The 57,671-nt window shown below is 31.6% G+C and carries 57 protein-coding genes (2 of these 57 only partly in view); 4 read left to right on the top strand and 53 right to left on the bottom strand.

Annotated elements, in window-relative coordinates; all coding sequences use genetic code 11:
* The 3 genes from G9F71_RS16650 to dapF form a co-directional block, all read right to left on the bottom strand.
* A protein-coding gene (locus G9F71_RS16650) for a type II secretion system F family protein (protein WP_164950870.1) crosses the window boundary here: on the bottom strand, positions 1–991 show its 5' portion. 206 nt of this gene lie to the left of the window's left edge; only the first 991 of its 1,197 coding nucleotides appear in the window; its start codon is at positions 989–991; its stop codon lies beyond the left edge, outside the window.
* Between the two features lie 27 nt (positions 992–1,018).
* On the bottom strand, positions 1,019–2,698 hold the full coding sequence (locus tag G9F71_RS16655) for a GspE/PulE family protein (RefSeq protein ID WP_164950869.1): 1,680 nt from the start codon (positions 2,696–2,698) through the stop codon (positions 1,019–1,021).
* 150 nt (positions 2,699–2,848) lie between these two features.
* On the bottom strand, positions 2,849–3,670 hold the full coding sequence (gene dapF, locus G9F71_RS16660; RefSeq protein WP_164950940.1) for a diaminopimelate epimerase: 822 nt from the start codon (positions 3,668–3,670) through the stop codon (positions 2,849–2,851).
* Positions 3,671–3,855: 185 nt separating this feature from the next.
* On the opposite strand from dapF, the gene G9F71_RS16665 reads away from it, so the two are divergent.
* The gene (locus G9F71_RS16665) at positions 3,856–5,595 is read left to right on the top strand and encodes an NFACT family protein (RefSeq protein WP_164950868.1); all 1,740 of its coding nucleotides are present in this window, start codon (positions 3,856–3,858) and stop codon (positions 5,593–5,595) included.
* Between the two features lie 158 nt (positions 5,596–5,753).
* Here the strand turns inward: G9F71_RS16665 and G9F71_RS16670 are convergent, their stop codons facing one another.
* From G9F71_RS16670 to mraZ, 26 genes are all read right to left on the bottom strand, one after another.
* Positions 5,754–6,212: a hypothetical protein gene (locus tag G9F71_RS16670; protein ID WP_164950867.1), complete on the bottom strand. Its 459-nt coding sequence runs from the start codon at positions 6,210–6,212 to the stop codon at positions 5,754–5,756.
* Positions 6,213–6,707: 495 nt separating this feature from the next.
* Positions 6,708–7,847, bottom strand: coding sequence for a class I SAM-dependent RNA methyltransferase (locus G9F71_RS16675; RefSeq protein ID WP_164950866.1), 1,140 nt, complete (start codon positions 7,845–7,847; stop codon positions 6,708–6,710).
* Positions 7,848–8,055: 208 nt separating this feature from the next.
* Positions 8,056–9,339, bottom strand: a complete 1,284-nt coding sequence (gene uraA, locus G9F71_RS16680) for a uracil permease (RefSeq protein ID WP_164950865.1) — start codon at positions 9,337–9,339, stop codon at positions 8,056–8,058.
* A gap of 145 nt (positions 9,340–9,484) precedes the next feature.
* Entirely contained in the window at positions 9,485–10,021 is a 537-nt protein-coding gene (gene pyrR, locus G9F71_RS16685; protein WP_164950864.1) for a bifunctional pyr operon transcriptional regulator/uracil phosphoribosyltransferase PyrR, read from the bottom strand.
* Positions 10,022–10,205: 184 nt separating this feature from the next.
* Positions 10,206–11,123: an RluA family pseudouridine synthase gene (locus tag G9F71_RS16690; RefSeq protein ID WP_164950863.1), complete on the bottom strand. Its 918-nt coding sequence runs from the start codon at positions 11,121–11,123 to the stop codon at positions 10,206–10,208.
* The gene (gene lspA, locus G9F71_RS16695; protein WP_164950862.1) at positions 11,124–11,570 is read right to left on the bottom strand and encodes a signal peptidase II; all 447 of its coding nucleotides are present in this window, start codon (positions 11,568–11,570) and stop codon (positions 11,124–11,126) included.
* A 127-nt stretch (positions 11,571–11,697) separates the two neighbouring features.
* Positions 11,698–12,303, bottom strand: coding sequence for a TraR/DksA C4-type zinc finger protein (locus G9F71_RS16700; protein ID WP_164950861.1), 606 nt, complete (start codon positions 12,301–12,303; stop codon positions 11,698–11,700).
* A gap of 117 nt (positions 12,304–12,420) precedes the next feature.
* Positions 12,421–13,236, bottom strand: a complete 816-nt coding sequence (aroF, locus tag G9F71_RS16705) for a 3-deoxy-7-phosphoheptulonate synthase (RefSeq protein WP_164950860.1) — start codon at positions 13,234–13,236, stop codon at positions 12,421–12,423.
* An 11-nt stretch (positions 13,237–13,247) separates the two neighbouring features.
* Positions 13,248–13,940, bottom strand: coding sequence for a 5'-methylthioadenosine/adenosylhomocysteine nucleosidase (locus G9F71_RS16710; protein ID WP_164950859.1), 693 nt, complete (start codon positions 13,938–13,940; stop codon positions 13,248–13,250).
* Between the two features lie 121 nt (positions 13,941–14,061).
* A complete protein-coding gene (locus G9F71_RS16715) occupies positions 14,062–14,673 on the bottom strand; it encodes a DivIVA domain-containing protein (RefSeq protein ID WP_164950858.1) in 612 nt (203 codons plus the stop codon).
* A 16-nt stretch (positions 14,674–14,689) separates the two neighbouring features.
* On the bottom strand, positions 14,690–15,463 hold the full coding sequence (locus tag G9F71_RS16720; RefSeq protein WP_164950857.1) for an RNA-binding protein: 774 nt from the start codon (positions 15,461–15,463) through the stop codon (positions 14,690–14,692).
* A 17-nt stretch (positions 15,464–15,480) separates the two neighbouring features.
* The gene (locus G9F71_RS16725; RefSeq protein ID WP_164950856.1) at positions 15,481–15,738 is read right to left on the bottom strand and encodes a YggT family protein; all 258 of its coding nucleotides are present in this window, start codon (positions 15,736–15,738) and stop codon (positions 15,481–15,483) included.
* A gap of 27 nt (positions 15,739–15,765) precedes the next feature.
* Positions 15,766–16,215 carry a cell division protein SepF gene (locus tag G9F71_RS16730; protein ID WP_124997885.1) on the bottom strand — a complete coding sequence of 150 codons (450 nt, stop codon included), beginning with the start codon at positions 16,213–16,215 and terminating at the stop codon, positions 15,766–15,768.
* A gap of 2 nt (positions 16,216–16,217) precedes the next feature.
* Positions 16,218–16,889 (bottom strand): YggS family pyridoxal phosphate-dependent enzyme, encoded by a 672-nt coding sequence (locus tag G9F71_RS16735; RefSeq protein WP_164950855.1) that lies wholly within the window; start codon positions 16,887–16,889, stop codon positions 16,218–16,220.
* A gap of 99 nt (positions 16,890–16,988) precedes the next feature.
* Positions 16,989–17,702: a DUF881 domain-containing protein gene (locus G9F71_RS16740; RefSeq protein WP_164950854.1), complete on the bottom strand. Its 714-nt coding sequence runs from the start codon at positions 17,700–17,702 to the stop codon at positions 16,989–16,991.
* A gap of 9 nt (positions 17,703–17,711) precedes the next feature.
* Positions 17,712–18,053 carry a small basic family protein gene (locus G9F71_RS16745; RefSeq protein ID WP_164950853.1) on the bottom strand — a complete coding sequence of 114 codons (342 nt, stop codon included), beginning with the start codon at positions 18,051–18,053 and terminating at the stop codon, positions 17,712–17,714.
* 10 nt (positions 18,054–18,063) lie between these two features.
* Positions 18,064–18,783, bottom strand: coding sequence for a DUF881 domain-containing protein (locus G9F71_RS16750; RefSeq protein ID WP_164950852.1), 720 nt, complete (start codon positions 18,781–18,783; stop codon positions 18,064–18,066).
* Between the two features lie 46 nt (positions 18,784–18,829).
* Positions 18,830–19,636: a cell division protein FtsQ/DivIB gene (locus G9F71_RS16755; protein ID WP_164950851.1), complete on the bottom strand. Its 807-nt coding sequence runs from the start codon at positions 19,634–19,636 to the stop codon at positions 18,830–18,832.
* Positions 19,637–19,887: 251 nt separating this feature from the next.
* Positions 19,888–20,994: a stage V sporulation protein E gene (gene spoVE, locus G9F71_RS16760; protein ID WP_164950850.1), complete on the bottom strand. Its 1,107-nt coding sequence runs from the start codon at positions 20,992–20,994 to the stop codon at positions 19,888–19,890.
* A gap of 147 nt (positions 20,995–21,141) precedes the next feature.
* Positions 21,142–22,095, bottom strand: a complete 954-nt coding sequence (mraY, locus tag G9F71_RS16765) for a phospho-N-acetylmuramoyl-pentapeptide-transferase (protein WP_164944306.1) — start codon at positions 22,093–22,095, stop codon at positions 21,142–21,144.
* Positions 22,092–23,525: a UDP-N-acetylmuramoyl-tripeptide--D-alanyl-D-alanine ligase gene (locus tag G9F71_RS16770; RefSeq protein ID WP_164950849.1), complete on the bottom strand. Its 1,434-nt coding sequence runs from the start codon at positions 23,523–23,525 to the stop codon at positions 22,092–22,094. Before G9F71_RS16770 ends, mraY begins: the two co-directional genes overlap by 4 nt.
* Positions 23,526–24,971: a UDP-N-acetylmuramoyl-L-alanyl-D-glutamate--2,6-diaminopimelate ligase gene (locus tag G9F71_RS16775; RefSeq protein WP_164950848.1), complete on the bottom strand. Its 1,446-nt coding sequence runs from the start codon at positions 24,969–24,971 to the stop codon at positions 23,526–23,528.
* Between the two features lie 286 nt (positions 24,972–25,257).
* Entirely contained in the window at positions 25,258–27,453 is a 2,196-nt protein-coding gene (locus G9F71_RS16780; protein ID WP_164950847.1) for a stage V sporulation protein D, read from the bottom strand.
* Between the two features lie 76 nt (positions 27,454–27,529).
* On the bottom strand, positions 27,530–28,039 hold the full coding sequence (locus tag G9F71_RS16785; protein WP_164950846.1) for a hypothetical protein: 510 nt from the start codon (positions 28,037–28,039) through the stop codon (positions 27,530–27,532).
* Between the two features lie 27 nt (positions 28,040–28,066).
* Positions 28,067–28,999 (bottom strand): 16S rRNA (cytosine(1402)-N(4))-methyltransferase RsmH, encoded by a 933-nt coding sequence (rsmH, locus tag G9F71_RS16790; protein ID WP_164950845.1) that lies wholly within the window; start codon positions 28,997–28,999, stop codon positions 28,067–28,069.
* Positions 29,000–29,030: 31 nt separating this feature from the next.
* Positions 29,031–29,459 carry a division/cell wall cluster transcriptional repressor MraZ gene (mraZ, locus tag G9F71_RS16795; protein WP_124997912.1) on the bottom strand — a complete coding sequence of 143 codons (429 nt, stop codon included), beginning with the start codon at positions 29,457–29,459 and terminating at the stop codon, positions 29,031–29,033.
* A 309-nt stretch (positions 29,460–29,768) separates the two neighbouring features.
* Between mraZ and ychF the strand changes: the two genes are divergently transcribed.
* Entirely contained in the window at positions 29,769–30,866 is a 1,098-nt protein-coding gene (gene ychF, locus G9F71_RS16800) for a redox-regulated ATPase YchF (protein ID WP_164950844.1), read from the top strand.
* Between the two features lie 59 nt (positions 30,867–30,925).
* Here ychF and G9F71_RS16805 read toward each other — a convergent pair whose 3' ends face one another.
* The gene (locus tag G9F71_RS16805; RefSeq protein WP_164950843.1) at positions 30,926–33,220 is read right to left on the bottom strand and encodes an AAA family ATPase; all 2,295 of its coding nucleotides are present in this window, start codon (positions 33,218–33,220) and stop codon (positions 30,926–30,928) included.
* Between the two features lie 246 nt (positions 33,221–33,466).
* Between G9F71_RS16805 and G9F71_RS16810 the strand changes: the two genes are divergently transcribed.
* Positions 33,467–33,886, top strand: a complete 420-nt coding sequence (locus G9F71_RS16810) for a hypothetical protein (RefSeq protein ID WP_164950842.1) — start codon at positions 33,467–33,469, stop codon at positions 33,884–33,886.
* Positions 33,887–34,096: 210 nt separating this feature from the next.
* Here G9F71_RS16810 and G9F71_RS16815 read toward each other — a convergent pair whose 3' ends face one another.
* Positions 34,097–36,634, bottom strand: a complete 2,538-nt coding sequence (locus tag G9F71_RS16815; RefSeq protein WP_411956140.1) for a calcium-translocating P-type ATPase, PMCA-type — start codon at positions 36,632–36,634, stop codon at positions 34,097–34,099.
* Between the two features lie 361 nt (positions 36,635–36,995).
* Between G9F71_RS16815 and G9F71_RS16820 the strand changes: the two genes are divergently transcribed.
* A complete protein-coding gene (locus G9F71_RS16820) occupies positions 36,996–38,639 on the top strand; it encodes a putative manganese-dependent inorganic diphosphatase (RefSeq protein ID WP_164950840.1) in 1,644 nt (547 codons plus the stop codon).
* A 99-nt stretch (positions 38,640–38,738) separates the two neighbouring features.
* Here G9F71_RS16820 and G9F71_RS16825 read toward each other — a convergent pair whose 3' ends face one another.
* From G9F71_RS16825 to fliJ, 22 genes are all read right to left on the bottom strand, one after another.
* Entirely contained in the window at positions 38,739–39,518 is a 780-nt protein-coding gene (locus G9F71_RS16825) for a hypothetical protein (protein ID WP_164950839.1), read from the bottom strand.
* Between the two features lie 144 nt (positions 39,519–39,662).
* Positions 39,663–40,460 (bottom strand): flagellar hook-basal body complex protein, encoded by a 798-nt coding sequence (locus tag G9F71_RS16830; protein ID WP_164950838.1) that lies wholly within the window; start codon positions 40,458–40,460, stop codon positions 39,663–39,665.
* A 28-nt stretch (positions 40,461–40,488) separates the two neighbouring features.
* Positions 40,489–41,271 (bottom strand): flagellar hook-basal body complex protein, encoded by a 783-nt coding sequence (locus tag G9F71_RS16835; protein ID WP_164950837.1) that lies wholly within the window; start codon positions 41,269–41,271, stop codon positions 40,489–40,491.
* A 196-nt stretch (positions 41,272–41,467) separates the two neighbouring features.
* Entirely contained in the window at positions 41,468–41,932 is a 465-nt protein-coding gene (locus tag G9F71_RS16840) for a DUF6115 domain-containing protein (protein ID WP_164950836.1), read from the bottom strand.
* A gap of 17 nt (positions 41,933–41,949) precedes the next feature.
* Positions 41,950–42,681, bottom strand: a complete 732-nt coding sequence (locus G9F71_RS16845; protein WP_164950835.1) for a FliA/WhiG family RNA polymerase sigma factor — start codon at positions 42,679–42,681, stop codon at positions 41,950–41,952.
* A gap of 11 nt (positions 42,682–42,692) precedes the next feature.
* Positions 42,693–43,337 (bottom strand): flagellar brake protein, encoded by a 645-nt coding sequence (locus tag G9F71_RS27600; protein ID WP_164950834.1) that lies wholly within the window; start codon positions 43,335–43,337, stop codon positions 42,693–42,695.
* A gap of 12 nt (positions 43,338–43,349) precedes the next feature.
* Positions 43,350–44,210 (bottom strand): MinD/ParA family protein, encoded by an 861-nt coding sequence (locus G9F71_RS16855; protein WP_164950833.1) that lies wholly within the window; start codon positions 44,208–44,210, stop codon positions 43,350–43,352.
* Positions 44,204–45,442, bottom strand: a complete 1,239-nt coding sequence (gene flhF / locus G9F71_RS16860; RefSeq protein WP_164950832.1) for a flagellar biosynthesis protein FlhF — start codon at positions 45,440–45,442, stop codon at positions 44,204–44,206. The genes G9F71_RS16855 and flhF overlap by 7 nt, the downstream gene beginning before the upstream one ends.
* The gene (flhA, locus tag G9F71_RS16865; RefSeq protein ID WP_164950939.1) at positions 45,439–47,469 is read right to left on the bottom strand and encodes a flagellar biosynthesis protein FlhA; all 2,031 of its coding nucleotides are present in this window, start codon (positions 47,467–47,469) and stop codon (positions 45,439–45,441) included. The genes flhF and flhA overlap by 4 nt, the downstream gene beginning before the upstream one ends.
* 48 nt (positions 47,470–47,517) lie before the next feature.
* On the bottom strand, positions 47,518–49,356 hold the full coding sequence (locus G9F71_RS16870) for a fused FliR family export protein/FlhB family type III secretion system protein (RefSeq protein ID WP_164950831.1): 1,839 nt from the start codon (positions 49,354–49,356) through the stop codon (positions 47,518–47,520).
* A gap of 11 nt (positions 49,357–49,367) precedes the next feature.
* Positions 49,368–49,637: a flagellar biosynthesis protein FliQ gene (gene fliQ / locus G9F71_RS16875; protein ID WP_164944327.1), complete on the bottom strand. Its 270-nt coding sequence runs from the start codon at positions 49,635–49,637 to the stop codon at positions 49,368–49,370.
* 10 nt (positions 49,638–49,647) lie between these two features.
* The gene (locus G9F71_RS16880; RefSeq protein ID WP_164950830.1) at positions 49,648–50,478 is read right to left on the bottom strand and encodes a flagellar type III secretion system pore protein FliP; all 831 of its coding nucleotides are present in this window, start codon (positions 50,476–50,478) and stop codon (positions 49,648–49,650) included.
* A complete protein-coding gene (gene fliO, locus G9F71_RS16885) occupies positions 50,462–50,827 on the bottom strand; it encodes a flagellar biosynthetic protein FliO (RefSeq protein WP_164950829.1) in 366 nt (121 codons plus the stop codon). Before fliO ends, G9F71_RS16880 begins: the two co-directional genes overlap by 17 nt.
* Before the next feature lie 11 nt (positions 50,828–50,838).
* Complete coding sequence (fliL, locus tag G9F71_RS16890) at positions 50,839–51,303, bottom strand: flagellar basal body-associated protein FliL (protein WP_164950828.1); 465 nt, start codon at positions 51,301–51,303, stop codon at positions 50,839–50,841.
* On the bottom strand, positions 51,300–52,034 hold the full coding sequence (locus tag G9F71_RS16895; RefSeq protein WP_164950827.1) for a flagellar motor protein MotB: 735 nt from the start codon (positions 52,032–52,034) through the stop codon (positions 51,300–51,302). The genes fliL and G9F71_RS16895 overlap by 4 nt, the downstream gene beginning before the upstream one ends.
* Complete coding sequence (locus G9F71_RS16900; protein WP_164950826.1) at positions 52,027–52,839, bottom strand: motility protein A; 813 nt, start codon at positions 52,837–52,839, stop codon at positions 52,027–52,029. The genes G9F71_RS16895 and G9F71_RS16900 overlap by 8 nt, the downstream gene beginning before the upstream one ends.
* A gap of 11 nt (positions 52,840–52,850) precedes the next feature.
* On the bottom strand, positions 52,851–53,042 hold the full coding sequence (locus tag G9F71_RS16905) for a flagellar FlbD family protein (protein ID WP_164950825.1): 192 nt from the start codon (positions 53,040–53,042) through the stop codon (positions 52,851–52,853).
* A 146-nt stretch (positions 53,043–53,188) separates the two neighbouring features.
* The gene (locus G9F71_RS16910) at positions 53,189–54,286 is read right to left on the bottom strand and encodes a flagellar hook-basal body complex protein (RefSeq protein WP_164950824.1); all 1,098 of its coding nucleotides are present in this window, start codon (positions 54,284–54,286) and stop codon (positions 53,189–53,191) included.
* 123 nt (positions 54,287–54,409) lie between these two features.
* Positions 54,410–54,811 (bottom strand): TIGR02530 family flagellar biosynthesis protein, encoded by a 402-nt coding sequence (locus G9F71_RS16915; protein ID WP_164950823.1) that lies wholly within the window; start codon positions 54,809–54,811, stop codon positions 54,410–54,412.
* Between the two features lie 12 nt (positions 54,812–54,823).
* Positions 54,824–55,615 carry a flagellar hook capping FlgD N-terminal domain-containing protein gene (locus tag G9F71_RS16920; RefSeq protein WP_164950822.1) on the bottom strand — a complete coding sequence of 264 codons (792 nt, stop codon included), beginning with the start codon at positions 55,613–55,615 and terminating at the stop codon, positions 54,824–54,826.
* Between the two features lie 42 nt (positions 55,616–55,657).
* Positions 55,658–57,340, bottom strand: coding sequence for a flagellar hook-length control protein FliK (locus G9F71_RS16925; protein WP_164950821.1), 1,683 nt, complete (start codon positions 57,338–57,340; stop codon positions 55,658–55,660).
* 5 nt (positions 57,341–57,345) lie between these two features.
* Positions 57,346–57,671, bottom strand: partial view of a flagellar export protein FliJ gene (gene fliJ, locus G9F71_RS16930; protein ID WP_164950820.1) — the 3' portion only. It continues 121 nt past the right edge of the window; 326 of the gene's 447 nt are visible here — the last part of the coding sequence; its start codon lies beyond the right edge, outside the window; its stop codon occupies positions 57,346–57,348.

The following is a 57,671-nucleotide window of genomic DNA, read 5'->3' on the forward strand; positions in this document are numbered from 1 at the left end:
TCACCATAGCCACAAAAAATTGTGGAAATAGGTTCATTTCATTTAAACAGCTTGATAAATCTCCCCCTTTTTTAATGTCACTTGAAACTGTTTTAAGTTTTAGCTTAAAATATCTATTTCCAATAATATCATGGATTATTTCAAAAGCTTTTAAAAGACCCACTCCACTAGTTAACAATATATTAAGCCCTCTAGTAAATCTTGTATAAATGAGACGTTTATATACTGGGCCTAATATTGGGCAAATAAATTTAAATTTGTCAAAAGCCATCTTGCCCTTTTCTGTTTTAAAGTATTCTATAGAAATAAAAATCAGAGTTAAATTTATCATTAAAATCCATAAAAAATTTGCTCCTAAAAAGTTACTCATCCCTAAAACCACTCTGGTGATTAATGGAGTTTTTGCATGGAAAGAATTTAAATTTGTAATAAATACGGGAATTACTTTTATAAACAAAAAAAATGATACAATTGTTAATGTAACAAATACTGTGCAAGGATAAATCATTGAATTCGTAAATTTTTTTAACAGCTTATGCTCTTTTTCATAATACCCTGCCAATTCTTCTAGAATTATATCTAGCTTCCCACTCTCTTCACCTAAATAAATCATATTTATCATAAACTCTGGGTATACATTTATGGTTTTTTTCATACTTATATGCAGTGAATTACCCTTTTGCACATTTTCCCTAATGCTTAGGAGACTCTTTTTTATTGACTTATGTACCATTTGTTCATAAAGCAAATTAAGAATGTCACATATAGGAATGCCTGATTTAATACATATTGAAAATTGTCTGCAAAACATAGATATAGTTTTCAAATTAGGTTTAGTAGAAATTTCAGTTATTTTTTTTATATTCCTACACTTTATTAAAAATAATTTTTTTTCGCGTAATTCAAGTGCTAAATCTTCTATACTATCACTGCAGGTAGTACCCTTTATTGTTATTCCATCGAATGTTTTGGCCATATATTTAAATCTCATATTATATTTCACCTATCACTAATTATCTTATTTAAAATTGTAGCTATAAGTAGCATTTATAAATTCTTCTATGGATGTTACACCATTGCGCACTGAAGCCCTGCAAGTCTCCATAAAAGAATCTGATTTCTTTTCATTGCAATATTTCCAAAGCTCATCACTTATGCCACTTCTTGCTATAATAGATTTATGAACATCATCTAATTTCAGTAATTCATATACCACTGTTCTACCTTTATATCCAGTTCCATTACATTTATTACACCCCACTCCTTTATATATTTTCTCTCCATTATTAAATCCTAAATGCTCAAATTCGTCATTAATAGTCTCATATTCCATTTTACAAGTGGAGCACAATTTTCTTATTAATCTCTGAGCAAGTACTACAACTAATGAATCTGCAACTAGATATGATGGAATACCCATATCTATCAGCCTGGATATTGACGTAGTTGCATCATTTGTATGAAGACTTGTTAATACTAAATGTCCTGTTATTGATGCCCTCACAGCAATTTGTGCCGTTTCTTCATCTCTTATTTCTCCAAGCATTATTATATCTGGATCTTGCCTTAAAATACTTCGGAGCCCAGTTGAAAAAGTAAGACCCGCTTTATTGTTTACGTTTACTTGATTAATTCTAGGCATATTATATTCTATTGGATCTTCTATCGTAACGATATTTTTACTTTTACTATTAATTTCATTTAGCAGTGCATATAGTGTTGTTGATTTTCCGCTTCCTGTTGGTCCTGCAACGACAATCATTCCATGAGAAAGCTTTAATATATCCTTTAAAATCATAACCTTATCGCAGCTAAAACCCAATGAGTCTAAATTTATAAATCTCTCTAACTTGTATAAAACTCTTATAACTAGCTTTTCTCCATACATTGTTGGCAGCGAAGATACCCTAAAATCATAGTCTATTCCATCAATATTTTCAGTTATTTTTCCATCTTGTGGAATTAACTTAGTGGCTATATCCATGTTTGCCATTATTTTCATTCTTGTACATAGTGATTTATACACGTTACTTGGAATTTGATTTATCTCATTTAAAATACCATCTACTCTCATACGAAGTATGGCAAAATCCTTAAAAGGCTCTAGATGAATGTCACTAGCTTCTGCATTTACAGCTTGCTTTAAAAGGGAATTTGTTATTCTTATAACTGGTGCATTTTCAGTAGAAAATTCTGAATGTGCCTCTTCATTTTTTTCACTTTCCTCTAGCATATATTCTTTTCTCATTTCCTCCACTGCCACATCCACAATTTGTTTTCCATAACAGTTTTCAATAGCCTGGTCTATATTGCTAGATAGCGCAAAAAATATTTTTATTTTTTTGTTTGTTATAAATTTAAGTTCATCAATAACTTTTATTTCAAATGGATTTGAAAAAGCAACATGTACTTCATTACTATTATCATAAAAAGGTATTAAGCCGTATTTGTCAGCTACCTCCCTAGATATTAGTTTAAACGCTTGATTTTTTTTACTATTAGATTCAAGCTCCGTATAAGATATGTTAAAATCATTTTCTAATATTAAAATAAGCTGATTTAAATCTATTTTTAACTCCCTTAAAATTATTTGCTCTTCACTACAACCTCTTTTAAATGAGTCCTCTTTTATCTGTATATGTTCTTCCTCTGTAATTAGGTTTTTGTCTAATAATAATTGGAGTAAATTTTTTTTCATATTATTTTACCTTTTCTAATATTTGATTTTCATAGGATATCCTTTTTTAATTTTTGTCCACTTTCACAATTTTATTCACCTTTTAGGTCAGAATTTTTCGACAAAATAAAAAACAACTGTACTATTGTTAAATAGACAGCTGTTTTAAAATTAATTTAGAAAAAATTTACCTTCAAAGGTTATTTCTGCTGGTCCTTCCATTAGAACTTCACCTTTAGCAATCTCTACAGTAATTACTCCACCGGGAACCTGTACTTCTACCTTTTTATCAATATATCCTAGTCTATTTGCTGCTACTACAGATGCACAACTACCAGTACCACAAGCTAATGTTGGTCCTGCACCCCTTTCCCAAGTTTTCACCCTTATCACATTTCTTCCTACTATTTCGCAAAAATTTACATTTGTTTTTTCAGGAAATAGGTCGAGACGTTCAATAAATTTTCCTTCCTCAACCTGATACTCTTCCTGCTTGCCAAAAACAATAGTATGTGGCACCCCCATAAACATTGAAGTAATGTAATACTCTTTATTACTAACCTCTATCTTTTTATTAATTATTTCTGACTTAGATAAAGCAGGAATACTACTGGGATTAAAATTATATTTTCCCATATTTATATTTACGCTTTCAGCGAATCCATCTTTAGTGCATATATTGGCCAGCTTTACACCATCACCAGTTTCTATTTTCATATTTTCCTTTTGCACATATTTCTTTTCAAAAACATATTTAGCAAAGCACCTTATGCCATTTCCACACATGGATGCATAAGAACCATCCGCATTAATAATTATCATCTGAATATCTGCTATATTACTTTTTGTAACTATTAAAATCCCATCTGCACCTATTCCAAAATGCCTATCACAAAGTTTTATAGCTAGGCCTTCCAAATTAGCATATTTGCCCTGAAAATCTTCAATAACAATAAAATCATTTCCCGTTCCCTGCATTTTTGTAAAATTTATAATTTCCAAATAGCTCCTCCTTTTTGCAATACAACTAGTATGACTTTTCAATAATTTTCTTTAATGGTATAATATAAATATAACTTAACTTATTAATATTATATTATATAATGTATTATTTACAAAGCATAAGTGCATAATTTTATAAAGTTTTAAAGACGTTTCAGAAGGAAAGGGTGATATGTATGGCATTAGATGGGATTTATTTATCTAGCCTCATTGAGGAAATAAAAGATGTTATTATAGATTGCAGAGTTGATAAAGTAACCCAACCAGAAAAAGATGAGATTATATTAAGTTTTAAAAAGAATAGAAAAATATATAAGTTATTAATAAGTTCAAGTTCAAATTATCCTAGAATTCATTTTACAGAATTTAATAAAGAAAACCCAGCTCAAGCACCTATATTCTGTATGGTTTTAAGAAAATATTTAAATACTGCCACAGTTTTAGATGTAAGACAATTAAACTCCGATAGATTGTTAATTATCGACTTTAAAAGTAGTGATGAATTAGGCTTTGATAGCGTCTACTCTTTGATAATTGAAATAATGGGTAGGCATAGTAACATTAGCTTAGTCCGTACCCGTGATAATTTGGTTATGGATAGCATAAAACACGTTACAGCAGATGTAAACACTTTTAGAGTTTTATTTACTGGTGTAGAATATGCATACCCTCCTATTTCTACAAAACTAAATCCTTTTAATTTTACTTATGAGGAGTTCTATGAGTATATAACCACTAAAGAAATACAATACGCTGAAAAATTCTTTACAGGTACTTTCACAGGAATAAGTTCTAAACTCTCCTCTGAACTCTTTTATAGATATTCTTTTGAACATAAAAGTTTTGATTTAGAGCATGCTAAACACATTTATGATTTTACAGTAAATATCTTTAAGTCACTATCTAAAAATACTTTTTTAGCTTCCTATACTGTGAAAGGTAAACTAGAAGATTTCCATTGCGTTAAGCTAACCTCTTTAAAAGATTGTGAATACGCAGAGTACGATTCACCCTCTAAATTAATAGAGAATTTTTATTTTCAAAAGGATAACCACGATAGATTAAATTCTAAAAGTGCAGGTCTTCAAAAAATAGTTCATAATAATATTAATCGTTGTGATAAAAAAATAAAAATACTTAAAGAAACCTTAAAAGAATGTGATACTAAAGGTGCCTATAAGTTAAATGGCGAACTTTTAACTGCAAATATATACTCCCTTAAAAAGGGTGACAAGTTTGCTAGTGTAGTTAATTATTATAGTGAAGATGGAGCCTTTGTTAAAATAAAACTCGATGAAAATAAAACTCCCTCACAAAATATTCAGTACTACTTCAAAAAATATAACAAATTTAAGATAGCAGAAGAAATGGCCATAATTCAAATGAATCTTACTGAAAATGAATTAAAATATCTTCATTCTGTACTCACTAACATAATAAATGTAGAAAACTATAATGGAATTGAAGATATTAAAAATGAATTAATAGAAACTGACTATATTACATTTAAAAAGCATAATAAAGGTAAAAATAAAAAGGCAAAGCCAACCAAACCCATGCATTTTATTTCAAGTGATGGAATAGATATTTATGTGGGTAGAAATAATATCCAAAATGACTTTTTAACATTAAAGCTTGCCAATAAAAATGATATGTGGCTTCACACAAAGGATATCCCAGGTTCCCACGTTATTATTAAAAATTTTGGTAATATACCTGAAACCACACTACTGGAAGCTTGCAACTTATCAGCATTTTATAGTAAATCTAAGGATTCTTCTAGTGTACCTGTTGATTATACAGAGGTGAAAAATGTAAAGAAGCCCTCAGGTGCAAAACCTGGAATGGTTATTTACTCTACAAATAAAACTATGTATATAACGCCTATGGAAAGCACTTTAAAAAGGGTTGAATAAAAAATATGATATTATCTTATACCCTCACTTATAGAATCAATGGGTGCATTTTCGAGGTGTACATATAACAACTAACACATTAAATATTATACATTTTAACAATAGAAAAAGCAGAGGGTTTAAACACAGCCTTCTGCTTATATTTTGAGGTATTGCCTTTAACTTATGTTTCGTATCTGTACTTGTTCAGGTAAATTTTCTTTTAGAATAGTAATAACTTTATCGTAATCACTCTTTTTAAAATGAAATGTTTGCTCCATAAACCCACCTGCTAACTTAACCTTTATATCCTTTGAACTAATTACAATAACTTTTTCAATTTCATTCCATAATATAATCTCTTTATATCTATACATTGATATGAAACCTTTTGAGTTAATTCCTTGTTTAATCCATATGCTTACAAACATAACAATAGCTAACACTCCTATTACATAATGAACCCAGGTATTCGCATAAAAATATATAATACCTATGAAAATAATCACACAAAACAATACAGTAATAATTTCTACATACGTTTTTCTTGTTGGCATTATTAATTCTTTCATGTATCTTAACTGTTTTAAAATAATCGCAATAAAAGATAATGGAATAATAATATCAAAAATACTCATTCAAACTCTCTCCTTCACAAGTAATTTTAGTTGTTAATATTTAGTGTTCCTTTTATTCATGTCGTAAGTTTTTACGACTATCAAACAACTTACAGATAGATTGTACCATTTAATACCATGAAATAACCTTCATTCATCAAAATATAAGACAAAAATAAGAGAATGAATATATGTATAATATATTCATTCTCTTATTTTCATTTAGAAATTCTCATAAACCTTCCGCAGTAACATGCATAATAGTATGAGCTTTCTCCAAAGTGACTTGCAATAAGAAGCGCAGTAACATTGAAATTTAATTTAGAAATTCTTCTTTTTTCAATATAAAATTCTCGTAAGCCTGCCAGGACGGCAGGCTAGCGAACCTGAGCCAGGAAGGCGAATGTGAGTGTTAGAGAAATTTATATTGGAAAAAGATTAGAATTTCTTAATAAAATTTCACGTTTTAAGCTCTTATTGCAAGGCACGTAGGAGAAAGCTCATAGGGATACACTCTTACTCTTCTTTTTTCTTTCTAGGTACTTCTTTTATATATTGGTAATAATAACATAAAAGTCTTCCATTATATAATTTCCTATTTTTATCTGCTTTCTTTCCAAATTCCTTCTGAAATTCACCGTTAGCAGTTATGACAAAGCAGGACCATTCATTTAGACTCTCATACATCTCTCCAAAATCAATATGAAGTTTTTTTACTTCTGCTGCCTCTCCTATTCTCTCTCCATAAGGTGGATTTGTTATTATAACTCCATATTTCTGCCTAGAGGTAAAACTTTGCATTGGTATTTTTTGAAATTTTATAAAGTCCTTAACTCCTGCTTTTTCCGCATTAGCTATGGCTGTTCGAAGTAAACTTCCATCAATATCTGAAGCTAATATTTCGATTTCATTGTTATTTACAGTTTTTCTTGCACCTTCGCGTACTTGCTCCCATATATCAGTCTCAATATTTGGCCAAGTTTCACTAACAAATTTTCTATTTATCCCTGGAGCAATGTTTTTCGCTATAAGGGCTGCTTCTATGGCTATAGTTCCAGAACCACAAAGTGGGTCAGCTAAAACTCTTGAACTATCCCATTTACTTATTAGCACAAGGGCTGCAGCTAAAGTCTCTTTAAGTGGTGCCTCGCCAGCATATTCCCTATATCCTCTTTTATGTAGTCCCACACCTGACGTATCTACGGATAGCGTTACTATATCCCTTAGAATTGCAACCTCTATCTTATACTCTGGTCCCTCTTCTGAAAACCACTCTCTATCATATTTTTTCTTCATAGACTCAACTACTGCCTTTTTTACTATGCCTTGGCAATCTGGCACACTGTGAAGCTGTGATTTTACAGATTTACCTACGATATGCATATTACCGTCTTCTGGTATTAAATTGCCCCAATCTACGGCTAAGGTGCCTTGAAATAGCTCTTCAAAAGACAAGGCCTTAAATTCAGCCATCTTTATAAAAAGTCTTTCTGCTGTTCTAAGCCAAGTATTGCATATAGCAATGTCCATTTCATCGCCTTCAAAAGTTACTCTTCCATTTTCAACCTTTAAATCTTCGTATCCTAGTGCTTTTAGTTCTTTTGCTGTTACTGCTTCTATTCCAAAAGTAGTAGTGGCAATTAAAGTATACATCATATATTATCGCTCCTATTTCTTCTTTTCTTTAGTCATCTTAAAAAATAACTAGTCAGTATGCTAGTTACTCATTTAAGATACTTTATTGTTAGTATCACTCATATTATAATATCTCTATTTCTTATTATTGTCTAGAAATTTTAAATTTCAATCTAAATAAAAATAAAAGTGCCAGAATTAAATCTGACACTTATGTTAAAAAATTATATTAATTATCTCCTGACTTACTCTTTTCAGGTAAAACTAAGTTCAGTATTATGCCCACCAGGGTTGCAAGGGCTACACCTGCAATCTCAAATTCTGCACCTGCAAACGGGAACTTAATACCTCCTCCACCAACACCTAAAACTATTATCACTGAAGCAATTATAAGATTTCTCTTTTTACTAAAATCGACTTTGTCTTCCACAAAAATTCTAAAACCAGAGGATGCAATTATTCCAAATAACATAACACTAACTCCTCCAATTACTGGAAGTGGAATATTTCCTATTACTGCTGAAACTGGTCCTATAAAGGATAATATAATTGCTATTATTGCAGCTCCTCCAATTACCCAAACACTGTAGACCTTTGTGATTGCCATAACTCCTATATTCTCACCATAAGTGGTATTAGGCGGTCCTCCCACAAACCCTGCAAACATTGTAGCAATTCCGTCTCCTAGGATTGATCTATGTAGACCTGGATCTTTTGTGAAGTCACGGCCACAAACATTACTTGTAACATATACGTGACCAATATGTTCGGCAAGTGTTACAAAAGCCACTGGTGCCATAAGCATAATAGCATTTATGTTAAAGGTTGGCAAAACAAAACTTGGTAATGTAAAAAATCTAGCCTTACCTATTTCCTGTAGAACTTCCTTTGGAATTACACCAAGTAACATAGAAAGTGCATATCCAATTACCATTGCAATGAGTATTGGTACTACGCCGAAAAATCCTTTGAAATACATAGTACCTATTATAGCAATTGCAAGTGTTGTCATCGATACAAATATCCATGCGCCTCTAGATACACCCTCAAGTGCTGGTGTTGTAAAGGATGAATTTAACCCTGCCCAATTTATTGCAACTGAAGCGAGACTTAGTCCTATTACAATTACAACAGAACCTACCACCACTGGAGATAACATTCTATCTAACCATTTGGTTCCTGCAAATTTAATAATTAAAGCTACAATTACATATACAAACCCTGCTGCAATAATTCCTGATAACATGGAACTTTGGCCATATGCTTTTGTGGCCACACCCATAGGTCCAATGAACGCAAAGGATGACCCTACATATGCAGGAAGCCTAGCCTTTGTGCATAAAATATATAGTAACGTTCCCACCCCACTACAAAACAGTGCAATTGAAGGACTAAGACCTGTAAGCATTGGTACTAGTATAGTCGCTCCTACCATAGCAAATAAGTGTTGGAAGCTTAATGGGAGAGTCTTCATGATTGGTAATCTTTCATTAACATCTACAATATTATTCATTTGTTCCTCCTTTTAGTCTCGCTGGACTATTTTAAAAGATTATTTATCTTCTTCGAAGCTATTTATCTTCTTCGAAGCTATTTATCTTCTTCGAAGCTATTTATCTTCTTCGAAGCTATTTATCTTCTTCGAAGCTGAAATGTCGTTATATCTCATATATACTTACTGAGTCAATTTCATCAATTTCTAAAAGCTCCACAGAAATCATCTCTTTTCCTGAAGTAGGTATGTTTTTCCCTACATAATCTGCTCTAATAGGTAACTCTCTGTGTCCCCTATCTACTAAAACGGCGAGTTGTATCATTTGAGGCCTACCACTAGCTATTATGGCATCAATTGCAGCTCTGGCCGTTCTTCCGGTATACAGTACATCATCTACTAAAATTATTTTTTTACCTCTTACATCTATACCTAGTTCTGCATTGTTTAAAACCGGTTGCTCATTTATAGAGCTAAGGTCATCTCTATATAAAGTAATATCAACACTACTTACGGGAACTTTAGTTCCTTCAATCTGCTCTATTAAAAGAGCGATTCTTTTTGCAATTGGTACTCCTCTTCTTTTTATCCCCACAAGGATAATATCCTCTATACCCTTATTTTTTTCAATAATTTCATGTGCTACTCTTGTCAATGTTCTTTGTATAGCTTTTTCATCTAATAGCACTGATTTAAATTCCATATACTTTGCCCCCTATTAAATAATAATTATTTATTTCCATTTTTAAAATATAAAAAAGCCTTTACCATAAAGGTAAAGGCATACTATACACATAATAGTATTGCTATCATTATCCTTATGTTCTCTCTGGAACATTTAAAGGCATAAGTATTTAATTTAACAACATATTATCACATATTATGTTCTATTTCAACTCATTTCTTAACTTGATTATAATTTTTTCAAAATAATTTGGAAGAGGTGAAACAAATTCCATGTATTCATTAGTACTTGGATGTATAAATCCAAGCATTTTCGCATGAAGGACCTGCCCTTTTAAATTAAAATGTTGCTTTTTAAACCCATATATCAAATCTCCTACTAAAGGATGTCCTATCTTTGCCATATGTACTCTTATTTGATGAGTTCTTCCTGTTTCTAAGTTACATTCTACTAATGTATGACTTTCAAACCTTTCTATTACTTTATAGTGGGTAATAGCCTTCTTGCCACTTTCTACTACTGCCATTTTTATCCTATCTTTAGGGTGCCTTCCAATAGGTTCATCTACTGATCCTTCATCTTGCTTAATTATACCTTCTACAAGAGCTACATAACTTCTTGTCATTGAATGATCTTTAAGCTGCTCCGCTAAAGAGTTATGTGCATTATCATTTTTAGCTACTACAAGGGCTCCAGATGTATCTTTATCGATTCTATGAACTATTCCTGGCCTTAGAACACCATTGATGCCTGATAGGTCCTTGCAATGGTATAGCAGTGCATTAACTAAGGTGCCACTATAATTTCCTGGCGCTGGGTGAACCACCATATCCTGTGGTTTATTAATTACAATTACATCACTATCTTCATATATGATGTCCAAGGGTATATCTTCTGCCGCAACGTCTAACTCTGTAGCCTCTGGAATGGATAAAGTAATTATTTCATCCACTTTTAATTTGTAATTACTTTTTCTCATTTTACCATTTACAAACGCCGCTCCACCTTCAATTATTCCTTGAACGTATGACCTGGATTTATTTTCTAATTCATTAGAAATAAATACATCTAATCTTGTACCAACTGAATCCTCATTAACTTTATACTCAAAACTGTCCATTTATACCTCATCCTTTACTATAGAAATTGCCAAAATCAAAGTACCCACAACTACTAACATATCCGCTATGTTAAATGTTGGGAAATAATATATATCTTTATAATGAAGTAAAATGAAGTCTACTACATATTTATAAAATAATCTATCATATAAATTTCCAAGTGCTCCACTTATAATTAGTGCAAAGCTCATTCTCAGGAATTTTGATTTTGGTTTATATTTAATAATATAATATATCATTCCTGATATAACAAGTAGAGTAACTAACGCTAGCAATATGGTTTTGTTTTGCAAAATTCCAAAAGCTGCTCCTCTATTTTCTAAATATTCTAATCCGAAAAAATCTTTAATTAATATAATTCCATTATTATCTTTTAAAGAACCAAGGGCCCAAACTTTAGCTAATCTGTCCAATAGCAAACCTAAAAAAATAATTAATAGTTCCATACCCTTCCCCCTACAGATAGGCATATATTGCAGGAATATGTTTTTACCTAAATACGCCTAAACTCATTCAATGCAATATATGCTTTTTTATTCTGCCTAATTTAAAATATTGTTGAATTTAACTTTTTTAATCTGGCAACTGATTTTTATATTGAGCATTACTTATTTTCTCTATAGGTTCAACGTAACCACCTTCGTCGTCATCATCATAATACTCAATAATGTCATCTAATTCATTAAAACGGTCGACTACCATGTAAGTATCTTCAGCATCTATACCTACTTCACCAGCACTACTACTGTATCTAAAAGGCGTACCCAGTACATCTTCCTCAACTGGTCTATCGTTTTGCTGCGCTGGTTTTTTATCACCATTGGATTTTTCGCATGATACACAGTTCTCTGCGTAAGGTATAAATTCTAATCTTTCCTCAATTATATCATTACCACAACTCTTACATTTCCCATAGGTATTGTTTTCTATGCTCTTTAATGCATTTTGAATCTTTTTAATAATTGACATTTCATTAGCCTTAAGTGCTAACCCTTTTTCTATATCAAAAATTTCAGTGGCAGTATCTGAGGGATGATTGTCATAAAATGATATTTCAGAGGCTATTTCACTGTTAGAATTTACAACTCCATTTTGTTTAAGTTGATTGATCAGACTTTGAACTCGTGACTTCTCACTTATTAATCTTTTTTTAAAATATTGAATTTTTTCATCTTCCATGATAACAACTCCTCTAGTTATTAATATAGTAGTAATATCAAACTGATAAAATTTCTATAGGTTTATGTTTTCTCATGGAGTGAATTTTATTACACATATTTAAAATTATTTTAATAGTTATACATCTTGTTCCCTAAACATCCCATCAAATTTCCTTACATTCTTCACTATTTGACCTACGGTATCTATTGACACTGTTTGCCTTGCGTCAGATATAGCATTGTCCGGAGTAATATGACTTTCAATCATTAATCCATCCGCACCTGCAGCTATTGAAGAAAGTGACATCCTTGCTACTAATTCACGCCTACCCGTCCCATGGCTTGGATCAACAACTATTGGAATACGATATTTTTGTTTAATTGCAGCAACACTACTTAAATCTAGTGTATTTCTTGTGTAGGTATCAAATGTCCTAATACCTCGCTCGCAGAGAACAACATTTTCATTACCATTTGCCATAATATACTCTGCCGCATAGAGCCACTCTGATAGTGTTGCACTCATACCTCTTTTTAATAAAATAGGTGTTTTTAATTTTCCAACCTCTTTGAGTAAACTGTAATTGTACATATTTCTAGACCCTATTTGTAACATATCAGCATACCTTAGAACTAAATCTATGTCCTTTGAATCCATAACCTCTGTCACTATTGGCATATTAAATTCATCGCCAACAATTTTAAGTGTTTTCAGTCCTTCTTCCATGAACCCCTGAAAATCATAGGGTGAAGTTCTTGGTTTAAAAGCTCCGCCCCTTAATATATGCACACCTATTTTTTTTAAACCACTTGCTATGTCATGCATAGTGTCATAACCTTCAACTGAGCAAGGCCCTGATATTATTACTTTTTCTTCTCCACCAATAACTATGTTTTTTACCTTTACCAATATATCTAAACCACTATTTTTATGAACTAATAACTTTTCCATATACAAGACTCCTAAATTAGTTTTAACATATTATTTAAAATTTTTGTGGAATTCTCCACAGCAATATCCTTGAATTTTTCATACTCCATATGAGCTCCATTATTTGCATTGTCTGATATTGATCTAATAACAACAAATGGGATTTGATTTAAATAGCATACTTGAGCTATACTTGCACCTTCCATTTCACAAGCCAAACATTCAAACTCAGAATTAAGCCATTTTATTTTATCAATGTTTGCAATAAATTGATCCCCTGACACAATTCTTCCCACAAAATAATTATGACCACTTATATCCTTGCAAGCTTCTATTGCGTGATCTATTAGTTTTTTATCACATTTGAAATCAAAAGTATCCAGTCTCGGAATTTGTCCTATCCTATCACCAAATGCAGAAGTATCAATATCATGTTGTACTAAATTATTCGCTATTACAACATCTCCAGGGTATATATTTTTTTTAGTTCCTCCTGCAATACCAACATTTATAACATAATCCACCTTAAAATCATCTATTAATATTTGAGCACAAACTGCAGCATTAACTTTTCCAATACCACTAGTAACTATTACTACATTTTTATTATGTATAGTGCCAAGACTAAATTTCATATTAGCCTTAACCTCACTTGTTTCAAGCTCCATATCTCTAAGTAAAAATTCAACCTCTTCACTCATTGCTCCAATAATACCTATATTCATTTTTTATTCCTCCTTGATCCTCTATGATGCAGATAACAAATACTTATTTGAAAGTACCTAATGTATTATATCACATTTGCGACATAAAAAATCTCACCCATTGAGTGAGATTTCTATGTTTTTAATCTTTTGCAAAAAAACTTTTTATTTCTTTCATCTCATTGTTATGAAAATCTTTTTCATCAATGCTTTTTAATGTTAATTTTGAATATTCTGAGGTTTCAGTATTTTTTTCACCCATTTTTTTATCCTCAATTTCATTACCCACATTGTAACTCTTAAAATAATCACTTTCTAAACCATCAAACATCTCAACTTGACAATTCATAAAATTCCTAAATTGCGTTCTAAACTTTGCAAATTCTTGCTTAGTTCTATCGTATTCATCATTTATCTTAAGTACATCATCATGAGCCTTCTCTAACATTCTTTGAGAAGAATCATTTGCACTTCTGATAATCAATTCCGACTCCTTTTGAGCAGAAGACTTTGCTTGTTCCGCAGCATTTTGAGCCAGCACCAAAGTGTTTTGAATTGTAGATTCTATTTTAACATGATGATCTAATTTTTCTTCTAAAAAACTGTTTTTTTCTCTTAGGTTTGAATTTTCTTTGTACATAATTTCATATTCTTCAGATACTTTATCTAAAAACTCATCAACTTCATCCGCATTGTATCCTCTTAAACCCTTTTTAAACTCTTTATTATTAATGTCCATGGATGTCAATCTCATTTTTTCCCCCCCTTAATTATGTATACTGCTTTATTGCAACTTTTAAACGGTCCTTTTGAGTGCTCCCTATAATCTCTGCAACCACTACCTTGCCGTATCCTCTAATGGTTATGGTATCATTACACTTTATAATCTTATCTTTTTTTAAACATTGAAAATAATTCACTAATATTTTACCCGTGGATATAAGCCCCACTGAATTATTTCTTGAAACATTGCATATAGCTGATACCATGCCATCAAGGCGAAGTGAGGTAGATATAATAATTTTCTCTTGGAATTGACCCTGAGGAAGGTCCTGTGATGTATAAGGGTATTCATTAACTTCACATGGACAATTGCCTATATCATTCAAATTACTAATTATATAACTACTTATGTCACTACAGACTGGCACATAGCATATTTTATCTCTAATTATTAAGTCCCCTAATTTTTCTCTTTTAATTCCTAGTGACATTATTGCACCTAAATAATCCTTATGCTGAAGGGTTCTAAACTTCGAGTTATTACTTATTTTTAATAAGTTTATGGGATATGTTAAAGGAACGCCTTCGGATGAAAATGCTAGCATTCTTCTGTCGGATTCTTCAAATATTCCATTTGCAAATGATTTTATTTTATAATTTTCACATAGGACTAAAATTTGATTCCATACAATTGGTGATAAAAAATCATTAGTAAATATGATCTTATTTGTTTTTTGCGCTATTTGCATTTTATTAAATATGTTAGAAATCAAATTTTTATCTTCATGATTTATACTATTTAAAAAATAGTTCTTATCCATTTAACTCATTCCTTAATTTAATAACTCAATAAACCAAGCACTATTGATTTTAACATCATCAAAATAAAAAGTGCGATTATTGGCGAAAAATCTACCATTGTATTGCCAAAATATTTATCTTGAATTTTTCTACCAGGCTCAAGTAGAGGACCTGTAATCTTATGCAATAATTCTACATATTGATTTGTACCCCTATAAACCCAAGATAAAATCACTTCGATAAATATTGCACCCTGCAGTGCATTAAAAATTAATTCAAAAAATCTATAAAACAAATTTTATAACCTCCAGTATTTCTCTAATTATTTATTCCAATTAAAAATTCCTTTTGAACTTAGCTCATTTTTTAATTCGTTATCAACCTCTACATTAGAAGGGGATAATATATATACTCCTTTTTCTACTTGCTGAAGATCTCCACCTAAAGAGAAACAAGACCCTCCAATAAAATCTAGTAATCTTTGACCAGTTTTAGCTTCTAGTCCTGTAGTATTAACTACAACAATTTTTCTAGACTTCAAGTTATCACTAATTGTAGTTGCTTCATCAAAATCTTCTGGTTTAATAATAACCACTTTTGTAGATGCTGTAGTATGAATATTGACTACTTTACTTTGCTTTTTGTTTGCAGTCATCAAGGATTCAATCTCCATATTATCATCATCTTCAGTCTCCATTTCTTCAATTTCATCCGTTGCATCCTCTGCCATACCTAAAAAACCCATAACCTTGTTTATTACTTTACTTGCCATTGTTATCCCTCCAGTTTTTTATACTCTCTTCTTCCAAATATTTTCTCACCAAGCCTTATCATATTGGATCCTGCTTGTAGTGCAATTTCAAAATCTCCACTCATACCTAAAGATAAAAATTCCATGGAAACATTTTTATATTTAAAAGTTTTTAGATTATCAAACATGCCTTTCATCTCGTTAAAGTACATCCGGCAATCTTCTACATTGCCAATTGGGATTGTAGCCATTAGGCCTTTAACTTTTATGTTGTTACACTTCTCACAAGCTTGTATTAGAGAATCAATTTCAAGAGCAGCTATGCCGGTCTTAGCATCTTCTTTTCCTATATTAACTTGAATTAAAACGCTGGCAATTTCATCTTTAGCCCCGTATTGCTTTTCAATTTCCTGCAATAAGCGTATGCTATCTAAAGAATGAATAAGATGAACTTTTCCAACAATATATTTCACCTTATTCCTCTGTAAATGCCCTATAAAATGCCATTTAATGTCTTGTTCTAGGCTATCATGTTTTTCCATTAATTCTTGTGCTTTATTCTCACCAAAATCTCTAGCTCCAGCTGCATATGCTTCTTTTATTTCATGGATTTGTCTAGTCTTAGATACACATATCAGTTTTACATCTTTTGGGATTTCATTCCTCAAGTCCTTATAAGCTTCACTAATTCCCAACTCGCCTTGCCTCCCTGCGGTTCTAATGGTATAACGTAATTATTAATTGTTATCTCCCATTTCTAGTTTATTTCTTCATTGAAGAGAAAAATCCCTTCATTATTTTTTTTTATTTATAGCATCCATGTATAAATACTTATATTTACCTGTATATGCTAATATTTTTATATCATCTGACTTAACAATGTTAATTTTAACTTGTCTAAACTTTAACTCTTTTATATGGGTGGACTCTAATGTTATATAATTATATAAAACATCTTCATTTCCTATGGCATCAATGTAGAATGGGACTACTATCTTGACTCCATTTAAATCAATAGGCGCGCCATTACATAATGCATAATTATCATAGACAATTCTTTGACCATTAACAGAAATTGCTTCTGCTCCTGCACTTCTGAGGTCATTTATCACTTGCACAATATCACGGTCATGAATTAACTGTGCATTACTATACTCATTAATATCACTGATACCATCCTCTAATGTGATTTTAATCCCAGTGCCCTTAACATCACTCTTTCCTAATATAATATTGTTTTCATTAACTTCATTTTGAATTTCTTCTAAAACTTTATATTTTTTTACATCGCCACTATCATATTTTTTAAGCTTTGATGTGGAATCAAAGTATTGCTGCTTTAAATTGTTTAGTTCAGAATATAATTTACTTCTCTCATTATAGGCTAAATCATATTGCTTTACATCTAAAAAATTGTGCTTCCCTTCAAATCCAATATTCATAGCTATAAGAAGTCCTATTATTATTGACGCAATAAAAACAAATATAGTAGCTTCATTATTTTTCATTTAATCACCTCACGAGTGAGATTTGGTTTTGTCTATTAAAAGCCGTCTAATAATTGCAAAGTTATCAAATATCCTTCCTCCAAATACAATAACTGCAGCCAGATAAATTGGAATTCCCAATTTATCACCTAGATAAACCATAGCTACAGCTAATGCTGAATTCCCGAAAAATCCTGACACAAAAATATCTGCTCTGAAATTATGTGAGATTGACCCTCTAAGTGCCCCAAAAACAGAATCTAAACATGCAAAAATTGCTACAGAAATATATGGAGAAAATTTAATTGGAATATCAACATTCCATACAACCCCTAATATAATACCTATTAATAACCCTACAAAAGCAACCATTTCATCACCTCTACTTCTTTTCTATTGGTTTAGCAAAATCAAATTTATATGCTTTATTATATTTAGGAATCACAACCTTGCTTGATTTTTCCATTGTTATATCGCAGGTCTGACTGAGAGTTAGTGGAATTGCTCCCGCAAAACTTATACCACCTTCTAAAATGTCCTTTTTCCCAATTGCTTTAATAGTAATTCTATTATTATAAGAAATTCTTTCATCATTTATAATAATTGCATTCCCTGCATTTCTTATCCCACTACGAGAAGTAAGTCTAATATCATTAATGGAAATTGCTTCAGCACCTGCAGCATTTAATTCATTTACTATATGTACTAAATCTGTATCATTTATAAGCTGAGCTTCAGGGTTACTACCAAAAACATCACTTTTAGGAGTTATATATATTAGCATGCCCTCTCCTTCTACTTCGGTTCCTCCAGTAAGTATCCTTGTCTCTTCCAGCTCTTTGTACAATAGTCCACTTTGCTCATCTCTTCCCTTAGCAGCATTTTCATATTCCTTTGTTTTGGTATCTAATTCATCAATTTTTTTCTGCATGGCTTCTTTACTCTTTTTTAATTGCTCATTTTCAGTTATAATTTCCGGTGTGTTCTTATTAGTATCTACTGTTAAATTTTGTTTGCTTATCATTTTAAATTGGTAAGTTATCATAAACCCTAGTAATATACATATTACGCCAATAGACATTTGGGATTTAAACTTCTTCATTGACTTCCTCCTTGCTACTCTCTGGGGAGATAATTATTATTTTCTACTACTTGCTCCTAAAAATAACTGGATTCCCAGCAAAACTAACATCCACATATCCCTTGGCACTCTTATATTCAGGTTGCGAAATAATGTTTATCGCCTTATTAAATTTGTTTTTCAAATCATCTGATGTTCCAAATTTAATACACATCTCTCCAGAAAAAGCCTTTACATCTAAAACATTGCTTACATCTACCATAGTTATTTTAATGGCACTATTGGTTTTCCTATAGGTAGTAATGATATTTGTTATTTCATTTGCAATATTGATTTTTCTATCATCTTCCGATACAATTAAATCTCCGATTTTGCATTTTTCGTAATTAAATCCAACTAAATTAACTAAGTTCTTATCTTTAATATCGGATCTTTTTTCAAGCAAAATGCCTTTGTTATCTAAAATGTAATAAGCGTTGTTTACTTTTCCATAAAATACAGCTATTCTTTCCTCTACTTTTATTGTAATCTTGTTTGGAAGAACTTTTTTAAAGGTTACGCCTAATATATAAGGATTTTTAGTAATTCTTTTTTTACTCTCTTTAAAACTTGCATAAAAAATATTACTTCCGGGCTTAATTTGAGCCTCCTCGGTAATTTCAACTTTAGAAGCATTTGAATTTCCTAGGATTTCAATAGTTTTAATATTAAAATAAGGTAATTTAAAACATAGTGTAATTAATATGCATACCATAATTATTGATAACCACACTAAACGTTTTACTCTTTTTTTATGCTTTCTTTTAAATAATAATTTTTCTTTATTTTTTATAATATAATTCCCATTTTTAAGATTATTACTTTTCTTGTTCATTCACTTCCTCACATTCAATAATACATATTTTTTTATAAATTTGCACTTTTAAATTGTAAACTTATAGACAGTAGATTACATCTGTATTTAATTTATATTAATCAACTTTATAACTCACTTATCTATATATAATACCACTTAATTTAATTATTTTCATCTCAATTTGAATGTATTTTATAGTATTTTTAAAAAATTAATATTTTATATTGGTAAGCACTATAAAAGGCATGCATTTGTGCATGCCTTACCTTTTAATTTTTGCTTGTACTTTGCCTTGACACATTTAAAAGTATTCCCATGGCAATCATATTAAAAAGAAGGGATGAACCACCATAACTTATAAAAGGCAGTGGCACACCCGTAACCGGCATTGACCCAGTAACTACTGCTATATTAATAATTGCTTGAATAGCTATAACAGATGTAATTCCAATAGCTAAAATGGTACCGTACATATCTTTAGCCGTAACTGCTATTTTAATACCACGCCATACAAGTATTACAAATAATAAAATTATAAAAGCGCATCCGATTAGACCTAATTCTTCACCAATTATTGGAAAAATAAAATCCGTCCAGGGTTCCGGTATATACAAGCACTTTTGTCTTGATTGTCCAATCCCCGCACCGGTTACTCCACCTGATCCAAGTGCAAGTAGTGATTGAACTAATTGATATCCCTCACCTTGACTATCAGCAAAAGGGTCTCTAAAATTCATAAGTCTCTTCAATCTATAATCTGCAGTAATTGCTAAAACACCAACTGCAGCTACTAAGGATGACCCTATAGCAAAAATGTGTACAAATCTTGCCCCTACCGCAAATAAAATAATTACAGTAACGATCATTATAACAGATGCAATACTTAAATTGGGCTCTAGCAAAATTATAGCTGCATAAAATCCCGAAACTAATAGGTATGGAACTATACCTTTAGTGAACTCTTTAACTTTTTCGCCTTTTATATCTAAGCTTTTAGCCATATATAGTACTATAGCATATTTTGCAATTTCCGATGGTTGAAGACCTGCAAATCCTAATGGAATCCATCTCCTAGCACCGTTAACGGGTGGACATGCAAGTACAACAATCAATAGTACTAATGTAATTATCATAATAATCCCAGTATATTTTTTTATAATATGATAATCAATTTTAACTGCTGTAACCATAAAAACAAAGCCAATAATCGCCCACATTAATTGCTTTTTCAGATAATATTCCGGATCATTTAATTTGAAAGCCGCTGAATATGAGCTGGCACTATACACCATTACTACTCCTATAGCCACAAGAAGCATTATGGTAGCAAATAATACAAAATCTATTTGTCCCATTTTAACCTTGGATTTTTTCATAATATATCCTCCTTAAATCATCTCCTAGGAGCTGAAATTAACGACTTCAGAAGGATATTTAGACTCCCACTGAAGTTTTATTTTTGTTGTAGTATGTGACCCCACTTATAGAAGTGGGAGACTTTCCTTCTGAAATGTCGTTAAACTCTAATAGGTAAAGGATAGAAATCCAACTATACATAAAATTACTGTTACAATGGAGAATACTGCAACAATTTTAGTTTCCTGCCATCCACTTAATTCAAAATGATGATGAATTGGAGACATCTTAAATACTCTCTTACCTGTAGATTTAAATACTAAAACTTGAATTATAACTGAGAGAGCCTCTAGAACATATACGCCACCTACAATAGCAACGAGTAGTGGCAATTTTAGTATCATGCCAACTGCAGCTACTGCACCACCAAGTGCCAGAGATCCCATATCTCCCATAAAAATTTGTGCTTTATAAGAATTGAATTTTAAAAATCCTAATAATGCACCTGCAAGTGCAGCGCAAAATATTGCAAGAGTAGAATGAAACATCATATTACTAACTAATGCAAAGAATGTCATAACTACTATTGTAACTGAAGTAGAAAGGCCATCTAATCCATCTGTTAAATTAACTGCATTTGTAGTTGCTGCAAAATAAATAATAATAAAAGGCACATACCCATAACCCAAATCTACACTTTTATTTAAAAAAGGTATCATTATATCTGTTCCTATTTTAATTGAAGAGTAATATCCAACCACGCCTCCCACTATAAGTAAAAGTAGCATCTTTTGTCTTGATGTAAGTCCTTCATTTTTTTTATGTTTTATTTTTAAAACATCATCAATAAGTCCAATTAACCCAAAAGCTATAAAACAATATAATGCAATCATAGCTTCATCGCTAGTATGTCTAACAATGATTAACATTGTAATTATTGTTGAAATCATAAATATAATACCACCCATAGTAGGTGTACCTGCTTTTTTAAGATGACTTTTAGGTCCTTCTTCCCTTATATTTTGACCAAACTTAAGTTTATGTAACATTGGAATTAATAGTGGACCTTGTATAATTGATAGAAAAAATGCAATTAGAACTGCATAAATAATTAAACTCATTTTCCAGTCACCTCTTTGGCATTTATATGCTCTAACGCATTAAGATTCGCAAGTGAATTAAGATTCACGAGTTCACGAGCTATACTCTCAAACTTCATATATCTTGAAGCTTTAACTAAAACAACATCATTTGGAGCGATAATTCCTTTTAGAAAAGAAATTACCTCGTCATAAGTTTCAAAACACCTATATTTATTTATATCATTAAATCCTTGTTTATATGCCTCATTAAATTCCCCTAAGGTAATTAATAAATCAATATTTTTAACTTTTGCATACTCTCCAACTTGTTTATGTGCATCAAAGGCATTATCCCCAAGTTCTCTCATAGTACCTAGTATGGCAATTTTAGACTTCCCACTAACGTTACAAAGTACATCCATTGCAGCTAGCATTGAATCCGGACTAGCATTATAGCAGTCGTTAATTATAGTGAATTTTTCACCCTTTGTTATATCTAGACGCATAGAGGTGGCTTCTAAATTTTTAAAGCCATTAGCAATTTCATCATAGCTCATGCAAAGCACCCTTCCGCAAGCTACTGCTAGCAAGGAATTTAACACGTTATGTCTTCCAGGTACATTAACCTCAATTATATCTTTTGCTAAAATCCCAGCCTCTTTTACTGCAAATGTTATTTTGTGCTCAAAAATATTCAAATCACAGGCTTTAAAATCTGCCCTAGAATCAATTCCTGTTTTTATAGTTTTATAGTTTGATGAAATCACGTCTTCTAATAAATCATTATCTGAATTTACAATTAAAACACTATCCTCTGTAAAAAAATCTGTTATCTCCATTTTAGCCTTTAAAATATTTTCTCTTGTTTTAAGATTTTCAAGATGAGACATTCCAATATTAGTAATAATACCAATATTAGGTTTTGAAGTCTCACATAGGTTATGAATCTCTCCAAAATCACTCATGCCCATTTCTAGCACTGCAATATCATAACTTTTATCTAACTTAAATATCATCATAGGTAATCCTATTTCATTATTAAAATTGCCCAGGGTTTTAAAAACTTTGAATTTTTGGGACAGCACTGCTGCAACCAAATCCTTTGTAGATGTTTTGCCTGTAGAACCTGTAATTCCTACTACTTGTAAATTTAACTTACTCAAATAAAATTTTGCAAGATCTCTTAATGCTTTTTTCGTATCTCCTACTTTAATTATGGTAGTTTTACCATTAATCTCAGTCTTTTCAAATTTCATTTCATCAATTATACAAATTGAAGCTCCTTTTTTACTAGCCTCGCAGGTAAAATCATTAGCATTAAAATTTTCACCTTTTAAGGCTATAAAAATATCCTTGTCTTTTATGGCTCTTGTATCCATGCAAACATTGTTATATAAGGTACTTTCGCCTTTAACTAATATTTCCCCACGTGTTGCGCAAATTATCTCGTCTAGTGTAATATACTCCATCTAAAAACTCTCCTTTATTATATCTAAAACAATTTCTCTCTCATCAAAATGTATAGTTTTATCTTTCAAAACCTGATAGTCCTCATGGCCTTTTCCTGCAATAACAATTACATCATCTTTCATTGCAATTTCAATTGCTCTTTTTATAGCCATAGTTCTATCCACTATAATTTCAAAATTATCTTTTTCAATGCCGGATGCTATATCATTAATTATTTGCACCGGGTCTTCAGTTCTTGGATTATCAGAAGTTATTATTGAAATATCACAAAGCTGCGTCCCGATTTTTCCCATTATAGTTCTTTTGGTTTTATCTCTATCTCCACCGCAACCAAAAACACATATAAGTTTACCTTTTGTAAATTCTCTTACGGTTTTTAGTATGTTTTCTAGTGCATCTGGTGTATGTGCATAATCTAAAATTATTTCAAATCCCAAGTTATGTGTACTTTTAACAAGTTCACAACGCCCAAGCACTTGTACTTTTTTTAGCCCTAGTTTAATTGCAGCTATATCTATTCCCTCATTTAAACAAACTCCAATGCATCCAAGGGCATTATGTATATTATAATTCCCGGGTATATTTAATTGTATTTCAAAAGAGCTGTCTTTATATTGCACAGTGAAGTTACTTCCCCTTGAGTTCATTTTTATATTACTAGCCCTAATATCTGCACTAGAATTTAATCCATAACTCAATTTACTACTCTTAATTAAATTATAAGCTTTGTCCCCATAAGAATCATCAATATTAATTATAGAGTTTTTACTATATTTAAATAATGTTAGTTTCGCATTGAAATAGTTTTCGAAGGTTTTATGAAAATCTAAATGATCTTGCGTTAAATTTGTGAAAATGCTTTCACAAAACTCTATTCCATATACCCTATCTAAAGTCAAAGAGTGAGAAGACACCTCCATAACACAATAATCCACACGTGACTCCACCATTTTTTTGAAAAGTTCATGTAACTCTAGTGATTCTGGAGTAGTTCTCTCAGTATGAATTTTGTCGCCTCCAATAAAATTTGCTATAGTTCCAATAAGTCCAACTTTATACCCTTGCTCCTCTAAAATAGCTTTAAGCATAAATGCTGAAGTTGTTTTTCCATTAGTACCTGTGATTCCTATAATTTTCATCTTGCTACTAGGTTTCTCATAGTAATTTGATGCACTTAGGGCTAATGCCTTTCTGCTATCTCCTACTTTAATTACACTGCAATTTGATTGCTTTTCTATATTCTTCTCACATACAATAGCAACCGCTCCATTATTAATTGCATTTTGTATATATTCATGTCCATCAACTTTATACCCTTGTATACAGAAAAATAAATCTCCACTTTTGATTTTTCTTGAATCATATTGAATTTTGTTTATATCTATATCCATATTCCCACTAATCAAGTCCAAATTAATATTCTCCATAATTTTTTTAAGTTTCATATTACCACCACTCCCTTAAATATGTTGTTACACATATAGCATGCCTACAAAAAATACTTTTCTTATTATTACTAACCTTTTTTTGAAAATAGTATACATCTAAAGTATATTTCATAAAAAAAATTACTATAACTCGCAACATGGCAATCAGTCAATTTAGAAATTCTGAGTGCCACCTTTTTTTATCATCTTTATGTTACACGAAAATAAATAACAAGTCAAAGTTCTCCATACTGACTTGTTATTTATTTCCCTGCTTATTATATATATTATACAGCATACTTAGCTAGTCAGCCATAAGATCTAAATGTACTGTAATGGTAGTTCCCTTTTTCACTTCAGAGCCCTCCATGCTTTGTTCTGATACTATTCCATCTCCAATAAATTCAACTTTCAGCCCAAGACTATTTAACATTTCACTAGCTTTTTCTGGGCTATTCCCTTTGATATTTGGAACTATTACTGTATTACTATACTGTAATTTTGTATCCGTGTGTAGAATGATTTCAGTTCCTTCTTTAACTGTATATCCAGGTTTTGGAGTCATATCTGTTATAACTTCTCCCTCTGCTCCTAATTTTAGTTTTAAACTATTTTCTTTTAATATTTTCTCGGCCTCGGCTTTTTTAAGACCTCTTACCTCAGGCACAATAATATCCCTAAGTAAACTTTTAGAAGTTTCCTCAATAGAAGCATCGGATTTTAGTGATAAGTAATTAAATATATCATTAAAAGCTTGTTTCGCAACTACTGTTGCAATCTGCCCACCATAATAGTTGGATGGATCCGGTTCATCAATTGAAACCAAAAGTGTTACTTGTGGGTCACTGGCAGGTGCCATTCCAGCAAAGGAGGCAACATATTTTCCTGGTGCATAACCTACCCCTGTGGAATTAATCTTTTGAGCAGTTCCTGTCTTCCCAGCAATGTGGTATCCTGCAATATAGGCCTTCTTACCACCACCATTTTCTATAACCTGTTCTAGGTAACCACGTAATTGCTTTGCCACTGCCTCATCTATTATTTTTCTTTCATTAAAATTAGAATATGCTTGTATAATTTTTTTATTCTTTAAATCATCATAAGCTGCTATCTCTTTCATAACATGAGGAGTTATAAGTTTTCCACCATTTGCAATAGCGTTAAAAGCCGTTAAATACTGGACACAAGATAGTGTATTACCTTGACCAAAGGATGTTACTGCTACGTCAAGAGGGGTCATATCTTTAGTCTTTCTAATTATTCCTAGCGCTTCTCCATTTAAATCAATAGCAGTTTTTTTGCCAAATCCAAACAAGTAAATGTACTTATTTAGTTTTTCTGGCCCCAGTCGTTTGCCTAGTTCCATAAATCCAACATTGCAAGAGTTTTTTAAAATATCTACGAAACTTTGAGACCCATGTCCTGTGGTTTTCCAACACTTTACCACTTTACCGTTAACTACATTACTACCATTGCATACAAATCTGTCAGTATCATTAACTACCTTCTCCTCCATGGCCGCTGTAGCTGTAACTACTTTAAAAATAGATCCTGGCTCAAAAGTATCACTTACTGCTCTATTTCTCCAAGCCTTTTGATTTTCATCAAAACTTTTAGTAAGATCCCAAGGGTCATTTGGATTATAGTCTGGTTTATTGACCATGCCCAATATTTCCCCATTTTTAGGATTCATTGCAATTATAGTAACAGCATTTGCCTTATTATCAACCATAGCCTGCGTCGCTGCTTTTTCACAAAAATATTGAATCATCTCATCAATAGTAAGCACTACATCTTTACCATTTACTGGTTTTGTATAATCTGATATTTTATAGGGTAAATTCTCACTTTTTCTATCAGTTTCAGAAAGATTTATCCCAGGTATGCCAGATAGATATTTATCATAATACAGTTCAACGCCTGTTAATCCATTACCGTCAGAATTAGTATGTCCTAGAACGTTTGCTAAAAAATTATTATTGGGATAGTATCTTTTTGTATCTCCAGTAATTACAATTCCTCGGAGCTTTTTACTTGCCGAAAAATCAACAATTTTATCGGCTATATCCTTATCTATTCTTCTCTTCAAAATGGCTGATCCAACAAATTTCCCCTTTGAATTTTTCTGAGTTAAAATAGATAAAACATCCTTAGATTCCATTCCAAGTATTTTAGCCAGTTCTGGTGCAATACCCTCCATAGTTAATTTGTTTTTCTTTGTAGTATCTCTTAATGAATTAAGATCTAAGTCTACTCTAAAAACATTTGCACTTATAGCTAATTCATTTTCATTTCTGTCTAAAATTCGTCCTCGTTGTGGTGCAATACGAACGTCACTTGTCCACTGTAATATGGCTCTTTCTTTGTAATCCTTTCCCTTAACTATCATTACGTAGCTTAACCTACTAACTAATAGCAAAAACAAAAGAAAAAGTATGAAAAAGACAACCAACATTCTACGTTTAACTAATACCTTGTCCCTATACTCTCCTTTTGGCAATGTGGTTCCTCCTTACTAATATCTGCGAAATACTAATATCTGTGAAAATAAAAATGCAAAAATAATAATTGCTACCCTAAAATATGAAATTTTTTATTTTATTTACTATTTCGTTACTTACTTTAACTTCTGTTTTTTTCTCTTCTACTAAATTGTTTTTGCTCAAATTACAGTATTGTACATCGCTAATCCGTGGTTTCACCATATGAAGTTTCTCTGTAGCTGTTTTCTCAATATAACTTATATTCCTAAACTTGATTAGTTGTACTTTATAAGCATCATTTTCTCTACTTAATGTTTCTATTTGAGATTTGGTTTTAGAGGTTGTATCTTGATAATTATAAATCATACAATACCTAGCAATAATAACAACTCCGATAACAAAACCTAAAAGAATATTTGTAAGAATATTTTTTTTATTTTTTATATCCTTTAGTCTTTTACTTTGGTTTGTCTGTTGCCTTGATTTTTCTAAATCCTCATACTTCTTTTTTCGTGTCTCCTCATATTTTCGTTTTCCAGTCTCATGATCTGGTGATAATACAGTATTCCCATCCATTCTAAACTTGTTTTTTTCTACTATCACTTTATTCACCCCATCTCTAAATTAGAACTAATTTTTTTGGGCCACTCTTAATTTTGCACTTCTGCTTCTTTTGTTAATTTCTAATTCTTCCTCAGTTGCAACTATAGGTTTTCTACTTATAAGTTTTACAATTGGTGTTTTACCACACACACACATAGGTAACTCTTTTGGGCACTTACAAGGGTCATTTAAGTCTTTAAATTCATTTTTAATAATTCTATCTTCAAGTGATTGGAATGTAATAATTGCCATTCTTCCACCGTGATTTAGTCTCTGTACTCCATCTTGCACTGCCTTACTTAATATTTTTAGTTCCCCATTAACTTCAATTCTTATGCCCTGAAATGTTCTCTTAGCCGGATGTCCGCCTTCTCTCTTATACTTGGCTGGAATAGCTGCATCTATAACATTCACTAGTTCCAAAGTAGTCTCAATAGGTTTTTCGACTCTTCTATCTATTATAAAATTAGCTATTCTTTTTGAAAATTTTTCTTCTCCATAATTTCTTAAAACTTCTCCTATTTCTTCCTCGCTGTAATTATTCACCACATCATAGGCAGATATTCCTTGGCTTCTATCCATTCTCATATCAAGCCTTGCATCTTTCATGTAGCTAAATCCACGTTCTGCACTATCTAATTGAAAAGAAGACACCCCTAAATCCATGAGAATACCATCCACTTTTTCTATTTCCAGTTTTTGAAGTATTTCTTCAATATTGTAAAAATTATTATGCACATATGTAACATTATTATATTCTTTAAGGTTTTCCGCGGCTGCCCTTAATGCGTCCTTATCTTGATCAATTCCAATTAATCTTCCCTGGGGCGATAATCTTTTTAAAATTTCTACGGAATGCCCCCCGCCACCTAATGTACAATCAACATAAATTCCATCCTCTTTAATATCTAGTGCATCGAGGCACTCATTTAATAAAACTGGCAAATGCTTAAATTCCATAATTTATCTCCTTTTTTATACCTATTTTAATTTATATTCCGAGTTCCATCATTTTTTCTGCTATCTCATCAAAATTCATATCTGAGTCATTATATTCATCCCACTTATTTTTAGCCCATATTTCTATCCTAGTTGATACTCCTATGCTTACTATTTCCTTTTGCAAGCCAGCATATTCACATAAATTTTGTGGTATTAAAGCTCTTCCTTGCTTATCAATTGTTATTTCATTAGCACCCGAGAAGAAAAATCTCACAAAAGCTCTTGCATCCTTGCTAGTTAATGGAAGTTTCTTTAATTTTTCTTCCATTATCGTCCATTCTGGCAATGTATAAATGTATAAACAACCATCTAGACCCTTAGTTAAAATGAATTCATTTCCTAATCCCTCTCTAAATTTAGTGGGAATAATTATTCTGTTTTTAGCATCAATGGCATGTTGATATTCACCAATAAACATTTTATTCCCCCAGCTTATAAATTTAACCCACTTTAACCCACTTTAATCCATTCTAAACCACTTTTTATTATTATTCTATAGAAAAGCGAAAATTCCTTCTTATTTTAAGGAGTTATTATCAATTTTTAATATTAATTAAAATTATTTTTCGTTTTACTAGGATATATTTACTAAAAATACAATATTAATCTCCTATAGGTTTTAGTTAAAACCCTACACCTAGATTTACTTTCTTGATATGCAAACAAATCTAGAGTATAATTAATAAGGTGTTAATAATTTAAAAGTAAGAAAGGAATGTACATATATATGAAGCTAGGAATTGTAGGTTTACCAAATGTAGGGAAGAGCACATTATTTAATGCAATAACAAAAGCAGGAGCAGAATCTGCTAATTACCCATTTTGTACTATAGAACCAAATGTAGGAGTTGTTAGTGTTCGTGACAAAAGACTAGATGTGCTAAAAGCTCTTTATAATAGTAAGAAGGTAATTCATACCGCAATTGAATTTTATGATATAGCAGGTCTTGTAAAAGGAGCCAGCAAAGGAGAAGGTCTAGGTAATAAGTTTTTATCTCACATCAGAGAAGTGGAATCTATAGTTCATGTGGTAAGATGCTTTAAAGATGACAATATCATTCACGTAGATGGAAGCGTTGACCCGCTACGTGATATAGATACTATTAATTTAGAACTTATTTTTTCTGATCTTGACGTACTGGAGCGAAGAATGGAAAAATCAGTAAAACTAGTTCGTTCTGGTGACAAAACAGCAAAAACAGAATATGAGCTTATGGAAAGAGTAAAAAACCACCTTGAAGCAAACCTTCCAGTAAGAACACTTATATTTACTGAGGAAGAATCTATTTTTGTAAACAGCCTTTTCCTAATTACTTCAAAACCGGTATTATATGCAGCAAACATTAGTGAAGATGATTTAGTGTCCGGTAATCTAGATAATGATATGGTTAAAAAAGTTAAAGAATTTGCTAGTAATGAGAATTCAGAAGTAATTATAGTTTGCGCAAGGCTTGAAGAAGAACTTTCCACTCTAGAGGATGATGAAAAAATAGAACTTCTAAATGAATATGGTCTTGATGAATCAGGACTAGATAAACTTATTCACGCAAGTTATAAGTTGCTCGGGTTAATGAGCTATCTAACTGCAGGTCCTCAAGAAATAAGAGCATGGACTATAAACAATGGAACTAAAGCTCCTGCGGCAGCCGGAAAAATCCATTCAGATATTGAAAGAGGATTTATAAGAGCAGAAATAGTTTCCTTTGACAAATTAGTTGAATGTGGCTCTGAAGCCGCTGCTAAGGAAAAAGGACTCTTTAGACTTGAAGGAAAAGAATATATTATGCAAGATGGCGATGTAGTTAATTTTAGATTTAACGTATAAAAAACAGGACTTGTATATTTAAAATATATCAGTCCTGTTTTTTTAATAGCATTAAATCATCATCTTTTGCTATTATATTTTTTTAACTCTTTGTTTATAGCTGCCATTATACCTTGGACATCCGTATCAGAAGTTCCCATTAGAACCTCCATAGCATCTTCTATAGAAGTCATAGTGTATATATGAAAGTTTCCATTCTTAATTTCTCTCTCCACTTCTGCACTTAAAACCAAATCATCTGCATTAGACATTGGTATCATTACGCCTTTGCCCACTATTGTATCTATTGCCTTGCAAACTCCAAAAAAACCCTCTATTTTATCGTTTACTCCACCTATAGGTTGAACATCCCCAAATTGATTTACAGAGCCTGTGACTGCAATATTTTGTTTTACAGGTATCTTACTTAGGGCTGATAGCATACATACTATTTCTGCCACAGACGCGCTATCTCCATCCACTTTCCCGTAAATTTGTTCAAAACTTAGGTGAAAGTCCACTGGTAGTTTAGTGAGTCCCCCATTAATAGCACTTATATATCCCTTTAGAATATTAATGGATTTACTATGGATATTTCCACTTAGATTACTATCCTTTTGAACGTCTACAATATTTCCTTCTCCCTTATAGCAACGGCATGTAATCTTTATTGGCTTACCAAAACTTAAATATCCAGTATCAATTACCGATAATCCATTCACTTGTCCGATTCTACTATTTTTAACGTCAATGAGCATTTTCTTTTCAGTATAGTTATTTAAAATCTCCTTTTCCATAATGTCTTGCCTGTATGCTATGTGGATTATATCTTCTGCACTAATTTCTTGCCTATTTTCTTCGCACACCCTATTGTTTGATAATGTTATTAACTTACTTATTTCATATTTATCATAGTATATTTTTTTTCTACTCTGAGCCTTTCGAGATAAGACCTTTGCCACTTCTCTTACAGCGCCACCCGTAAGAATTTTAAAATTATTTTCACTACAAATATTATTTATTTCAAATATTAAAGAGCTCTTTAAGTCATTATCTATATCCTGAAGCGGACTACATTCTGCTTTTATAGTGAAAATTTTTCTAAAGTCTTCATCATAATTATAAAGCAAGTCGTAAGTTTCATAATCTCCAATAAGAATTACCTTTTCTTTAATTGCTATGGGCTCTGGTTTTATTGTACTTAATGAGACCATGTCATAATAACTTCTGTTGTAAGTCACATCCACTTTCTCTGCTTGCAATGACTTTTTTAAATAATAGTAAGCTGAAGGATTACTTAACAATGTGTTTGCTCTAATCACTAAACACCCTTCATTTGCTTTTAACATACTACCACTTTTTATAAGTTCTATATTCGTAGAATAAGCCCCATTATGATTTTCATATTCTATATTTCCAAGTAAGTTTGTTAAATTAGGATCTTGTTCAAATATTACTGGTGGAACGACCTTCTCACTATTATCTACCATTACATTTACAGCATATTTAAATATAATTTCATTTATTTTTTCCTCATCCTCATCAAAGCTTAGTGAATAGTTATCTATAAGTTTTTTTTCAATGTTACTTTCTACCATATGAAAATAATTTTGAACAACTTCATCTTCAATGAATCTATTTTCATATTCTTTTTTTAAATCATTCATTTCATTTTTATAATATGCTTCCATTATTTGTTTTAGTTTATCTATATCCCTTGCTTCAATATCTTTTAACTCCTCTAATGTTTCCCTAGCTTTATCTTTTAAAATACGCACGGTCTCTAAAATTCCTTCTTTTTTTTCACTATCTAATATATCATATTCATTTTCAGTCATTTCTTTCCCGCTACTTAAAGGAATGAATGTAAATCCATTATTAGCAGATTTTATATCGAAGCCTTTATCTTTAGCTGCATCTATTAGTTTAGAAATTAGTTCATTTCTTTTCTTTTGAATATTTTCCTGAATTTCTTCCTTTTCTTTATCTGTAGAATTGTTGTAAAACTTAAACGTGCACTCTAAATACTCATTCTGTAGATCCTCAAGAGTGTCTTTTAGCCTATTAGCACCCCCATTACTTACAGAAATCGCTTTAGGAAATTTTTCATCTTCATATAATACATAACAAATATCTTTTGGTTTTGGCTTATTTTCGAAAATTTTATTTACATATTTCATAATATCTTTAAGAGCCTCTTTTGAAAAATCGTCTATTAAATAAACATTAAAGCCCTCTTTATCTATACTCAGAGCAGTTTTAATATCTTCTATTACATCAAAATACTGTGGCAATGAATCTAAGGGTTCGCCTGCGTTTATATCTTCAATATCAAATTCATAAATAATGTCCTTTGGAGTTAATTCCCTGTTCATATTCCTCCTCCTTTCAATCCTTTATTATATTAATATTCTTAATTTACTAATTTAGGAACAAATATTATCATTAAGAAATAATAATATTTTTTACAATTATGAATATATATTTTTTTCTAAGGAAATTTGAATCATGAAATTAAAAATAGACTTTTATTAATACTTGAGTTAAATTACAACATAAGATATAATAAGTTATTGACTTTTTATATTTTTTATAATTTCTATTGTAAAGGAGTAATACTGATGGGATTTAAAGACAAATTGACTAATAGCTATACACAGGCTTATTTAAAAAGATATGGTGATAGACTTACTCAAGCTCAAGGTAGAGTTCTATCTGTCAAAGTAGAGGAAAAAAGTTACTTTAAAATATTTTATAAATTAATTGTAACCATCTTAGTAAAGGCAGACGGAAGTAAATCTATTGCTAAGTGCGTATTTAAGAAAAAACGTTGGTTTAAAAAAATCAACTTTATTTCTGTGCTTCAAGGACATTCTGTTATAATTCAAGGAATGAAGGGTAAAAAAGGAAAAGAGCACAGAGAGCAGATTCAAATTGTAAATATTAGAAATATGACTACAAAGAAGGATTTAGTTCCAACAAAAGGGAATACCCCTGCTCCAAAAGTTCAAAGGGCAAGACCGGATAAACGTCTTAAATAAAGTTAAAAAAGTATATATTACTACTAATGCGTTCATTTCGCTAAGAACTACTAATTTTATTTTTAATTAATCTGCTAAAAAACATAAACTCGCATTCGCTCAAACATATGTTTTTCAGAGCGTAACTTAATTAAAAATAAAATAAGAAGTTCTAAAGCTTATTCAAACGCATTATACGTAATATATACTTTTTTTTATGCGTAAAAACATTTAATGATTGTGAATTAAATATAAGTACAAGCTATTTATAAAAGAAATAATGCCGGAGAAAAATAGGATAATTAACCATTGACCAAGCTGGAGTGGTATTGTATGAAATACCCTTTGAAGTGCTGGTACGTAAACTATGCTAAGTAGCATAAGTACGGATATTCCTACAGCACCTATCAGGTACAAATTAGTAAATGGATTGATTTCAAATAAAGATAGCTTTTCTGACCTACATTCAAACACATGTATAAGTTGCGATAAAACTAGAGTTCCAAGAGCCAATGTCCTACATGCCTCAAGGCTCATACCATAATATTTACCACCAATAAAAGATAATATTGTACATACACCAATGAGACATCCACGGATTACAATCTTTTCTGTAAGTCCTCTTGAAAATACACTTTCATTCTTTTCTCTTGGCTTTTCAAACATAATATCACCGTCAGCAGGATCAACTCCAAGAGCGATAGCAGGAAGTCCATCTGTAACTAAATTTACAAATAAAATTTGTATTGGAAGCAGTGGATTTTCTAAATAGAATAGAGAAGCCAAAAACATAGTAAGTACTTCCCCTAAATTACAGGACAATAAATACCTAATAAATTTTCTTATATTATTATATATTACACGCCCCTCTTCTACTGCTGCAACAATGGTTGCAAAATTATCATCTAAAAGAATCATTGAGGCTGCCTCCTTAGTTACATCTGTTCCAGATATGCCCATAGCTATACCAATATCTGCTTCCTTTATGGCTGGGGCATCATTTACACCATCTCCGGTCATGGCAACAATTCCGTTACTCAATTTAAATGCTTTTACAATTCTTAACTTATGTTTTGGGCTTACTCTTGCAAATATTTTATAATTATTTATATTTTTTTCTAATTGCTTATCATTTAATAGGTCAAGTTCATCCCCAGTTATAACCTCACTAGGCTCACTACAAATATCTAACTCTTTACCAATAGCATAAGCTGTGTTTTTGTGGTCTCCTGTTATCATTACAGGTTTTATACCTGCAACCTTGCATTTTAAAACTGCCTCCTTTACTTCAGTCCGAGGAGGATCAATTATACCTACAACACCTATAAAAATTAAATTAGACTCTAGATTATCGTTTTTCACAATACCCGCCACCTTATAGGCAGATGCAATGCATCTTAGTGCCTTATAAGACATAGAATCTATAGCCCTGAGTAGTGCATTTTTATAGCTCGGAAGCATTGGCTGCACGTTTCCATCTATCAATATATAATTGCATTTTTCTACAACTCTTTCTGGAGCACCCTTTACATAGCAGATTTCTCTATCACCTTCTTTTACAATGACAGACATAATTTTTCTTGTTGAGTTAAAAGGTATTTCATATACACGTCTGGATTTTTTTAAAAATTCTTGTAACTCCTTAGAACTTCCAAAAAAACCTTTAATTAATGCAGTCTCAGTAGGATCACCAAAGAGGCACTTTTCTAGATTTTTTCCATTAAAATCATAATTACAATCATTACAGTATGTATATGCACTTTTCATAATTATATTTAATGGAATTTCGTCTGTATCAACATTGTAAATCTGGCCATTAAAATACACTGCTTTTACTGTCATATTATTTTCAGTTAGAGTTCCTGTTTTATCTGTGCATATTACAGAAGTACAACCTAGTGTTTCAACCGCTGGAAGCTTTCTAACTAGTGCTTTTCTTTTAAGCATTCTAGATACTCCAAGGGCCAATGCTACCGTAACAATAGCAGTTAAACCTTCTGGTATTGCAGCTACTGCTAGACTTACCCCAAGCAGGAACATTGCGTACTTATCTTGCCCACGCCAAATACCCATAAATGTTACAACGGCGCAAATTATTATACAAAGTGCAACTAATATTTTCCCAAGATGATCCAGCCTTTCTTTCAATGGAGATTTCTCATTCTCAATATTATGAAGCATATTTGCTATTTTTCCCATTTCTGTGTTCATGCCTGTTGCCACAACTTTTGCTTTAGCTTTTCCTGTAAGCATTATTGTTCCCATATAAATGTTACTATCACTAGAATTTGCACTTTTGTGTACTCCTGCTGATTCCCCAGTAAGTAGTGACTCATCTAGCATTGCATTATTATCCTCAGTCAAAATACAATCCGCTGGAACTCTATCTCCACTTTCTAAAATCACTAAATCACCAGGAACTAAATATATGGCATTTATTACTAGTATCCCTCCATTTCTAAGTACTTTAGCAGTTGGTGCCGCTAGCTGACTTAAAGCCTCAAGAGACCTCTCAGTTCTATACTCTTGAATAAAACCTAGTATTCCATTCATTATAACTATAATAAATATAGTTATTGCATCTGCTTTTTCACCCATGATTCCTGAAATCAATGTTGCAACAATTAGTATCCAAGTAATAAAATCGTTGAATTGCGAAAAAAATATTGAAACAGGAGATATCTTTTTTTTATTCTCTAATTTGTTAAATCCATATCTCTTTAACCTATTTTCAACCTCTTCTGTGCTTAGCCCCTTTGATGTGCTTATACTATCATAAACAGATCCTAGTTCCTTATTTTTATCCTTTGCACTATCCTTTGACAATTGTTCGTTAATCACTTCCATGCCCCCTTATACTTCTCCCACCTATATACCATTTACTAATTTTGTTACCTTGCTATATTACTATATATTTTATTCTTTAATAATATATGTGTTTATTTACTTACATATGAAAGGAATCTAGTATATTATTTTACATAGCCTTGGTTTTTTCTTTACAATATACAAGTTTAAATATAAAATAGTAATAACAATGATTATTAATAAAAAATTACAAATGAAATACTAGGGTAGGTAACAATTAATAATTTTTACCTATCCCAGACGAAAACTAGGAGGAACATACGTGAAAAACATTATTTATGTTACTGGACATAAAAATCCAGATACTGACTCTATTTGCTCTGCTATTGCATATGCAGAGTTTAAAAATAAAACTGGAAAAATCCCTGCTGTTGCTATAAGACTGGGTGCAACAAATTTGGAAACACAATTTATCCTTAATTACTTTAAAGTGGCAGAACCTGAGCTTATAACTACGGTTAAAACACAGATTTCTGATTTAGACATAGATATTGTAGCACCTATATCACCTGATATTTCTCTGAAAATGGCCTGGTCCATTATGAAGAAAAATAATATTAATACTTTACCTGTTATAGACGAAAATGATAGGCTAGCTGGTGTAGCTTCGATTTCAAATCTTGCCGCAAGCTATTTAGATATTTGGGATAACTCTATTCTAGCTAAAAGTAATACTACACTTGAGAATATTTTAGATACTCTAGCAGCTAAATGCTTGTTTAAATCAGAAGATACTTTTAAAATAACTGGAAAGATTATTGTAGCTGCTATGAATCCTGAAAGCACCAAAACTGTAATTGAGGCCGGTGACATTGCCATATGTGGCGACAGAGAAGATTCTCAATCTTTAATAATTAATTCTAAAGCTTGCCTTTTAATTATTACAGGAAATCATCCTCCAAAGGCTGAAGTTGTAAAACTTGCAAAGGCTAATAATTGTACAATTATATTAACCCCTTATGATACTTTTACAGCTTCTAGATTAATAACTCAAAGTATACCTATAGATTATGTTATGACGAAAAAAAATGTTTTAAGCTTTAATACAGATGACTTTATTGAAGACATAAAGGATATTATGCTTGAAACTAGGTACAGAAGTTACCCAGTAATTGATGAAAATAATAAAGTTATTGGAAGTGTATCCAGATTTCATTTAATATCACAAAACAGAAAAAAAGTAATACTTATGGATCATAATGAAAGAAGTCAATCTGTGTCAGGCCTAGAAGATGCTGAAGTATTAGAAATAATAGACCATCATAGAATTGCAGATGTGCAAACTGGCTTCCCTATATATTTTAGAAATGAGCCCGTAGGTAGCACTTCAACCATCGTAGCCTCCATATTCTTTGAAAATGGAATCAGACCTTCAAAAAGCGCTGCTGGTCTTCTATGTGCAGCGATAATTTCTGATACACTGCTACTTAAATCTCCTACATCTACTATAGTAGATGAGCTTGTATTAAAAAGATTAGCTCAAATTGCCAATTTAAATATAGAAGAGTTTGCTAAAGAAATGTTTAAAGCTGGTACATCCCTTGAGGGTAAAACTGCTCAAGAAATTTTCTACCAAGACTTTAAGACCTTTTCTCTTAATAATTATAAAGTAGGAGTATCACAAGTTGGTACAATGTATATTGATGGCTTTGACTCATTGAAAGATGATATAATAACACTAATGAATAAAAAATCCAAGGAAAGTAGCTATGACATTATTCTACTAATGCTAACTGACATATTAAATGGCGGTTCCGTATTAATAGCTGCAGGGGAACATAAGGACATTGTTTCAAAAGCCTTTAATGTTACTCTTACTGATAATGGTGTATATATTCCTGGTATAGTATCAAGAAAGAAACAAGTTATACCACCTATTTCTGCTGCCATAAATCAAATAAAATAAATTATATAATTTATTATGCAATAAAAAGCAAAGCATTTGTTTCCATATGCTTTGCTTTTTTATTTGAATTTATTATAACCCATAAATATTATTATATAACTATACTAGTTTTACAAGCAAAGTAGTAATAAAGAGTATAAAACATATAGAATAACTTATACTTAAATAATCCTTAATGCATGCATCATCGATCTTGTTATTATATTCTCCATAACTTTTTAGATAATGCATATTATTACCATTATAATGAAAATAAAAATTAACAGATTCTATATAAGCAGCTAGTATATCCACGTTAAGAAGAGGTGTTTTCCAAAGGTTATTAATATAGTCACCTTTAAACTTTATCTTTAAGCTTTTGTTTTTAAAAACATAAATTGAATATAAAAACATTTCACCTATTAATGCTGGAATTATACAAGCTATAGATAGAATTCTACCTATTATATTCAAATTCTCATCAAAACTCAAATTATAAATTAAAGCGAATATTATAGCAGCTCCATTTCCAATAATAATAATATAAAATAAAGGCGCAATAAATCCACATATAAGTGATCTAGAAATAGTGGACATCGTGTCATAAAAACGTTTTCTTTCACTGTGATCTAAGTTCTTTCTCTCTGTATTACTTATATCTATTACTATAAAAGCCGCCAAGGCATTGTATAACTCAGTACTTTTTATAATAGAACTATTTTCCATGAAAGCAAGCCCAATATATATAACAATTACAGCAGAAAAATATAAAGTTTGCACCACATATATATTTTTTATTTTTTTCCTTAATTTTATATTAAAGGAATTAAATAAGCCTTGCCTATCTAGTCTCCATAGCAATATACTAAGTAAACACCCAAATACATATCCTATTCCCATTTACTTTCCCCCCAGATCATATTATTACGCACTTTAATATTAATATATGAGGGTAACTCTTTAATTAAAACTGTTTTTATTTTATTATTTAAATCAAGCCAAAATAGACATGCCTATAAAAGCATGTCCATTTTAACAATAAATTTATTTGCGTAAATTATTAGCCATTTGCCACATTTCATCAGCAGTTTTTAAAGTAGAAGAACTAAGTTGAAATGCCCTTTGAGTCACAAGCATATCCGTCATTTCTGTTGCCATATCAACATTAGATAGTTCTAAATATCCCTGCATAACAGAATAATCATTACTTTGCACAACCTGTGCACCAGGCTTTGGCATAAATAAACTGTCTCCTATAGAAATCATTGAATTGTCACCTACAACATTTGCAATTTTCACTTTTCCAAGAGATACGTTTCCAGTGCTTCCTTTTATAGTTACAACACCCTTGTCATCTACATTAAAATTGTTCCTATTGAATTTATAAGGTCCATTCACTCTGTTAATATTATTACCCTGTGCATCAACTATACTTAATCTATTTCCCCCCTGATCAACTATGGTACCACTTGAATCTGTGAGAAAATTGCCTGTTCTTGTATAGGCTTTACTACCATCCGGCTGAACCACCTCAAAATAGCCTGTACCATCTATAGCCAAATCCGTTGGAAGGTTTGTATTTGTAACACCGCCTTGCATATTATCTCTTGTCCATTCTCCTAGCCTAACACCAGTACCGTTTTGAAGTATGGACTTACCATTTTTATCAGAAGATACTGGGTATCCATTTCTGTCAAGTGACTCGTAAACAAGGTCCTTAAAATTTGCATTAATTTTTTTATAACCATTAGTATTTACGTTTGCAATATTATTTGATATACAATCTAATTTTTCTTGTTGAGCCATCATAGAGCTTTGACTATTCCATAAAAGTCTTAACATCTGCTACATTCCCCCTTATTTAAATGTTTTATCTTACTGTACCAACATCATTAACAGCTTTTCCGAGTGTTTCATCCATTGCTTGTAAAACTTTTTGATTACTTTCAAAATTTCTCAAAATTGTCATCATATTTATCATTTCATTTGTAATATTAACATTAGATTTTTCTAGTGCGTTTTGTCTAACTGTAATATTTTGATTTTGCATTGGATTTACTCCTTCAAACAAATTGTCTCCAACTTTTTTAAGAGTTTTATAATCTGCAAAGTCCACTGTATTTAATTTATATAAATTTTCACCATTAACTGAGATATTTCCGTATTTATCAGCTTTAAGTTTAGCTTCACCAACAAATAGTGGTTGTACTGCATTTGTTGCTTTGTTTTTACATAACACCTTGTCTCCGCTATCTGTTACTAAATAGCCCTGTCCATCAACATGAAAATTACCGCTTCTAGTGTAATAATCCTTATTATTAATACCATCATTCCTTTGTACTGTAAAAAATCCTTTTCCTTCAATTGCAAAATCTGTGGATTTATCTGTTGTCTGAATAAGACCTTGAGTAAATTCTGTGTTTATATCATCGATTCTACTTCCCATACTCAAAGAACCAATAGTATTTTTAGTATTTTTGCCATTTACAATTTTATCATAGTTTTGTATTAATACATCATCAAATTTTTTAATAGAAAGATTTTCACTTTTAAAACCATTTGTATTGGCATTTGCTAAATTATTAGCTACTATACTTTGTTTAGCTTCTCCAGTTATGAGTCCTGTCACTGCTGTGTAAAGACCTCTAATCATTTTCCCACATCCTTATTATTAATAATTGGCATTTCATCAGGGTAACGCATTCCATATCCTCTAGCCTTTATTTCCACCTTACCTTTACTCATTTCATAATTTATCTTTGCACCACTTAATAAAACCGCAGAAATAATCAGGCCAATTCCTATTCCTATTAGAATTTTACTATCACTTAGAAAGCCTATTAAATTTTTTATCTTATATATAAATCCTTTATTAATAGTACTTCCCCCTTACCTAAATACAATATTTCCGATATTTCTCCCACAGATAATCCTTCGGCAAATAGTCTCTTTATTTCCTCTAGCTTTTCACTGTTTTTATTATGCACTTCATCTATAATAATTTCATTTTTGTTTTCATCATCAATTTCCTCTATGTTTTCTCTATGTTTAGCTTGCTCTATATATGAAGTATCTAAATTTTTATTTGTGACCTCATTTTTTTTCATAATTTCTTTAATTTGCACTAATTCACTTTGAAGTTCCAAAATACTTTCAGAAAATTCTCGTCTAAGCTCTCCTATTCTAATGTCATAATCGTTAGTATTTTCTATGGCATTTCCTAGAGCTCCTTTAAAGGACTTGTTCTGCTTTTTTATAGATAAGACATTTAAAATTACAAGAATTAATCCAATAAAAATTAATAAACCCGTCATATAATTCACTCCAAATTCTATACTATTTCATATTTCAGTTTTACAAGAGCTTTTCTTAGATTTACAAGCGCCCTACTGTGAAGTTGACATACTCTTGATTCAGATACATCCAAAATATTTCCTATTTCTTTTAGTGTAAGTCCTTCGTAATAATATAATGTTAAAACCATTTTATCTTTCTCTTTTAGGTTATCGAGGCCTAAGGATAAATATTCAATTTGCTCTTTTTCCTCTAATAATTTTTCTGGGCTTGGACTTTTATCATCCTTAATTGTACCACTAAGTGGCATTTCATCCTCATCCGAAAATATTAGATCTTCTAGTGAAACTACAGATATATAATTTATATTATTCTCAATATCAGCTACCTCATCAATTGTAATTCCGAGTTCCTTTGCAACTTCATGATTTGAAGGCTCTCTATAAAGAAGCTTCTGTAGCCTCTCAATTGCTTCATTATACCTATTAAGCTTATCCATAGCGCCCTTAGAGATGGGGCTATTCTTACGAAGCTCATCAATCATAGCACCTTTTATTCTTATTGATGCATAACTTGAAAACTTCATGCCTTTAGTTGCATCAAATTTTCCTAGTGCATCCATAAGTCCAACCATTCCATAACTAATTAAATCTTCATATTGCACATATTTGGTTTTTCCAATTATTACTCTAGATGCGATATATTTAACTAAGGGTATATTGGTTTTAACAATTTGCTCTCGCACATCAGCTAAACTCGCTATGGACATATAAACGCCTCCTAAATTTTTTTCATCTGTTCTCTCATAAGTTGAAATATGTATTTAATTATTCTTTCCCTTGTTAAATTATCTAAAAATTCAAAGCTAAGTCCACAAACAAATCTACCTTCATCATCTTTTTGGATTCTCTTTGCTTGTCCCACTATATGTATCTCTTCGTTATTAACCGTTAAATTCACCAAAATAAAATCATTCTTCACAATTTCTTCTGATACTCTGACCTTCATGCCACCACCACTTAAATCAACTATTGAAGCCTTCAAATATTCGCTCTCATCTATGGCCTTTGGACTTATTTTAGGCTGATCCTTAAGGTTTTTATATTTAGCAGTATTTATCAATGATATCCTAACATATTTTCTTCTTTGAATCTTTTCTATTTCCAGAGGTTTTGATATAAGTAAAATAGGTATATTTTCAATTTTACGTCCTATAACTGAAGACTTAAACCTATAAAGATTTTCCTCTTCATAATAAATCACATCTATAATATCTCCCCTTGACAATGGAACATATTGACCTCCACTCAGAGGAATACTAATTGCTATATATTCCTCTGTTAAATCTTGTATGTTAGTATTGTAATATCTTTCGTCAACTAATATTTCCACTTTCTTGTTTATGGCAAAATCAATCTTAATCACTACTCCAACCCCTTATGAAAAAATACTGAAAATTTTCTTAAATAATCCTTCTATACCCATGCTACTTGTCTTATCATTCATACCTTCAATTTTACTTGCAATACTATTTATATCCCGAGCAGACTCTGAACTCGGATAGCTTAGAATTACAGGTTGTTGAGCTCTTACTGCATAAGCTAATTTTTTATCTTCACTTATTTTACCTAAATATTCTAATTTCATATCAAGAAATTTAGTAACAGCATTGTTAAACTTATTAAAAGTCATATTAGCTTCATTATTATCTAAGGATCTATTCACTATAACTTTCGCAGAATCTTTAATTTTAAAATGCTTAACAGCCTTAAGTAGACTATATGCGTCTGTTAGTGAAGTAGGCTCTGGAGTTGTTACAATTATTAAATCCTCACAACAAGCAATAAAACCCAAAACACTTTTATTTACACCAGCGCCAGTATCCATTATTATATAATCTAGTCCTGTTAAAGCAGTGAGTTTATTTAAAAATACACCCCTTTGAATTTCTGTCAAGTCCTCAACTTTCATAATAGCGGAACCTCCTGGAAGAAGTTTCACCCCAAATGGTCCATTTATTACAACATCTTCAATTTCTTTACCATTGCTTATAACATCAAATACGTTATACCTTGAAGAGCATCCCATTATAATATCATCATTTCCCATGCCTATATCCGCATCAAAAATCATAACTTTCCTACCCCTCTTTTGAAGTGCAATAGATAAATTAACTACTATATTACTTTTTCCCACTCCACCTTTACCAGAGGTAACTGTTATAATTCTAGGCTTAATATCAACACTATTAAGATTTTCCGATGCCATTTGTCTAAGTCCTTGTGCTTGGTCTAGCATACAGTATCCTCTCCTAATATAAGACTAATAATTTTGTCCTCGGATAACTCTTTAATATCATCAGGTACATTTTGACCAGTTGTCACAAAACTTAAGGGTTTTTTGGCAGTTTCTAATATATTAAGTACGGAACCATAAGTGGAAGTTTCGTCTAATTTAGTTACTATTATACTATTATAATTCAAAATTTGATATCCTTCAATAATATATTTAATATCTTTGTTCTTTGTTGTAGAACTTAGTACTAAATTGATGTTTTTTGTATCTGCTTTTTCAACAAAAGTTCGGAGTTCAGAGATTTGCATTTTGTTTTTACTACTTCTTCCAGTAGTATCAATTAATACTACCTCACATTCATTCATAGACTCTATAGCATCATCCATATCCTTCATATTGTATACTACTTTAAAAGGTATGTTCATAATATCAGCATAAGTTTTAAGCTGTTCAACTGCACCAATTCTGTAAGTATCTACAGTAATTAGTCCCACTTTTTTCTTCTCCACTAGCGCTAGCCTTCCTGCAAGTTTTGCAATAGTTGTAGTTTTCCCTACACCTGTTGGTCCTACCATAACTATTCTTCCTTGTAAACTCGGCTTAGTAACATGAATCATTTCTTTTAGCACAAGTTTCAATTTTTCATATTCACTAGTTTGCACATCATCTTTAGTTTTAAAATTTTGAATTTTCATCATTACATTTACGATAATTTCACTATCTACATCATTCTCTTCTAACATTTTTTCTATATCACTTTTATTATTATTTCCTGGGATATTATCATTGGTAAGTTTATTTGAACTTGCTAGCTCACTCATAAGTGAGAGTTCACTTATCATAGTTTTCATTTGTTTCATTTCGCTCATTAGGTCAGTTGTGGAATCAATACTGTTAGCCTTTTTGTTAACAGTATTGTTCTCCTTTGCATACCCCGAATTTTTATGTAGGTTGCTAACTTGTTTTTCAGGTTCCCTAGGATAGGCTTTAATTTCATTTTGCTGCTCCACAACTTTTTTAATTGCTTCGATGCTTTCTTTCACATCTTGATTTTGCTCACTTGTTTCATTTTCAATAGCTGCAGTAACTTCAATTATCTTGTGTGAAAATAATCCTTTTATTCCTGGTTTTCGGATTTTCCTTTGACTTATAATTACAGCTTCCGAGCCTAGTTCATATCTTATTCTTGTCATGGCTTCGTTCATGTTATTCACTACATATCGTTTTATAATCATTGTAGAGTCACAACCCCTTCAGTTTTAATCTCAACTTCATTTGGTATCTCATTGAGAGAAAGCACGCAAATAGTAGGAAATACCATTTCAATTAATTTTCTAAAAGCTGGCCTTATCTTTGGAGATACTAGTATTACTGGTTGATTATTATGAAAATAAATTGTGCTAATATTATTTTTAATAGAATTCAATATCTTACCTGTGGTACCCGGATCTACTGCTGGAAAAGATCCTTGTAGGGACTTTTGAATATTACTTGAAATAATATTTTCAACTTCAGGTGAAAGCGTCATAATTGTTATACTTCCATTATCGTCAACTAATCCATTACAGATACTTCTTCCCAAAGAAAAACGAACATATTCTGTTAATACTTCTAAATCCTTAGTTATTCTAGAATTATCCGCCAAGGACTCGAGTATTGTAACCATATCCTTTATAGCTACTCTTTCTTTAAGTAAGCTTTGAAGAACCTTTTGAACCTCACCAATAGTCATAAGATCTGGTATTAATTCTTCCACTACAGTATTATATTTTTCTTTTACAGAATCAATTAATAGCTTAGTTTCCTGCCTACCTAAGAGTTCAAATGCATGAGTTTTAATAGTTTCTGTTAAATGAGTGACCATTACAGTAGTTGGATCTACAACTGTTAGTCCCTTTATTTCTGCATCTTCTCTTTGATCATTATTTATCCACACTGCCGGCAGTCCAAAAGTGGGTTCAATTGTATTAATACCTTGTATATTAATATCTTCAGAACTAGGGTCAATACAAAGTAACATGCTTGGCATTAAATCACCTTTAATTATTACAGTTCCACGAATTTTAACTACGTATTCATTTGTTTTAAGTTGCAAATTATCTTTAATTCTAATAGGTTGAACAACAATCCCCATTTCAAGGGCACATTGTCTTCTTACTGAAGCTATTCGTTGTAATAGATCTCCCCCTGTAGCCTCATCTGCCAGAGGGATTAGTCCATATCCTATTTCTATTTCCATAGGTTCCACAGAAATCAGACTCATTACATTTTCTGGTTCTCTGTTTTCAGTTTCAAAATTTTCTTGTTCATCATTTTCTATTCTCATAATTTTTTGATCTTTTTCATCCTTATGCAAGAAATATGCACTGGTTGCCGTAGCCATTGCTAGCAAAATAAAAACAAGATGAGGCATACCTGGAATAGCAGCCAAAACTAATAATACCACTGACGCTAGGGCAATAACCTTTGGAAATGCTGTAAGTTGCGCCGTTACTTGAGTTCCTAAGTTTGTAGTGCTACCAGACCGCGTAACTAGAATACCAGAGGCAACTGATATTAAAAGCGCCGGAATCTGGCCTACAAGACCATCCCCTACTGTAAGTCGTACATAAGTAGTTGCAGCTTTTGCAATTGGCATTTTAAGCATCAATACACCTATAATTATCCCACCAAAAATATTGATCATGGTAATAATTATACCAGCTATTGCATCTCCCTTTACAAATTTAGAAGCTCCATCCATTGCTCCATAAAAACTAGCTTCATCCTGCAATTTTGTTCTTCTCGCTCTTGCCTCTTCTTCAGTTATAGCACCTGCATTCAAATCAGCATCAATACTCATCTGTTTACCTGGCATAGCGTCTAGAGTGAATCTGGCAGAAACTTCAGAAACTCTACCTGCACCTGCTGTAATAACTATAAATTGTATAACAATTATTATTAAGAAAATAATTATTCCAACTACATAATTACCTCCAACAACAAATTCACCAAAGGCTTCAATTATATCTCCTGCATAAGCTTCTGTTAATACTAGCCTTGTAGATGAAATATTTAGCCCCAATCTTAAAAGCGTTGTAATAAGCAGTAATGTTGGGAAAACTGAAAATTGCAAAACTTCTGTTGTAAACATTGTTAATAGTAAAATTACAACTGCTAGTGTAATATTCAGTGCAATTATTACATCAAGAAGCTTTGGCGGTAATGGAATTATTATCATTAAAATTATCCCCATTACCCCAAATGCTACTAAAATATCCATATTATTTTTTATGTTAATTCTTACTTTTTCAGCCACAATTACCCTCCACTACTTTCTTTTCTTTAATTTGTATACCAGTGCCAATATCTCTGCCACAGCTCCATACATTTCCGTTGGAATTTCCGAGCCTATATCTAATTCTTTATATATTAACCTTGCTAGTGGTTTATTTTCAATAATTGGGATATCATTTTCTTTAGCAAGCTCTTTTATTTTTATAGCCACATTATCTGCACCAATAGCCACAACTATTGGTGCCCCTTCGCCCCCCTGCTCATATTTAATAGCAATAGCTAGATGAGTAGGGTTTGTGATAACCACAGTCGCATCGGGAACTGATTGCATCATTCTACTTGATGCCATTTCTCTTTGCTTTTGCCTAATTTTCGATTTAATCTGCGGGTCTCCTTCTTGTTGTTTGTATTCCTCTTTAACTTCCTGCATACTCATTTTAAGTTCTTTGTTATGCTTATATTTTTGGTATGCAAAATCAATTACAGATATTATAAGCATAATTATGGCGATTTTAAAAAATATGTCTATTACCAATTTCCCAAAAACAACTAAAATGGCCTCTATTTTCAGACTTCCATAATTCATCATTTGCAAATAATTGTCTTTGATAAAATTGTAAGCTACTATTCCTATGGTGGTAACTATAGCTAAATTTTTTAGTAAATCCACCAGGGATCTTGTAGAAAAAATTTTCTTAAATCCACTTATAGGACTTAGTTTTTTTAAATCAGGTTTAAGTGGTTCACCAGTAAGTATAAAACCAGATTGCATTAAACTTGCCACCACTCCCATTATCATAATAGGCACCAAAATTGGTAAAACCACAAGCCCAGATTTCATTGCGGAAACAAGAAGCACAGTTCTAAGAGTATACTCATTTACATTCAAGGTTAAATAATTGTTTAAGAAAAGACTTACTACACCTTTTAAAGTGTCTAATATATAAGAACCGAGCATTATGAGCAAAACTGTTGAGGTGAGTAGTGTAACGGTAGATGATAATTCCTTACTCTTTGCTACTTGACCCTTTTTCTTTGAATCACTTTTCTTTTTTGGAGTAGCTTCTTCGGTTTTTTCACCGCTATCCGCTGAGACAAAAATTAGCATAGGTATTACCTTATAGAAAGCTTTAATTATATCTGGTATAGTGTAAAAAGAATTTACTATTAATTTTATGACAATAGGTAGTACTAAAGCAAAGCAACTGAGTCCTACTAGTATTTTTATTGGCATACCTAAAATCATAACATTTAATTGTGGTACAGTTCTTGACACTAGTCCCATAGATAAATCTGTTATAATAATTATCAAAATAATTGGTATTGCTATTTTAAATCCAAGTGTAAAAAATTCTATGAAAATTTTCACCATCATCATAGCTGTTCCTTGTGATAGTATAAACTTTCCAATATTAATAATGTTAAAAGAATCAATTATCGCCCTAATTAACATATGATGGCCATCTACAACAAAAAACATTACCATACTTACCCAGTAAAGTAACCTTCCAAGCAGTGTAACATTCTCATTAGATATAGGATCAAACATGCTCATCATGGAAAACCCAACTTGGAAATCCATAAGCTGACCTGCCATCTGGGCTGAGAAAAAACAAAACTTTGTTATGTATCCTAATGCGAGTCCAGTAATAACCTCATCTATACAGAATTTTATGAGTCCAGCGTTACTCGTAATTAAGCTTACATTTTCATAATTAACGCCTGGCAAAATCAGAAAAGTGAAAACAGCACAAAATCCAACTTTAGCCATTGCAGGAGTACCCTTAGGAAAGAAAATTGGTATGCCAATGACGAAGGCTGATATTCGCAGTAGCACCATTATAAAGCCTAAATAATAAGCTGTATTAATCAATATATCTCCACCTAACCTCCCATATTAGCAATAAGTTCAAAAATCCTAGTAGTAAAATCAACTACTGTGTGAAGCATCCAACTACCCATTAATAAACCAATAAGTGCTACTGCAAGTAACTTTGGCACAAAAGTCAATGTTTGCTCCTGGATTTGAGTAGTAGCTTGAAATATACTCACTATTAACCCTACTAAAGTTGCTACAATAAGTATAGGAGCCGATACCAATATTGCAGTTTGAATAGCATCTTTTATTACAGATAATACAATATTCTCTGTCATTTAATTCACCTCAACTAAAACTCATAATCAATGATTTTACAAGTAGATTCCAACCATCTACCATAATGAATAACAATAATTTAAATGGGAGAGAAATCATAACTGGCGGTAGCATCATCATTCCCATAGCCATAAGAATGCTACCCGTAACAATATCTATTATGATAAAAGGTATAAATAATAAAAATCCCATTTCAAAAGCTCGCCTTAGTTCACTTATTATAAAAGAAGGTACCACTGCATATAGAGGTACTTTATCATAGGTGAGTTTAGGCTTTCCTTTGCTCATTACTACTTTGCCCTTTGCATCAACTTCATTTTTAACTGTATCTTCTAATTTTCCCACCTCTAAAAAAAGTTTTAAGTCCTTAGCTCTGGTCTGTTTTAACATAAAATCCCTCATGGGTTTAGACCCTTTATCAATGGCAACGGATTGAGTTATTTTATTATTCAAATAGGGAGTTAATGCATCCTTATTTATCTTTGTAAAGGTTGGTGCCATAGTAAAAAATGTTAAAAATAGAGCTAGTCCAATTATAACCTCTTTTGGTATTGCCTGTTGGACACCAATAGCACTTTTAAATAAGGATAGCACTATGATTATCCTTACAAAACTGGTAGTCATTATAATAAATGAAGGGAGTAAGGTAAGTATAGTAAGAACCATTAACAACTTAATATTATCTACATAATCCGTTGGCGTAGTTGCTTTATCAATAGAAAGATTAATTTTTGGTATTGGTAGCGTTTGTGGAGCAGCATTTACTACTTTTATTGTAACAATCCCCACTATTACCATAATCAAAGCAAAAATAATCAGGTTTTTATTTTTTATTTTCATCTTTAGCACCCTTTTTCATAATATGTTTTTTGAATAGTTCCTTCATGTCATCATACTGAGGTAGCTCTTTAATATTTTCAATTGTACTAATCTCTTCCTTTGGCAACTCAAATAAAATATTAATCTCCTTAGAACTAGAAGAAACTGCATAGGCTTTTTCTCCGATTTTTACAACCATAATGCTATTATCCTTAGATAGTGCAATTCGGTCTATTACTTTCATATATCTACCATTTTGCAATTTTTGAAGTTTATTACCACCATATTTTAAAGATAAATATAATAAAAATAATATGAAAGGTAAAAATATTAATATTTTTAAAAGTAATGTCCAAAATTCTAAATCCATGATTTTACCACCTACTGTACCAATATATCGTTAAAATATATATGGGATGCTTTTCCTTTTGTTAAAATAGGATCTATACTTTTAATTAGCTGATTCTTTATAGCATCAACGCCTGTTGCACTAAAGTCCGTAGTTTTTTTTGATCTAAGAGCCGCAATGACTACATCCCTAATTATGGGTGTTTTTGCTGTTAGTTCTGCTTCTAACTCCTTATTTTCTTCATACCCAATAACAACCTTCACCTTTAGATAACGCTTTCCATCCTCGTCCATTAAATTTACTAAAAATTCCTCCAATGGGAAAGTTGTTTCCTTACTTTCCACAACTTTAACTACTGTGGTCTTGGCACCCGAACCTTTTTGACCAATTATATAGGCACCTGCAGCTGCACCGCCTACTACAATTAATACTAATAGAATTATAATAATTATTTTTAAACTATTTCCTTTTTTTGGTTTTTGTGGTTTTTCGCTCATTTTTTAGTAGCCTCCTTTTCACTTGCAACAATTAAAATATTTACTCTTCTATTTAATGCTCTATTTGTTTCATTAATATTTGGTACAATAGGTTGATATTCAGCGCAAGCAATAGATTTAAATCGCGCAGGATAGGGTTGCTTCTTAACTGTTACAAAATATTCAAGCACATTTAAGGCTCTAGCAGAAGATAATTGCCAATTGTTTCTATATTCAAAATTGCTAATTGGTAAATTATCCGTATGTCCCTCTATTACAATATCATTAGGCAGCGTTGATATTAGATCATTTATTGAATTTAACACTGGCTTACTATTATCTATAATTTCTGCTTTTCCACTTTGGAACAAAATATTTGCCTTAAGTTGAATTATAACTCCCCTACTATCAGTTTTTATTACTACTGTACCTTCTAGTTTTTGCTTTTTTATAAAACTTTGAACCTTTTCATATATATCTTGTGTATCTTTGATTGGTGTTGTAGTTGGCATTGGTTCCCCAACTAATGGAACTTCTCCATTTTTTACATTAAACTCTAAGATACTGCTTCCAGTTTCACCTGTGAGTACTGATTGAAGTGAGGATGCAATTTGTTTGAACTTAGCTGCATCAACTGTGGAAAAAGAATATAATAATACAAAGAAAGTTAGAAGAAGAGTCATTGTATCTGAAAAAGTGGCAATCCACGCATCTGTCCTCATTTCTTCTCCACCCTTTTTTTTCCTAGACATTATCTGTCACCCTAGCTGCTTTGGCTTGCTCCGCAGTAAATTTAGCTCTGTCAACTGGTGATAGGTACGATGTCAATTTTTCTTCAACAATCCTTGGATTTACCCCGGATTGAATTGCAAGTATTCCCTCAAGCATCATTTCCCGATTATTTACTTCAATGCTAGATTTATAATTTAAATTTTGTGCCATAGGAATTAATATTAGGTTTGCAAGTAGTGCTCCATAGAATGTAGTTATTAATGCCTTTCCCATACCAGAAGCTAGGGCTGAAGAGTCACTTAAATTTGCAAGCATTTGTATAAGTCCTATAAGGGTACCAATCATACCAAAAGCTGGTGCATAAGCTGCCCAAGCTTTTAACATATTAGCTCCATCAGTATGACGGCGCTCCATCTCTCCTATTTCTAGTTCCATAATATCCTTTATTGCTTCAGGCTCAAGACCATCCACTACCATTTGAAGTCCTTTTTTTAAAAACCCATTAGTTAATTGTACCATTTCATCTTCAAGGGATAAAAGCCCCTCTTTTCTTGCTTTTTTAGATAGTGTTGTAAAGCTATTAATAATCTCAGAGCTAGATGCTGTATTTTCTTTAAAAGACTGTACAGTAACCTTCGTTACTCTCTTCATGGATCCAATAGGGTAAGCTATGAGCAGTGCAGCAAAAGATCCCCCTACTGTAATTGCTATGGAAGCAGGATCATAAAATATTTTCAAATTAGCTCCACCAGCTGACATCCCCCACAAAATTAACACAAGTCCAATTAGAATTCCAATAGTGGTCAAATTATCATGTTTTTTCATGCCCCTACCTCCTATAACTTGCCAGTAAATATCCTGTTTTTATATTTTACTATTTTATCAATTACCGCATCTGTGCTCTCAAGCACAATATACCTCTTGCCGTTTACTAAAGTTATTAATGTTTCTGGCATTGTTTCAATTTTTTCTATAACTTCAGCATTTAATATAAATTCTTCTTTATTTAAGCCTGTAAGTTTTATCATGGGAACCTCCTATGATTTACGATTTACAATCCATTATTATAAGCTGTAATTCAAAAATAACTAAAATTAAAGGAATTTGGTAAATCTCAAATACTTTTAATATTTGAGATTTATTACAAATTCACTTTAGAATTCCTTACTTTATACTATCTCTTTAAACCTATTATATCCTGTAATATTTCATCTCCTGTACTAATTGTCTTACCTGCTGCTTGGAAGGCTCTTGTTGCAATTATCATATCTGTAAATTGCTCAGCTAGATCAACATTTGACATTTCAAGCATTCCTTGAAGCATATCACCATAGCCTGCGCCGTTGTCTACAACACCAGCATCCGTAGCCGCATCAGCAGGAACTACATTCTTTCCCGTTCTCACTATTGCAGCACCAGAGTTAGAAGTATTTTGATATATGTTTCCCCCCACTTTAGATAATCCTGCTGGATTTTTAAATGAAGCTACAGCAATTTGCCCTAATATTGCTACTTTACCACCTTCTAAGACAGCTTTTATTACTCCATCTTTTTCTATAGAAAAAGTTTTGACTCTAAAATCACCCCCAAGAGTAGGAGGAGTAGTAGTATCATCAGCAGGAACACTAATTTTTTCTGGTATAACAAGAGGAACTAGTGTTGCACTTGGAGTTAAAGTTGTGCTATCTGCATTAACATAAGTTAGAGTGGGCGAAGTTGGCGGCTCAGTAGTTGATTTAGACAAGTCATAGTCTACACTTGCATTTGTACCATCACCACTACTAATAGCATAGCCTAGTACTCTTAACCCATCAGAATTTAATAAATTACCATTCTTATCTAAAGTTAAAGCACCGTCTCTCGTGTAGAACAAATCCGTTCCACTAGGAGGACTTGCTGTATGTTCTGTTGTATTTATACCCACACCCAAATCATTTGTAACAGGTGTTCGACCTTTAGCTACCATTAAGTACCCTTCTCCATCCATAGCAACATCTAGGTTTCTAGATGTTGGTTGCATCCCTCCTTGGCCTACCAACGTATCTATTCCTGCAACTTGTACTCCTAGCCCTACTTGCTTTGGGTTAATTCCTCCTTGACTTGCTCCTGGAGCTAATGCTTGAGACATATTTTGGCTTACCATATCTTGAAATCTAACTCTTGCACCTTTAAAAGATGTAGTTCCACAGTTAGCTATATTATTTCCTATAACATCTAGTTTAACTTGATTTGCTTTCATTCCACTTATTCCTGCATATAATGATCTTAACATAATATTACCTCCATTTTTTTTGTTTTTAGCTAAATTCCAATAGATTTATAATGTAATTCTAATTTTTTAGTAATGACTTTGCTTCTGTATTTCCACAAAGTTAAGCTTCCTTAAAGGTCCAGCTTATATCATAACTACACTATCTATATTGGTTATTATACTTGTTTCACTTTGATTTTTGTCTAAAGCAGTAATTACAGTCCTATTTTTAATACTGGTTATAAGTGCCATATCCTTATATAATATTAAGGCTTGTTTTGCACCTTTATCCTCTGCCATATTTATTCCTTGGTTAATCTTCTCCATATCAGCATCATCAAAATCAATATTGCGACTATTAAGCCTTTGTGCTGCATGAGAGGATATGGTGAAACATTCTTCTTTTTTTATCTGTTTATCTAAAACCTGCTTAAAATCCGTAATTTCTTTATTATCTTTAACCTTATTTCCTTGCAGGTTTGCATAAGAATAATCCGAAAAATCTTTTGCATCGTACAGTTTACCATTTATCACTCTATATGACATAATATCACCTTACTATTTCCCATTAGATACTTGCTGTTGTACTTTTATTATATCAGCATAATTTATATCCTTGGTAATTTCTTGTCCATTTTCCTGCCATGCAATAGTTAAATTAACACCGTTTGTACCCCTGAAAACACTTTTAACTATACCAGCATAGTTTTTACCATCTTTCCCATCAGCATCTTTTGGCCCCAAAGCTTCCACCTGTTTGCCCATTAAACTTACTGCACTTGAAAAGCTTGTGTTTCCATTTATATAATCTAATCTATAATCTGGAACATCTAAGATATCTGACAAAGTGTCAGATGGAAAATTTTTCATAGTACCATCCGTAAGCTGTACTGCAAGTTTAGTTACACCTGCCTCTTTATAAACAGCCTTCACAGTGCCTCCATATTGCACTCCCTTTGCATCATAACTACTAAGAGCTACCATCTTACCCACTAGTGAAGACGATGTTGAAAAAGCCACAGTGCTATTTAAATTTGTCATCTGCTCCAGTGTGGCAAATTGAGCCAATTGAGCTACAAATTCTGTACCATCCTTACCCTTAGTTGGATCTTGGTTAGAAAGTTCCGCTGAAAGAATTTTTAAAAAAGAGTTTTTGTCCATCTCTTCACCCTTTTTAACAATTCTAGTCCCTCTGTTAGTTGCTCTTGCTGCACTCTCTGCTTCCGTCTTCCCTGATTGAACAATTGCAGTACCATTTTCCGTTGTTTTCTGTGTTTTTTCTTGTCCTTTGGTAGTAATCGTACCGCTTGGTATAATTTGCGGTGCTATTATTGGTCCATCTATAGCCATATTTATCACATCCTTACATTTTTTTGTACAAAGTATTAAATTTTAAACAAATTTATTTACTTGATTTTCTTCTATAGAATAGTTATTGCTTATAGAAATATCCTCTTCATCTTCTAAATCCATATTTGTACTTGTGTTATTATTTTTATTTCTATTGTTATTTTTCTCATTTGAGTTGTTATTAAAAAATGTGGAATCCTCATAAATATTTATATCTAAGCTTTGAATTTTAATATCCATATTTTTTAATTTATCACTAATATCCTGAATGTTTTGATTTAACAAATTATAAGTATCTTTATTTTGAGCTGATACACTAGCCTTCATTATCCCACTTTCCATAGTAAGCTTTATAGTTATTTCTCCAAGTTCTTTAGGGTTCATTTTTACTGTTAAATCCTTAATATTGTTAACTTCCATGAATTTTATATTTTTAATTACATCTACTGTAAAATTACTTTTATCAATGACTAAATTAACAGCTTGTACCTTAACTGTGTCTACAGTTTTTATAGCTTCAAATTGATTCATAAAATTAACTGCTTTTGATATTTTCATTTCATCCTTATCTTCGCTAATCAAATTACTAAGAAAACTTTCTTCTGAGGAACTATTCCCTGAAAATTTGCTTCCATTTTTAGAATCATTTGAGCTTTGCATTTGGCTTTTAGGAAGAATTTCAGAACTAGTCTTATTACTTAGTTCCATTACCTTTTTTAGCAGATTATCTTTTATTGATTTGTCCTCGCTATTTTCGCTAAGAGTTGGGACCGTAGGAACTTTTAACTCTTCTACTACAGTCGTTAGTTTTTGTAGAACTTCAATTATTTGAGAAGGTAGCACCTTGTCTGATTTTTCTAATAGCCCTACTATTTCACTAAGATTGCTTTTTAACATAACCTTTGTATCAGGAGTTAATTGCTTGCCCCCAATTAATTGTTCTATGTCATTTGATTCTTTTGGTTTAATAGCATTAAGTTCAATTTCTTGAGGTATAACTACTAAAGTTTCATTCACTTTTGATTTTTCTTGCAATGCGCCTATTTCACTAAGGCCGGTTTCTAAAATACTCTTTGCATCAGGAATGAATTGCTTCGCGCCCACTAATCCTTTTGATTTTTCTTGTAGTGTAGCTATTTCACTAAGGCTGTTTTTAAAAATACTCTTTGCATCAGGAATTAATTGCTCTGCCCCGACTAAAGTCTCTAAGGTAATAGGATTAAGCTCATCCCCCCCTTTAAGCGTGGCTGGAGTTTTCTCTAAACTTTGAAGTAGATTGTTGAAAAGTTGTAGTAGCTGCTGCATTTGAGCCATCTGGTCCCCAGATTCTTCACCCACAGCTTCCTTTGAAAGTTTCTCAGTGTTTTGCTTTAGTAAACCAATAGATTTTTCTATGATATTAACTATCTTTGCTTTTACTTCATTATTATCATAAGCGCTGTTTAAATCCTTTGGGGCACTAGCCTCCACTGTGGTTTTTTCAACATCATTGTTTTTAACATCATCGCTCTGATTTTCGTTATTTACTTTATCCAAGCTTCCATTATTGGTTTTACCTGAATTCTGGTCTTTATTGTTTTTTTTCTGGATATTTTCATTTGAAAAATTCTTAGAATTCAATTCATGATTACCTAAAACCTTTTTAAACTCTTCACTTTTATTTATTTGTTTTGGAGCATCAATTTTTTTAGAAGTAGCATATGTCATGACATTATTTACGTTCATTTTTTTCACCTCCCCTCCTTGTGATTATTTCTAATGAAAGCATAAAGTGCAAACTCATCATTAGTTTTCTGTTCTATTAAATTCTGCTCTTTAAAAAAAGCGCTCTGTTGATTTTCTTTTAAAATCTCAACAGTCTTCTTTTCAACTTGACATTGTTTCAATTCTTGTCTTTTTCGACCTAGAATCTCCTCTTTGCCATCTAAAACTACTGCGGTTTCGTCAATAGCCAAATTTAGAGCATTTAAATAATTTTGTTTCATTTTCTGCTCAATAACTGATTCATATGAATCTATATTCCTATAGATTTCATATTTTACCTTTAATTTATTTA

This window comes from Clostridium sp. FP2 (assembly GCF_011065955.2).
GTDB classification, from domain to species: domain Bacteria; phylum Bacillota; class Clostridia; order Clostridiales; family Clostridiaceae; genus Clostridium_AD; species Clostridium_AD tagluense.

Bases quoted from the DNA above. Each gene is read 5' to 3' on its own strand.
- G9F71_RS16920 (WP_164950822.1), bottom strand. From the start codon at position 55,615: ATGGCTATAGATGGACCAATAATAGCACCGCAAATTATACCAAGCGGT.
- ychF (WP_164950844.1), top strand. From the start codon at position 29,769: ATGAAGCTAGGAATTGTAGGTTTACCAAATGTAGGGAAGAGCACATTA.
- mraY (WP_164944306.1), bottom strand. From the start codon at position 22,095: ATGAGTTTAATTATTTATGCAGTTCTAATTGCATTTTTTCTATCAATT.
- G9F71_RS16715 (WP_164950858.1), bottom strand. From the start codon at position 14,673: ATGAGATTGACATCCATGGACATTAATAATAAAGAGTTTAAAAAGGGT.
- G9F71_RS16805 (WP_164950843.1), bottom strand. From the start codon at position 33,220: ATGAACAGGGAATTAACTCCAAAGGACATTATTTATGAATTTGATATT.
- G9F71_RS16915 (WP_164950823.1), bottom strand. From the start codon at position 54,811: ATGTCATATAGAGTGATAAATGGTAAACTGTACGATGCAAAAGATTTT.
- fliQ (WP_164944327.1), bottom strand. From the start codon at position 49,637: ATGACAGAGAATATTGTATTATCTGTAATAAAAGATGCTATTCAAACT.
- G9F71_RS16770 (WP_164950849.1), bottom strand. From the start codon at position 23,525: ATGGAGTATATTACACTAGACGAGATAATTTGCGCAACACGTGGGGAA.
- G9F71_RS16775 (WP_164950848.1), bottom strand. From the start codon at position 24,971: ATGAAACTTAAAAAAATTATGGAGAATATTAATTTGGACTTGATTAGT.
- G9F71_RS16810 (WP_164950842.1), top strand. From the start codon at position 33,467: ATGGGATTTAAAGACAAATTGACTAATAGCTATACACAGGCTTATTTA.
- G9F71_RS16740 (WP_164950854.1), bottom strand. From the start codon at position 17,702: ATGAAAAATAATGAAGCTACTATATTTGTTTTTATTGCGTCAATAATA.
- rsmH (WP_164950845.1), bottom strand. From the start codon at position 28,999: ATGGAATTTAAGCATTTGCCAGTTTTATTAAATGAGTGCCTCGATGCA.
- G9F71_RS16730 (WP_124997885.1), bottom strand. From the start codon at position 16,215: ATGGCAAGTAAAGTAATAAACAAGGTTATGGGTTTTTTAGGTATGGCA.
- G9F71_RS16900 (WP_164950826.1), bottom strand. From the start codon at position 52,839: ATGAAAAAACATGATAATTTGACCACTATTGGAATTCTAATTGGACTT.
- flhA (WP_164950939.1), bottom strand. From the start codon at position 47,469: ATGGATATTTTAGTAGCATTTGGGGTAATGGGGATAATTTTAATGATA.
- pyrR (WP_164950864.1), bottom strand. From the start codon at position 10,021: ATGGAATTTAAATCAGTGCTATTAGATGAAAAAGCTATACAAAGAACA.
- G9F71_RS16925 (WP_164950821.1), bottom strand. From the start codon at position 57,340: ATGAACGTAAATAATGTCATGACATATGCTACTTCTAAAAAAATTGAT.
- G9F71_RS16700 (WP_164950861.1), bottom strand. From the start codon at position 12,303: ATGGAAGATGAAAAAATTCAATATTTTAAAAAAAGATTAATAAGTGAG.
- G9F71_RS16840 (WP_164950836.1), bottom strand. From the start codon at position 41,932: ATGACGGGTTTATTAATTTTTATTGGATTAATTCTTGTAATTTTAAAT.
- G9F71_RS16895 (WP_164950827.1), bottom strand. From the start codon at position 52,034: ATGTCTAGGAAAAAAAAGGGTGGAGAAGAAATGAGGACAGATGCGTGG.
- aroF (WP_164950860.1), bottom strand. From the start codon at position 13,236: ATGGAAAAGTTATTAGTTCATAAAAATAGTGGTTTAGATATATTGGTA.
- G9F71_RS16710 (WP_164950859.1), bottom strand. From the start codon at position 13,940: ATGAATATAGGTATTATTGGAGCAATGAGTGAAGAGGTTGAATTTTTA.
- G9F71_RS16835 (WP_164950837.1), bottom strand. From the start codon at position 41,271: ATGATTAGAGGTCTTTACACAGCAGTGACAGGACTCATAACTGGAGAA.
- spoVE (WP_164950850.1), bottom strand. From the start codon at position 20,994: ATGAAAAAATCCAAGGTTAAAATGGGACAAATAGATTTTGTATTATTT.
- G9F71_RS16655 (WP_164950869.1), bottom strand. From the start codon at position 2,698: ATGAAAAAAAATTTACTCCAATTATTATTAGACAAAAACCTAATTACA.
- G9F71_RS16755 (WP_164950851.1), bottom strand. From the start codon at position 19,636: ATGAACAAGAAAAGTAATAATCTTAAAAATGGGAATTATATTATAAAA.
- G9F71_RS16745 (WP_164950853.1), bottom strand. From the start codon at position 18,053: ATGGTTGCTTTTGTAGGGTTATTAATAGGTATTATATTAGGGGTTGTA.
- uraA (WP_164950865.1), bottom strand. From the start codon at position 9,339: ATGAATAATATTGTAGATGTTAATGAAAGATTACCAATCATGAAGACT.
- G9F71_RS16675 (WP_164950866.1), bottom strand. From the start codon at position 7,847: ATGATGTATACTTTAATTGCCACTACTACTTTTGGAATAGAAGCAGTA.
- fliL (WP_164950828.1), bottom strand. From the start codon at position 51,303: ATGAGCGAAAAACCACAAAAACCAAAAAAAGGAAATAGTTTAAAAATA.
- G9F71_RS16855 (WP_164950833.1), bottom strand. From the start codon at position 44,210: ATGCTAGACCAAGCACAAGGACTTAGACAAATGGCATCGGAAAATCTT.
- G9F71_RS16825 (WP_164950839.1), bottom strand. From the start codon at position 39,518: ATGGGAATAGGATATGTATTTGGGTGTTTACTTAGTATATTGCTATGG.
- G9F71_RS16750 (WP_164950852.1), bottom strand. From the start codon at position 18,783: ATGAAGAAGTTTAAATCCCAAATGTCTATTGGCGTAATATGTATATTA.
- G9F71_RS16910 (WP_164950824.1), bottom strand. From the start codon at position 54,286: ATGTTAAGATCATTATATGCAGGAATAAGTGGAATGAAAGCAAATCAA.
- G9F71_RS16830 (WP_164950838.1), bottom strand. From the start codon at position 40,460: ATGTTAAGACTTTTATGGAATAGTCAAAGCTCTATGATGGCTCAACAA.
- G9F71_RS16880 (WP_164950830.1), bottom strand. From the start codon at position 50,478: ATGAAAATAAAAAATAAAAACCTGATTATTTTTGCTTTGATTATGGTA.
- G9F71_RS16845 (WP_164950835.1), bottom strand. From the start codon at position 42,681: ATGTCCATAGCGAGTTTAGCTGATGTGCGAGAGCAAATTGTTAAAACC.
- fliO (WP_164950829.1), bottom strand. From the start codon at position 50,827: ATGGATTTAGAATTTTGGACATTACTTTTAAAAATATTAATATTTTTA.
- lspA (WP_164950862.1), bottom strand. From the start codon at position 11,570: ATGGAACTATTAATTATTTTTTTAGGTTTGCTATTGGACAGATTAGCT.
- G9F71_RS16720 (WP_164950857.1), bottom strand. From the start codon at position 15,463: ATGGATAAGAACTATTTTTTAAATAGTATAAATCATGAAGATAAAAAT.
- G9F71_RS16690 (WP_164950863.1), bottom strand. From the start codon at position 11,123: ATGGACAGTTTTGAGTATAAAGTTAATGAGGATTCAGTTGGTACAAGA.
- G9F71_RS16670 (WP_164950867.1), bottom strand. From the start codon at position 6,212: ATGAGTATTTTTGATATTATTATTCCATTATCTTTTATTGCGATTATT.
- G9F71_RS16905 (WP_164950825.1), bottom strand. From the start codon at position 53,042: ATGATAAAACTTACAGGCTTAAATAAAGAAGAATTTATATTAAATGCT.
- flhF (WP_164950832.1), bottom strand. From the start codon at position 45,442: ATGATTATAAAACGATATGTAGTGAATAACATGAACGAAGCCATGACA.
- G9F71_RS16665 (WP_164950868.1), top strand. From the start codon at position 3,856: ATGGCATTAGATGGGATTTATTTATCTAGCCTCATTGAGGAAATAAAA.
- mraZ (WP_124997912.1), bottom strand. From the start codon at position 29,459: ATGTTTATTGGTGAATATCAACATGCCATTGATGCTAAAAACAGAATA.